Origin of the sequence: Corynebacterium sp. HMSC05H05, from assembly GCF_001807265.1 — a bacterium.
GTDB lineage: Bacteria > Actinomycetota > Actinomycetes > Mycobacteriales > Mycobacteriaceae > Corynebacterium.
The window spans coordinates 1-56,651 of record NZ_KV788368.1 but is presented as its reverse complement, the minus strand read 5'-3'; the positions used below and the strand labels follow the sequence as shown (position 1 = coordinate 56,651).

Below are 56,651 nucleotides of genomic sequence, written 5' to 3'. Positions count from 1 at the left end.
GAGCTGGTCTTCAATCCCGTCGACGTTGACTCCGCTTTCCCTTAAGGTGGCCAGGTAGGCCTCCTCCTGCGGAGAGAAGGCGCTGGCCTGCTGCGGCACGTCGGTCACCTCGCGGGCCGGCTGGTCGTCGGCGCGTTTGCCTTGCGACGGCGCTGCCGACGACGACGGCGCAGCCGACGATGATGCAGTTTCAGACGCTTCCGTGGTCGCGGACTCGGATTCGGTTTCAGCCTCGGAGGCAACCGTCGGGGTGTCCGTCACGTCATCGGAGTCCACGGTGGCGCCTCCGCAGGCGGCCACGGCGACGGCGGTAGCGGCCGTCGCAAAGCAGAATGCAACCTTGCGCACTACTTCTTCCTCACGTTGACGTTGCCGTTGACCTGCTCAATGGTGCCGTGCTGGAAGTCGATGGTCAGGCCGCCGGCCTGGATCTTCTCCATGTCCTTGACCGGCCAGCCCAGCTCGCCCTGCTCGTAGCCGCGCTTGCCCCACTCGTCGAAGATGTCGCCGGTGAGGATGGTGTGCGCGCCCGTGGCCGCGGACCAGTAGATGTTGCCGTGCTCGAACGGCTGGAAGAACCCGCCCTTGACCGCAATCTCGTTGCCGGTCGGGTACCCCAACTCAGAGGTGGCGGTGCCGATCTCGCCGTACTTCTCCGCGATCGCGCCGTGGACGACGAAGTGCTTGCCGTCCGGGTTGCGGGTGAGGAAGCCGCCCTGGAACTTCTGCACGTAACCCTCGCCCACCTGGTTCGCCTCGGCCACCGGGTACTTCAGGTCGCCGCCCTCGTAGCCGTTTTCGCCCCATGCCCGGAACATGTCGCCCGGGATGGCGTACGCGCCGGTCTGCGGGGTCCAGTAGACGGAGCCGTGCTGGAAGTGCACGAAGCGGCCCACGCCGTCCGGCGCCGGCGTCTCGCCCGTGACCGGGAAGCCCAACCAGCCGGCAGGGCCGCCGAGCGCGTTGTACTTGGCCAGGATCGCGCCGAACAGCGCGTGCGCGCCGGTGTCCGGGGACCAGAAGGCGGTGCCGCCGCGGAAGTCCTGGGCCTTGCCCTTGGTGTCCTTGCCCGCGTCGTACTCGTCGTTGACGCAGGAGCCGATCGTGCCGGACTTGGTGGCCTCCGCAATCGCGCCGACCGGGGTGCACTTGGAGCCGCGATCCGCCTCCGGCACCTCCAGCGCGTTGGCCATGTACGGCCAGGCCTGCGCCATCTCAAACTGCCAGTACTCCCAGGAGTGCACACCCGACGGGCGGAAGCGCACGATCGGCTTGACCGGGGTGCGCGACGCGTAGTCCACGAACGTCTGGGTGGACAGGCGCGAGAGCACCTCCAGGCCAATGCCGGCCGGGTTGGCCTGGCCCTTGGCCACTGACTCCGGGTTGCCAAAGTCGTCGCGGCCCGAACCGGCGGAGACGTAGACCGTCATGTCCTTCAGGTTCTCGATGCCCAGCTTCGGGTCGTGGTCGATCCAGTCCTGCGAGCCCAGCGGGCCCCACATCGCCTCGGCGTTGTAGCCGCCGGCGTCCATCTGCGCCGCCTTGATGGCGGTGGGCATTCCGGTGGTGGTGGTGTCCAGGTAGCCGGAGAAGGAGCCGACGAACTTGAACAGGTGCGGGTTGCGCTCAGCCAGGTTGACGGCGGCGGTGCCGCCCATGGACAGGCCCACCACGGCGCGGGAGCCGTTGGAACGGAACTCGTTGTTCAGCACCGGGATGAGCTCCTTGGTCAGGAACGTCTCCCACATGTAGTGCTTGCCGTTGTTCTCGCGCTGCCAGTCGGAGTAGAAGGAGGACTCGCCGCCGACCGGCAGGATCACGTTGACGTTCTTGTCGGCGTAGAACTGCTCGATGTTCGTCTCGATGGTCCAGCCGTTCTCGTCGTCACGCGCGCGCAGGCCGTCGAGCGCCCACACCTCGGGGAACTTCGCGGTCGGGTTGGAGTGCCAGTCGCGCGCCAGCAGGATCTGCACCTGGATCGGGTGGTCCGGCATAGACGGTGAGTTGATGAACACCGCCACGCGACGGTTGGTGATCCACTCGATGCGGTCCACCTTCACGCCGTCCGGCAGGCCCGGGATCTGCGGGTCCTTCTCCACCTCGATCGGGGTGCGCTTCGGCGGGTCGTGCGGGCGCAGGCCGTCGGAGATGCCGCGGTTGGAGGACATCTGCGAGGACAGGTCGCCCGGCAGGCTCGACTGCGCGCTGGCGGCGGGCGCGGTGGCCACTGCGGGTGCCAGCGAAAGCGCAAGAGCGGCGGGCAGCAGCGCGGCGGCGATCCGCGTTGGGGTGGTTCGGTTGTCTCGCATGAGTCTCCTACCTCGTCTGGCTACTGGTGTCACAAGAGTATCGACCAAAAGCTTAAGTTTCACTTGAAGGTTTAGTCGTGTACGACACGCGCAGCGTTACGGCGAGCCCCTCCCCCGCCCCAGCCCCTGATCCACGCAGACGACGAAAACCGGCTACCTACATCCGGCTATGTGCTGGAAAATCAGCGGGTAGCCGTTTGTAGGTAGCCGGTTTCGGCAGGATATGCCCGGTCCGGGCTAGACCCCCTACCAGGCGTTCATCACGTTCAGGATGCGCGGCTTGGTGGCCTCGAGCTGGCTACCAAACTGGTCCCAGTTGTGCAGGCCAGTCGGGGTGAACACGGCGGTGTGCTTCACGCCGGTCGCGGTCGCCTTCGCAGACCAGGCGCGGGTGGTCACGCTGGCCACCTGCTCCAACGCGATGCCGGCGGCGCGGTGCTGCGGCAGGTACTTCTGGTCGGCCGGGCCCGGCACGCCGGAACCGGCGGAGACGTAGACGTCGCGGCCGCGGAGGTTGCCCATGTTCAAGAACGGGTCGTTCTCAAAACGGCGGGGATTCAGCGAGGAGCCCCACATGGCGTTGACGTTGTACAGGCCGCCGTCGAGAAGCGCGGCTCGCAGTGCGGTCTGGCCGCCCGGCACCGTGGTGGTCAGGTATCCGGAGTAGGACAACACCTGGCGGAACTGGTTCGGGTGCAGCGCGGCGAGGTTGATCGCGGCGGTGCCGCCCATGGACAGGCCGAGGATGGAGTTGTTCGTCGGCGAAACACCGAAGTGGCGCTGCAGGTAGGGCGGCAGCTCCTTGGTCAGGAAGGTGTCCCACTTGTACGTCACCGGGTGGTTGAAGTCGTAGGTCGCCGGTGCGTTCCAGTCGGTGTAGAAGGAGGACTGGCCGCCGACGGGCATCACCAGGGTGATGTTGTTGTCCTTGAACGTTCGGGCGGCGTTGACGTCGTTGACCCAAGCATTGGTGATCTCGGTGGCACGCAGGCCGTCGAGCATGTACAAGCCAGCGTTGCCGCCGCGCTGCGCGGGCTGAATCTGGACAGTGATGTGGCGGTTCATCGCGGGGGACCACACCGTGCAGCGCTGCACCCAGAACCCGACGCGGTCCCACTCGCAGTGGCCGGTGGAATCGGGTCGCAGCCAGTCACGGTGCGCCGCCGACGCCTGCGGGGCGCCGATCACCGCTGCCAGGCCGGTAACCAGGGCCATCAGCAGCGCAGTGAGCTTGCGGCGCACGGAATTTTTGGAGTTCATAGATCCCCTCAAAACGTGTTTTCAGGCAAAAGACACGTTTACGTTACCAATTCGAAACGTGCCCCGCTATTCCCCGGTGTGCGCCTGCACTGGCCAGGCAATCTGTGTGCCGTCCATTCCGGGGTTCGCCCCATGGCGGATTGCGCGGCGGGTATCGGCGTCGAGGTAGAGGCCCGGGTCGCTGGAAAGCTGCAGCGTGCGGCCGTCGGTAAGCGAATAGCGCACGTTTTTCCAGAACCGCTCCCAGCTCATGGGTTCGCGCGAGGTGGCCAGCAGTTCGGCGATTTCGGGGCTACGCAGCGCCGCCCGCGCCTGCTTCGCGCGCATGGAGCTGATGAACGGCGGCAGCCCGTCCAGGTAGGTGTCGGTGTCGGCGGCTTGCCAGGCGGGGTCGAGGAATTTGTCGTGGCCGACGCGGCCTTCCGGGTCGCGCGGCATGCGCGCGGCGATGGGGGTTGCCAGGCCGACGGTGTCCAGGATGCGCACGTCGAGCGGCGCGTTCATGCTGGTCATGCCCAGGTTGATCAGGTACGCGGTCAGCGGCACGTTGCTCAGGTCCGACTCCGTGTCTTCGCGGTCGCGGTAGTACCAGCTGTAGATCTCCGGGTCGGCGGAGACGTATGCGAGGTTGAGCTGCGCGGCGTCGGCGGCGATGCCCTTGTCCAGCGCCTCTTCCCAGTTCTGCATGAGCTTGGAGCCGAGGAAGTCCTCGGCGTAGCGCGGCGGGTCGGTCAGTTCGCGGCCGACGGCAAGGGTCCAGAACTCGCGCTCGTCCACGATGCCGAGTTCTTTTTCTCCGGTCTGGTAGGCCTCCCAGTCGATGGGGTGGGCGCGCACGATGGTCACGCCGGCCCACACCGCCACAGCGGTGGCGAGTGCGACGCTGACGCGCGTGAGCGGCACCGCCATCGCGGGCAGGAGCAGCGCGAACAGCGGCAGCAGCCACATGCGCCCGTGCATGAAGTCGCCGCCGACGCGCAGCACGTAGAGGATGTGGGCGAACGCGCAGCCGGTGACAAGAAGCACAATTGCTAATCGACGTCCTCCGGTCCCCCGCATCATCCACCCCACCAACGCGGCCGTTGCCAGCACGGGCAGCCAGAGCCAGTAGTAGCCCACGAAGTCGGCAAAGTACTCGAATCCGCGCGCCCAATCGGAGTCGGAGGCGGACTTGGCCACGGCGGTGTGCGGGGTAAGCAGGCCGTAGTAGCCCATGCGGAAGATTTGGTAGGCGGCCGGCACGGGCAGCGCCGCGGCGAGGATGCCGGGGGTCTTGCGCGGGGAAAACGCGATGAGAAGGATGCCGGTCACACCGCCGTAGAGCGCGAGCTCGGGGCGCACCAGCCAGGACATACCGCACCAGAAAGCCAGGAAGTACCCTGCCTCCGGCGCGCGGCGGCGCAGTGGCTCGGCCCACGCGACCAGCGCGGCCCACCACCCGGCGATCCACAGCAGCGACAGGCCCCACTCCAACCCGGAGGTGGCGAAGTCGCGCGCTGGCGGCAGCGCCAGGTAGATCACGATGCCAAGGGGCACGACGGGGCCCACTTTGCTCCAGAACCGGCCCGCGGCGAAGGTGGCCAGCGCGGCCGCCGCCACGGTGCACAGGAGCGCGAGCCACATGGCGACGTCCTCAAGCCGGGCGCCGGTGACCCAGCCGACTGCAGTGATCAGGTACTGCCACAGGGTTGAGGTGTTTGCCTCCACGCGCTCGCCGGCGTTGAACACGGGCCCGTTGCCGGCGAGCAAGTTGCGCACGGTGCGCAGGACAATCAGGCCGTCGTCGGACATCCAGCGGCGGGTCCATCCGCCCCAGAACGCGAAGATGCCCGCGACTGCGGCTGCGGCGAGCGCGGAGAGGCGGGCATGTTTGGTCATTGCGACGATGTTAGTGGGTGAAGCGCTACCAGCCTAAGTTCGGCACAACGTAGACGGCCATGGCGATGCAGAACAGCCACGCCGCGGCGAGCAGCTGCAAGACACGGTCCTCCAGCGCGATCTCGTCGGGCGCGCCGCCCTGGCCGCCGTCCACCACGGAGGCGTAGCGCAGAATCGCGATGACAAACGGCACCATGGACACCTGGTACCAGATGGCGGCGGTGCCCTCGACGGAGTTGGACAGCTGGAAGCCCCACAGCGCGTACGACATGACCACCGCGGTGGCGGACAGCGTCCACACGAACCGCAGGTAGGTCTCGGTGTAGCCCTGCAGCGCGCGGCGGATCTCCGCGCCGGTCTCCTTGACCAGCAGCAGCTCGGCATAGCGCTTGCCGGATGCCATGAACAGGGAGCCGAACGCGGCCACCAGCAGGAACCACTGGGACAGGTCGATGCCTGCGGCCACGCCGCCGGCCATGGTGCGCAGCATGAAGCCGGAGGACACCAGGGCAATGTCGATCACCGGGATGTGCTTCCAGCCGAAGCAGTAGCCCAGCTGCAGCGCGATGTAGATGCCGATGACCCAGGCCAGCGACGTGCCGTCGGTAGCCAGAAGGGAAAGCCCAAGCGAGAGCGCAATGAGCACCGCCGCCATGACGTACGCCAGGTTGATCGGCAGCATGCCGGACGCGATCGGGCGGAACCGCTTGGTGGGGTGACGGCGGTCGGATTCGACGTCGCGCGCGTCGTTGATCAGGTAGATCGAGGACGCGCCGAAGCAGAACACCACAAACGCCAGGAGGATGTCCACGGCGGTGCGGGAGTTAAAGGCGTCCGTGCCGGCGGCCAAGGGAGCTGCCAGCACGAGGACGTTTTTCACCCACTGCTTCGGCCGCAGGCCCTTGAGCATCGCGTCCGGGAGGTTCTTCGGCGGCGTTTTCTTCATCACCTGGTCAACGCCGGAGGTGTGCGGCTCCGACTTGATCAGGGGCTCGTCCACGGGTTCACGGGTGTTTGCCACTAGATCCTCTTCTCAGCCTCGATTGCCACCTTCGCCGTTGCCGCGCCCAAGGCGGCACCTGCGAGGGTGTCGGTTGGGTAATGCACGCCGAGCACGTTACGCGACAGCATCATCACCGGCACGAGCAGCCACGGCCACTTCCTTCCGGTGATGTCCGCCAGGTGCGCGGCGGCGGCGCCGGTGTTCGCGGCGTGCGAGGAGGGAAACGACAGCTGCGAGGGCGTTTTCACGCCGATTGTCACGCGCGGGTCGTTCGGCCGCGGGCGTCGCACGATGCGTTTGAGCACCACGGTCGCGGCGTGCGCGGCGAAGGTGCCAACGCCGAGTGCGAGCCACTTGGAGCGATTTTGCTTATCGACGGCTCCGCCAAGCCCCGCCACCGCCAACCAACCGAGGTCATGCTCGCCGAAGTGGCTGAGCGCGCGGGCGGCTTTCGCGGTTTCCGGGGTGTACAGCTCGTCCTGGATAGCGACGAGCAGGTCGACCTCTTTATTGCGCATCGAAGATCTTCCCCCAGTTCTCGTGGCTGGTCAGCTCGCCGCGCGCGTCGCGGTAGGTGCGCTTGAGCTCCGGCCAGCGCTCCTTGATCTGCTCGCGGAGTTCCTTCTGTTCGCTCACCAGCTCGTCGGCAAGCTTCTTGTCGCGCTTGCGGAAGGCCACGCCGGTGCCGCCGGCGGTGGACACGGTCGCCGAGTCCACGCGGGCGAGCGTGTACCAGCGCGCCTCCTCGGCGGTGAGGTTGAGCTGCGGCGCGTCCCAGTGCGCGCGGTCCTCGTCCTTGCGCAGGTGCATCAGCGCCTTGACCGCCCACGGGATCTTCTTGATCTTGGCCAGGCGCCCGCCGACCTTGTTGGTGGGCACGCCCGGCGCGCCGGTCGGCGCGGGCAGGTCGGTCGCGGACGGCAGCACCTGCGCGTCCGAGTACTCCTTGCGGATGCCCTGAATCCGCGGCAGCGAGGATTCGAGGATGTCGAAGAGCTGGTCCGGGCCGGCGAGGAAGTCGCGCATCGCCTCGTTCTGGATGGCGATGGTGGAGTACTCCATGCAGAAGTAGTGCTTCGCGGTGGATTTCTGCATGTTCTTCAGCATCGCCTCCGGGTTGTCCGGGCCGTAGATGCTGGCCACGATGAGGCGGTTGCGCATGTGGAAGTACGCCTGCCAGTCAATCGCGTCGTCCTTATCCGCCCACGCCATGTGCCAGATGGCCACGCCGGGCCAGGTGACCGTGGGGAAGCCCGCTTCTTTGGCGCGCAGCGCGTACTCGTTGTCGTCCCACTTGATAAACAGCGGCAGCGGCAGGCCCATCTTCTCCGCCACAACGCGCGGGAAGAGGTTCATCCACCAGCCGTTGTAATCCACGTCGATGCGGCGGTGCAGCGGACGTGAGGTGGTCTTTTTCGGATCCAGGTCCTCTTCGTCCGTGCCGACGTAGCCGAGTGGGTACTTGGCAAAGTCGTGGTCGTAGACGGCGTGCTTGGCGGCGGAGAACATGAAGATCTCCGGGTCTACCGTCTCGCCGGTGGTGCGCAGCTGGCTGCGGTCCTGCAGGTTGAGCATCTGCCCGCCCACCAGGATCGGCTGTGCCGCGTAGCGCGCGGCCTGCACGGCGCGGACGATGGAGTCCGGCTCGATGGCGATGTCGTCGTCCATGTACAGGATGAACGGCGCGTCGGTGCTGTTCAGCGCCTCGTACATGATGCGGGAGTAGCCGCCGGAGCCGCCCAGGTTGCCCTGCTGGAAAATCTCGAGCTTGCCGTTCAAGTTCTTCTCGGCCTCGGCGAAGTCCGGCTCGTCCGCCGGGTGCTGGTTGCCCTGGTCCGGCATGAGCACGTTGCTGATGCAGGCTTCCACGTACGGGTCCTCCGCCAGCGCGTGCAGCGCGTTGACGGCGTCGCGGGGGCGGTTGAACGTGGGAATGCCCACGGCGACCTGTTTAGGCTGGGGCGGGACCACGGTGCCGTCGTCAAGCACCTGCTCCTTGGGCTCCTGCGGCGAGCACCACGCGGCGCCTGAGATGCGGGTGTCGTCCTCGGCGGTGATGTCGAACCACAGCCAGCCGCCATCCTCGAAGTTGCTGAGTTTCAGCGGGATCTCGGTGCGCCCGGTTGCCTCGACGTTGGTGACGCTCACGCGCGTGCCGTCGTGCTTGGACCGGTAGACGGAGATGGTCGCGCGCCCCTCGACCTCCATGGCCAGGACCACGGTGTCCAGTTGCGACCAGCGGCGCCAGTAGCTCGCCGGGAACGCGTTGAAGTACGTCTCGAAGCTGACCTCGTTGCCCGCGGGGACCTCGAAGCTCGTGCGGTCGGACCAGCGCAGACGCTGCTTGTTGTGCTCCTGCTCGATCAGGTACAGCATGCGCACGTCGTGCGGCTCGCCCTTTTTGGGCATGAGGACGCGCTGCAGCGTGTCCACGGCGAGGGTCTTGCTCGTCTCCACAGCTCTCACTTTCTGTTGTGGGCAGTTGGAGCCAAGCGTAATCGCTCCAAAGGTGATTCCTTGGTGTGGCTCGCGGTTCGGTGCGGTGCTAGCTGGAGAAGAGGAGGCGCAGACCTTCGCGAAGGTCTGCCACGATGCGGTCGGCCTCCGATTCGGGAACCCGCAGGTTATCCAGAGCGAGACCGTTGATTAGCGCGGTAACTAGGCGCGCTTTGGGCTTTGCACCCTCCCCACCGCCGAGCGCAGCGACAACGCTGCCCTGAAAGTCTTCAAGCACCTCGGTGTAGAGCTTCGCAATCCAGCCCCGGGTTGCAGAAGCGGAACCGTACGTGACCCAGATCGCGGCATCTTCGGAACGCACCCCTCCGGTCGGGAGGAGCTCGGCAAGCCTCGCTACCCAGGTTTCGAGCTCGCCTTCCCTTTCAGGCACCGCCGCCACACGCTCGCTCTGGCGCTGGATGGAGCGGATGAACGCGTGCGCTAGCAGGGCGTCCCTATTCGGGGCGTGATACTGCACCGAGCCGGCGGCGAACCCGGATTCCTTCGCCACTTCCCGCACGCTCACGGCATCGAGGCCGCGCGACGCGATGATGCGAATGGTCGCGTCGGCGATGGTCGCGGCCGATTCTGAAAACTGATGGTCCAGGGAAAAGTCATTCATGGTTGCGTACCAGCCTACTTTCTCGTACGTTCGTAAGGCGTAATACGTTCGTACGAGAGAATCGGAGCGCCCCATGGGTTCAGTCATCGCAGTTGGTGGTTTGGCGCTGCTCGACAGCCTGAGCTTGGGCACCCTTGTCATCCCCCTTGCGCTTATCGTCCACTGGCGCGCCGTCCGCGTTCCGGCGCTGACCGCGTACTTGATCACCGTCGCGGCGGTCTACTTCCTCCTCGGGCTCGGGATACTCCTCGGATTCGCAGGACTGGGGTCGGTCGCCGAACGGGTCATGCAGACCGATGTCTTCCCCTGGATCACGTTGACGCTGGGCGCGGCCCTCGCGCTTTTCGGCATCTTCGGCCCCAACCCCAAGAAGCCCGAACCCGGGCAGCTGCCGAAACGCGCAGCCGGAGCCACAAGCAGCGTGCCGAGCATGGTCGCCCTGGGCCTCGGCGCATCTCTCACCGAGGCGGCGACGATGCTGCCGTACATCGCAGCGATGGGCATCATCGGCAGCTGGGATATCCCGTCTACCGCAAAGGTCGGGGCCGTGGGCGTCTACTGCCTCGTCATGATTGTGCCGACAGTCATCCTCGCCACCTTGGCGCTGCTCTTCGGTCAGAAGTTCTTCCCGCGGCTCGAACGCCTCATCCCCCGCCTCGAGTACGAGGCGAAAGTGACGCTTCTCTGGATCGCCGCCATCGTCGGCATCTACATGGTGGCGTACAGCTTTGCGACGATCCGCGGCGACCTCCCCGCCTCGTGACCAAGACCGTTTTCGCGCGGCGGCTGCATTGGCGCTCACAGCGCGGGACCGATACGGTAGCTACGATTTCGTACCCTCACCTGCCCGAGGGGACATCATCTTACGCATTGAAAACGGTATGACTATGGCTGCCCCTCACACCGAGACCACTCGCGAACCGCTCGCCCCGACGGGCGTTGTGGAATCCTTCCGCTACGCATTTTCGTCGCCTACTCGCCTGCGCAAGGAGGTGCTGGCGGGCCTCACCGTCGGGCTGGCGCTCATCCCCGAGGCCATCGCGTTTTCCATCCTCGCCGGCGTTGATCCGGCGCTTGGGCTGTTCGCCTCGGTGATCATGGCCATCACCATCGCGTTCACCGGCGGCCGCCCCGCGATGATCTCGGCCGCCACGGGTGCAGTCGCCCTGGTCATCGCCCCGGTGGCCCGCGAGTATGGGGTGGACTACTTCATCGCAACCGTCTTGCTGGCGGGCGTGCTGCAGATCGTGCTCGCGGCCCTCGGGGTGGCCAAGCTGCAGCGCTTCATCCCCCGCTCTGTGATGACCGGGTTCGTCAACGCGCTGGGTATTTTGATCTTCACCGCGCAGCTGGAGCATCTTATCGACGTACCAAAGGTCGTCTACGTCCTCGTCGCAGCTGGCATCGCGATCATGATCGGATGGCCGAAGCTTACGGGCGCCATCCCCGCCCCGTTGATCACCATCGTCGCCATCAGCGCTGTCGTGGGGTTTGCCGGATTCCGCGTCCCCACTGTGTCGGATATGGGGCAGCTGCCGGATTCCCTGCCGCGCCTGTTCGTCCCGGACGTGCCGCTGACGCTAGAGACGCTGCAGATTATCGCGCCGTATTCCCTGGCTATGGCAATCGTGGGCCTGCTGGAGTCGTTGATGACGGCCAAGCTTGTAGACGACATCACCGACACCCACTCCGACAAAACCCGCGAATCCTGGGGCCAAGGCGTGGCGAACATCGCCTCCGGCATCTTCGGCGGCATGGGCGGCTGCGCCATGATCGGGCAGACCATGATCAACGTCCGCGAATCTGGGGCGCGCACCCGCCTGTCTACGCTGCTGGCCGGCGTATTCCTCCTCGCCTTCATCCTGCTGCTCGGCGACGTGGTGGGCCAGATCCCGATGGCGGCACTCGTGGCCATCATGATCATGGTGTCTGTGGGCACCATCGACTGGCACTCGGTGCACCCGCGCACCCTGAAATTCATGCCGCTGTCGGAGACCGTGGTGATGCTGGTGACCGTCGTAGCAACGCTTGCCACCAGCAACCTCGCCGTCGGCGTCGTGCTCGGCGTGATCACCGCGATGATCACTTTCGCCCGCCGCGTCGCACACCTTGCCTCCGTCGAGCAGGTTTCCGCCGAGGACACCACCAACGATGGGCAGGTGGACACCCGCACCTACCGCATCCACGGCCAGCTGTTCTGGGCCTCCAGCAACGACCTGATCTACGCGTTCGACTACACCGACCCGGCAGAAAACATCGTCCTCGACTTGAGCGCAGCCGAGGTGTGGGACGCCTCCACCGTGGCCACGTTGGACTCCGTCACCCGCAAGTTCGAGGAACGAGGCAAGACCGTCACCATCGTCGGCCTCGACGGGCCGAGCAAGGACCGCCTGGACCGCCTGTCCGGAAAACTCAACAGCCAATAGCGGCGCTTCTCCCGTAGGCTGCGAATCATGCAGTTCAAGGGATACAACGACGACGGTCTCCCCCACGGCCCCGCAGGTGGACCACGCAACAGCTCCGGTTCGCCGGCGCGCAACTACGCCATCGGCGCAGCCTGCATCGTGGTGGCCGTGCTCTCGTTCGCGTTCCTCACCGGCTCCACCGCCGTGTTCATCGGCATCGCGGGCGCGGTGACCGGTGCGGTGTTTCTGGTGATGGGGATCCAGGGCAGCGGCGACCAGCAGCCGGACACCTTTGAGCAGGGAAACTTCGGCACCCAGGACCCGGGCGCGGACTACGACTGGGACGGCAACTTCCGCCGCGAGTTCGGCGACGGTCACCGCTAAAGCCCGGGCCACCTAGGTGTTGCCCGGTGGCGACGGCGTACCCTAAAATAATCACGTTAGCTTAGGCACACCTAACCCAGGGTGCTTTTGTTCCCGACCGAAAGGGCGAACCTTGAAACGCACTTCCCCACTGTCACTTCAGCGGCTGACCGCTACCTTCGCTACAGCTGCGCTGCTGCTCACCGGCTGTTCCAGCGAGTCCGCCGACTCCGGCCAGCACACCGACGCGGCTGGGTCGAACGACCGCATTGTCACGCTGGGGCTTGGCGACGTGGACACCGTCCTCGCATTAGGGGAGCAACCGGTCGGCTACGCCACATGGGAGGCAGAGGGCACGGGCGATCCGTCCGGCCTCGGACCGTGGGCGAAAGACAAGCTCACCGCCGAGGCGAACCCGATCCGCAACACCACCACCGAGTTCAGCACCGACACCGCTGAGCAGGTCGCAGCGCTCGATCCGACCAAGATCATCGCCGTTAACAGCGGTTTCGACAGCGACAAGCAGGCACTGTTGCAGCAGATTGCGCCGGCGACCTTCCATTCCGACCAACACGAAGACTGGCAGGTGCCGTGGGACGAGCAGATTAAGGAGATCGCGGCGGCGTTGGGGCAGGAAGCGGAGGGCGACAAGCTCATCGCGGAATCCGAGCAGGCTTTCGCGGACTTCCGGCAGGCGCATCCGGAGCTGCAGGGCAAGACCGCGGTCATCGGGATGCCTTACGACGGCAAGCTCGGTGTGTACACGGCAAGCGACGGCCGCGGCTCCTTCATTGAAAAGCTCGGGTTCACCATTCCGGACAAGTTCAACGGTGACGGATCCAGCTTCTTCATCGATTGGTCCCCAGAGAACTACTCCGATCTCAACGACGTGGACTACGTGTTCATCCTGGACTACTACGGCGCGATCGACGCGCTGAAAAACGATGCCTCGTTTGCGAACCTCGACGTCAACACGCGCGGGGGCGTGCACTGGCTCGACACCGACACCGCCAACGCGATGAGCATGCCCAACCCGCTGACCATCCCGTACGCGATCACACAGATTGGCCAGGAGCTCTAGAGCGCGCTAGCGGGGCACGATCAGCGGCCCTCCTGCCACCGGGTCCTCGGCGACCACGGCGGGCAGCGAGAATACGTCTGCAAGCAACTGCTCCGACACCACCTCGGCGGGCGTGCCCGCCGCTTGGACCTCGCCGCTTTTCATCACGACCAACTGGTCGGAAAAACGCGCCGCGAGGTTCAAATCGTGCAGCACCATGACCACGGTGCGCCCCATGTCATCGGCGAGACGGCGAATAAGCGCAAGTAACTCGACGGAGTGGGAAAGGTCTAGATACGTGGTCGGCTCGTCCAAAAGCACGAGCGGGGTGTCTTGGGCGAGCACCATCGCGATCCACGCGCGCTGCCGCTGCCCGCCCGAGAGCCGCTCGAGCGGGCGCTCCGCAAACTCGGACACCTGAGTCAGCTCCATCACCTCGTCCACCATCGCGCTGTCTTTCTCCGAGGCCTGGCGCAGCCACGTCTGATGCGGGTGGCGCCCGCGCCCGACCAGGTCACGCACCGTCAGCCCGTCCGGCGCTACGGGGGTTTGCGGCAGCACAGCGAGCGTGCGGGCGATCTCTCGGCGTTTCATCTCCGCGGTGTTTCGGCCGTCCAGGACAACCTCGCCGCGCTCACGCGGAATCAGGCCAGCAACCGCGCGCAATAACGTTGATTTACCGCAGCCGTTCGGCCCGACGATAGTTGTGACGCCGCCGCGTGGGACATCGAGGGCGAGCCCGTCGATAATCGTTGCCGCACCGTAGCTGACGGTGAGATCACGCACGTGAAGCATTACAAGGTCACCTTTCTGGTCGCGCGCATCAGCGCGTAGAGCAAGGCCGCCCCGCCGAACGCTGACGTGGCCACGCCTACCGGCAAGTCTCCCGGTACAACGGTGCGCACCGCGAGGTCCGCACCGGCGACGATCAGCGCGCCGGCAATCATCGCGGTACCGAGTGGGGGCGTGGGGGCATGCGCTAATCGACGGCCCACGTGCGGCGCCACAAACGCCACAAAAGCAATCGGGCCTGAAGCCGCCACCGCCGTCGATGTCAACGCCACGGCAAGCACCATGAGCGCAAGCTGGGTGCGCCGCGGGTCGACGCCCAGCCCCGCAGCCGTGTCGTCCCCGAGAGAGAGGGCTTCGAGCTGGAACGCCGCCCAGCGCAGCAGCGGCACAACCAGCGCAAGCGCCACCAACACAGCTGCGGCGTCACCCCAACCTGAGGATCCGACAGAGCCGGTCACCCACGCCTGGGCTTTGCCCACATCGCGGTAGTCGGCGCGGACGAGGAGGAAGGAGTTGTACGCCACCGCCAGGGCGTTGAGGATAATGCCGGCGAAGATGAGCTGGAACGATCCCAGACCGCCCCCGCGGCTGAGCCACCACATCGCCAAGGAGACCGCTATCCCGCCGACAAACGCGCTCAGCGGCACTCCGAGCGCGCTGAGCAGCGCCCCGGTACCGCCACCCGCGAGGAGCGCCGTGAGTGCGAACGACGACGCACCTGAAACAACGCCCAGGATGTCTGGGCTGGCCAGCGGGTTACGAGTGATCGTCTGAAAGATCGCGCCCGCAAATCCGAGCGCGGCCCCCACCGCCAGTGCCGTGGCAACACGCGGCAGGCGCCACTCAACGACCACGGTGCGGGCCATGCCGGTGGACTGTCCGGTAAGGGCGGCGAGGACGTCGTGAAGCCCAAGCCCGAATTCCCCCACCATGATGCCTCCGAGCGCGACGACGAGCCCGCACACCGCGAGCACGACATTGACTGCAAATGTGCGGGTCACAGCTTCGCCCCCTTCCGCAGCAGGTACAGGGCGAACGGGGCGCCGACGAATGCGAGGGTGATGCCAACTTGCAGCTCACCGGGGCGGGCGATGACCCGGCCGGCGACATCCGCGAGGAGCAGCAGCGTCGCACCGGCAAGCGCGGAGCACGGCAGCACCAGCCGGTAATCCGGCCCGGTCACGGAGCGGACGATATGCGGCACGACCAAGCCGACAAACCCGATCGGGCCCGCCCCCGCCACAGCTGCACCAGCAAGCAGGGCGACCAGCAGGATCCCCATCGCGCGTGCAGCCGCGACGTTGACTCCGAGAGAGTGCGCGACGTCATCGCCCAAGTTCACCATGTTCACCCGGTTCGCCGTGGCGAACGCAGCCACCAGGCCGACCAGTATGACCGGGGCGACTGCGGCGACGATGTGCATGTCCCGGCCCGCGACGGAGCCCGCCGTCCAAAACCGCATGTCATTGAGGCTTTGCGTGCTGGTGAGCACGATGCCGCTAGTCAGCGCGGAACACACCGCCCCGAGCGCGGACCCGCCGAGCACCACCGTGATCGGGGTGGATCCGCGGCTTCGCGCGCTCAGTGCGAAGACGAGCACTACCGCCATTGTCGCGCCGAGGAAACCTACCCCCACCGCGACCAGCACCGGCAGCGAGCCGAACACGGCGGTTGCTGCAGCCACCGCAAGCGCCGCCCCCGGGGCGATGCCCAGCAGGTTTGTGTCAGCCAGCGGGTTGCGAGTGTGCCCCTGGAGCAGAGCTCCTGCTGTGCCTAGCGCCGAGCCGGCGAGCAGTCCGAGCAGCGTGCGTGGAACCCGCAGTTGGGCAACCACTTGCGCCTCCTCGCTGACCTGCCCAGATTCGGTGTGGAACGCGAGGGCAAGCCCGTCACGCACAGCGCTGACGCTTTCTGCCACGCCCATCTGCCGCGCGCCGACGGCGAGCGAGAGCAACACCGCGGCGACAGCCGAAATCCCGAGCGCAATGGCGAATCCCGCGCGTCTAGTCGCACTCATGGCCTGTCACCGCCAATACCCCATGAACGAGATGTGCTCGCGCGGCAATCCCGCCTCCTTAACCAACAGGCGGCGCATCGCTTTCACCGAAGTGTTCTTGCCGGCGATCCAGTAGTAGGTATGTCCGGACGCGCCCGCCCCACTGTTGATGGATTCCCCGCTTCCCGAATACGTCGGGGTTTCCCAGACATTGTCTCGCTGGAGGCCACCGTCGTTATCGGGCTCATCGGTGGTGGGAGCTGCTCGGCCCCGCAGCGGCTCAATGTCCTGTTTAAGCTGCGCGTAGAGCTTGTCCCCATGCCCGACTTCGGGCTCGGTGCGGAAGTGCCAGCGGACATCAACGTGGGCAGGCGCATCGATTTGAAGTCTGTTGCCCACCGGCACCTCAATATCGGCGGAACCGGCGAGGTCTTCAGGCCAGTCCTCCAGCACTCGGGAGATCGCGGGAAGGGCAGTTTCATCGCCGTACAGTCGAGCTGCCGCGGCAGCGCCGGGAGCGAATTCGATGCCGACGCCAGACGCGTCATCGCGGGTCGGCCCAATGATCCACAGCGCCTGCCCAGGCAGCGCGCTTTCTGCCCACGCGGAGGCCGGCCCAGCGTTGTGGCCGTGCAGCACGAAATCCACATCGAGTTCGTCCGGGTCACCGTCGTTGCGCCGGAGGACGCGAATGGAGTAGGTGCGGAGATGCCCGCGCGTGTGTTCCGGCATGGCGCGCCAGAGGTCCCACCACCCCTCGGCCGGCAAATCAACAAGCCCTGCCTCCGACGGGATGATGAGCTTGATCCGCAGATCCATGATGGGCACAGCGGGACCCATTGCGTCGACACCAGTGAACGTCACACGTTGAAAATTCGGTGCGATGCGCTCGCTGCGAACGACTGTTGCAAGGAAGGGCCGGAAACTCACCGCACGAACTATATAGGATTGCCTAACTTAACAAAAGTGCGGGGCTTGTCGATCAGCAAAAGCGCCAACTTTAACTACGGCCCCAGAGCCCCAATAGGAATTACTGCAACCCCGTCGTTCCGGCGGAGTGCGGGTCCTCCCGAGGTGATCACCACCAAGGCTGGGTCGTCATCAAGGTGCCCTGCGAACCTCTTGAGCGTGTCGGCCGCATGCTCAATCACCTCTGGGGTGTAGCCCAGTTTTACCTCGACCAGCACATCCCGGCCGCCGACGTTCGCGACCGCGTCGACCTCCAGCTTCGTATTAAGCCGGGCGTGATACACCGTTCTGCCCGTGAACGCACGTAGTTCGTGAACCACAAGTGACTCAAAAAGTTGGCCGAAGTACGCCGGATCTCGAAGGAGATGCTCCGGCCCACGATCCAGCGCCGCCATAGCAAAGGAGGGGTCAGCGAGATGGCGCTTCGGCGCTTTCCTCAACGTCGCTTTAGAGCGCAGGTGCGTGAACCACGCAGGCTGGTCCACAGAGACGAAGATGCTCGCCAGGGCATCGAGATAGTCCCGGGTTGTTTCCCGCGAGGTATCGGCATCGGTCGCGATGGTTTGCAGCTCCAGCTCGGTGCCCACACCACGAGCTAACGAACGGATCATCCGCCTCACCCGCTCTGAATCACGGTTCACTCTGCCAGGGGCGTGGACATCCACGGCCGCAACGGTTTGTACGTAGTCTCGGACGTTTTCAAGCGCATCCTCAAATGGGAGACCAACGTTGTAAGGAAGGCCACCCCGACACACTCGTTCCGCCAGCTGCGGCAGTGTTAACGCTGGTGCCGAAAACGGCAACGGGTCCCCTGCAACTGCCGCAGCAAGCGAAACCGACCCATCCGATTCTCCGGTTTCAAAAAGGGTCATCGTCGACATCGTCATTCGTGCGAACCGGCCGGCACCCGAGTGGCTCGTTGCGTTCGCCCCGGGGGCCGTGGAACCGGTGAAGATGAACTGCCCCTTCGCCTGACGCTCGTCAATGGCGTGCCGTGCGAAATCCCACAACCTCGGCTGCAGCTGCCATTCGTCGATAAGCCGCGGTGTGGCTCCTTCGAGCAGCAGCCGCGGGTCATTATCCATAGCGAGGGTGACGCCAGGATCGGTCTCAACGTTCAGAAAACTTGCGGCTTGCTGTTTCGCTGTCTCTGTCTTTCCACAACCTTTTGGTCCCTGAATAAGGACACCGCCCTGCCTGCGGAGCGACCGCACCAATTCAGCATCCGCCAGCCGTGGAATATATCCGTTCGCCATACAGCCGCATATTAGCAGCTAAACGATCCAGGTTGGCATTTTGAAAACGGTTTGCTTGGCATTCTGAAAACAGATTGCTTGGCGTTTTGAAAGCGATCCGCTTGGCATTTTGAAAACGGGGCGGGCCGGGGGCTCGTCGATAGGCAAAAGCCCCTTACTTCGGCTCCCACAAGCTGCTCGGCCCAGTGAGAGCCTTGCGGTCGCGCGCGAGAATGAGGCGGTCCAAGTCAGCGAGCACCGCGTCGACATCGGACGGGTTATAGCGGCGCTCGCGCCGCGCCCGCTGCAGCTCGCGGCTGGCGGCGCGCAACGCCACATCTTGCATCTGCACCGCACCAGCGCGGGCGCGCTTGAAGGCTTCCTTGCGCTCCTCGGAGCCTTCCGGATCCTGCAAGCGCTTCTCCGCAAACGAATTCAGCCACTCCTGCACCATCGCGTAGGCCTCGGGCTGGTGCTTCTCGCCGTGCTCGCGCACCGCCTTACGCGCAGCCGCGTACGCCCGCTGGTTCAGCTCCTCGAGCGCCTTGTCGGCGCCAGGCCCGTTTTGCAGATCAAGCTTGTCGACGAGCCAAGGGAGCAACAACCCCGGCACCACCATCGTGCAAGTGAGCACGGTCAGCGCGATGACCGACAGTTCGTGGTGGTAGCTCGTCGCCGACGCCGGGATTGCCAGCACGAGCGCCAGCGTGACCAGCCCGCGCATGCCTGCCCACGCCATGAGCAGGACCTCCTGCAGCCGCAGCGGGGAGACGTTCGTGCGGCGCTTTTTCTCGTTGAGCTTGTACAGCACCCACATCCACACGAAGCGCACCGCGAACGCGACGACGGACAGCACAACGCCCACTTGCACCGCCTGCCAGATGTGCGTGCCCGCGGTGTCCAGCGCGTCGCGCACGCTCATGCCGATCAGGCCGAACGCCACGCCGGTAAACAGCAGCTCCACCGTCTCCCAGAAGGAGTGGCCGGTCAGGCGGTCTTCTGCGGTCATGGCGGAACGCGAGGACATCTCCACCGCGGCGATGACGATCGCGATGACGCCGGACGCTTCGATGGCCTCGCACCCTGCGTAGATGGCGAACGGGAGCACCCAGGTAAACGCCGTGCGGATCACGGAATCAGGCACGGAGTTGGCAAAGACAGCGGCCAGCCTGCCCACGACGAGGCCGATCAGCACCGCGGCGATGGCGGCGTAGAGGAACTGCAACACGCCCTTGCCAAAGTCGACCTCGCCGTGCGCGACCGCGGCTGCCATCGCGACGTTGAAGGTCACGATGGAGGCGGCGTCGTTGAACAGCCCCTCCGTCTGCAGCGTGCCGGTGATGCGCTTCGGGATGCCGGCCGGGCCCGCCACCGCGTCCACCGCCACCGGGTCCGGCGGGGCAATCGCGGCGGCGAGCACCATCGCGGTGGCCAAGCTGAGCCCCGGCAGCATCCACATCGCTGTGGCGGTCAGTGCGGCGATGGTGAGGAACACCAGGATGATCGACATGGTCAGCACCACGTTGAGCTGCGAGCCGATCTGCCCCCAGCTCGTGCGCCGGGCCAGCGACCACAGCAGCGGCGGCAGGAAGATCGGCAGGATCAGGTGCGGGTCGATGGAGACAGTGTCGATGCCGGGGATGAAGATCACCGGCGCGACCACCACGGTCAGAAGCGCCGGCCACGGCAGGCCGGTGCGCTCACCCACCGCGGCGACAAGGACGGTGGCCAGCAGTAGGCCGATTAGTGCTATGAAAGTTCCCACGGTGGGTCAGTGTACGGGGCGGTGAAGTAGCAGGCGGAGTTGTCGTCCATCTCCCCCCTAGACGTCAAATAGTAAAAATAGTAAAAATAGTAAGAGGTTGTAAGGAGGAAGCTATGCCGTCAATTCCGCCCCGTCGACGAAACCCGTTTACCGCGACGGTAGGAAAGACTCCACCCGTCCTCGCAGGCCGTGAGCACTTCCTTCACGACTTCGACTCCGCAATCTGGGACGGACCGGGCAGTCACGAACGCATTTCCATAGTGACTGGGCCCAGGGGCGTGGGAAAGACCGTCCTCCTCAACGAGTTCGAAGGCGTCGCAAAGGCCCACTCTTGGCACGTCATCTCCGAAACAACGACAAGGGGATTCATTGAACGCATTCGCGATCGCGCCTACCGCCTCCTTCAGGACGAAGCGGGAGAACCCAAACGCCGACTTAGCGGTGTGACCGGACCGCTGAACTTGGGGTTCACAACTGAATCGACCTCAACGTATTCACCGATCCCGAGTCTGCGTACCGTGCTCGAGGAGTTCTTCGATCACCAGGCGGCCCAAGATGAACGCCTCGGCCAAGACCCAGTTGGGCTTCTTATCACCCTCGACGAACTGCATTACGCCCACATGAACGAGATCGTCGAGTTTGGTACGACGATCCAGCATCTCGTGAGAGAAGATCGGGAAATCGCCGTGGCAATGGCAGGTATTCCCGGCGCGGTAAAACCGCTTCTCGCCGCGGATGAAGGCCGAAATCCCGTGACGTTTCTCCGGAGAGCAAACCGTATTGAAACTGGGATGGTCCCAATTGCAGACGTACGCGACGCACTAGATCGAACCACGTCACAGATTGGAGTCATGTGGACGGAAAATGCGCTAGACCTCGCTGCTGCCGCAACCGGCGGGTATCCCTTCATGATTCAGCTGGTTGGGCAGCACGCGTTCCGCAACCTGCATGGCGATGTGATCGATGTGGACGCAGTAACCAGCGGTATCGCCGATGCTCGTCGCAAACTTGGACAGCTGGTACATGAGCCTTCACTCGCAGACCTATCTGAAGTGGACCGGACATTCCTCACCGCAATGTCTGCCGACGACGGACCTTCCCGCATGTCTGAAATCGCAACACGGATGGGCGTGGATTCGCAGTACGCCGGCAAATACCGAAAGCGGCTAATCGACGCCGAAATGATCCGGCCAACCTCGCACGGGTTTGTCGACTACGAACTTCCCTACATGCGCGAGTATCTGCGCTCACACCCCGCCACCGAGGCCATGGAGCAATTTAGAATATGGCCGGAGTGACCCGAAGCTACACCGCGTCGAAGAACTCCACCGTGGTGCCGTCGAGCACCTTCGAGGGCACCCCGATCTTGCCGGCGTCCCGAGCGGCGGCGTAACCGGACAGCCGGTCACGGTAGTGCAGGAAACGCTTCAGACTGCCGAGCTCGGTGACGTCGACAAGCTCCGCGTCGCCGAAGCTGTTCGGGTTGTCGTTGTACTCGACGATGATGCCCGCGCAGTCCGGACAGTCGGGGTGAACGAAAATCTCTTGAATTGCCATGCCGCCCCCTAGTGCCCGCGGGGCTGCGACAAAGGCTCGCCGGACTCGAAGAACGGGCGCAGCTGGTTGTCAAACAGGGTCAGCGCCGCCGCGATCGCCATGTGCATGTCCAGGTACTGGTAGGTGCCCAACCGGCCGCCGAACAGGACGTTGTTCTGCTCGGATTCTTCTGCCGCGAGGCGTCGATAGGCTTCGAGTTTCTCGCGGTCCTCCGGGGTGTTGATCGGGTAGTAGACCTCGTCGTCGTCCTCCGCGAAGCGGGAGTACTCCTTCACAATCACCGTCTTGTCGGTGGGATACTCGGAGCGCTCCGGGTGGAAGTGGCGGAACTCGTGGATGCGGGTGTACGGCACGTCCGCGTCGTTGTAGTTCATCACCGGGGTGCCCTGGAAGTCACCGACCTCGAGGACTTCCTGCTCGAAGTCGAGGGTGCGCCAGCCCAGGCGGCCCTCGGCGTAGTCGAAGTACTGGTCCAACGGGCCGGTGTAAACCACCGGCGCGTCCGGGTTCTCGGCACGGACCTCGGAGGCGACGGCGAACCAGTCGGTGTTCGTGCGGACGTCGATAAGCTCATGCTCCGCCATCTTCTCCAGCCACGCGGCGTAGCCGTCGACGGGCAGGCCCTCGTAGGTGTCGTTGAAGTAGCGGTTGTTGAAGGTGTAGCGCACCGGCAGGCGCGAGATGATCTCCGGCGGCAGGTCGGTCGGGTCGGTCTGCCACTGCTTGGCGGTGTAGTGCTTCACAAACGCGTCGTAGAGCGGCTTGCCAATCAGGGCGATGCCGCGCTCCTCCAGGTTCGTCGCAGCCGCGGGGTCGAGGCCTTCGCGCTGCTCCTCGATGAGCTTTTTCGCCTCTTCCGGCGAGTAGTAGCGGCCGAAGAACTGGTTGATCAGGCCGAGTCCCATGGGGAACTGGTAGGCGGTGCCGTCGTGCATCGCGAATACGCGGTGCTGGTAATCCGTGAAGTCAGTAAACCGGTTGACGTATTCCCACACCCGCTCGTTAGAAGTGTGGAACAGGTGGGCGCCGTACTTGTGCACCTCAATCCCCGTTTCCGGCTCGTTTTCGCTGTACGCGTTGCCGCCGATGTGGCCGCGTTTTTCCACCACCAGCACGCGTTTGCCCAGCTCGCTCGCCGCCTGCTCGGCCACGGTGAGGCCGAAGAAACCCGATCCAACAACAATGAGGTCGTATGCCATGAGGTCTATTTTCGCACAGTTGCCTATCGACGGAGCTCCGCCGCGACACGCCACAGAAGTCTCAAGTCTTTCTTGAGACTTGAACTTGCACTACACTTCGTTTCTGTCACATTTGCCACTGCTTTCGCAGTGAACGCCAAGAACCCCAGGAGTATTACTGTGCAGCAACGTCGCAGCATTCAGGGCGGCGCGGCCCGACCCGCCCGGGCCGCGATCATGCCCGTGATCGTGTCCATCCTCCTCGTCACAGCACTCGTTGCCGCCAACGCATTCAGCGGCAACCGCATCCTGCAGGTGCAGTCCCTCGGCGCAGGCGCCCCGGAGGTCTACACCACCACCTCGTCGTTCGCGGCCGGCGACAACATCACCGTCGACGACGCCGCCATCCGCACCCAGGGCGGCGAAGAAGATCGCGTGCGCCGCGTAGTCAAGGAGTTCACCAACGACCGCGAGTTCTCCATCGTGGGCCTGACCTGGGCTGGCGACCGGGATGTGGCCGCCTACGTGCGTTCCCAGAAGGCCGACGGCGCCTGGTCCGAGTGGTTCGAGATGGACCCGGCTGACCCACAGGCGGGCTCCGACAAGTTCGGCACCGAGCCGATCTACGTCGGCCGCACGAAGCGCATCCAGGTCTCCACCGGCAACGTGGACCTGCTTGAAGGCGGCCGCGCCGTCTCCGACGCCCCCACCACCGCCAACGACATCGAAGCCGTGTTCCTGGACGGCGGCACCGGCACCGCGCAAGGCGGCATCCAGCCGGTCGCCGATTCCTACACCCGCGGCATGCCCGAGGTGGTCACCCGCGCGCAGTGGGGCGCCGGCCGCAGCAGCACCCCGTACTACTCCGAGCCCACCACCGCCGCCACCGTGCACCACACGGCCGGTTCCAACAACTACTCCGAGGCCGAGGCACCGGGCATCGTGCGCGGCATCTGGAACTACCACACCAACAACCTGGGTTGGGGCGACATCGGCTACCACGCGCTCGTCGATAAGTACGGCAACATCTACGAGGGCCGCGCCGGCGGCATGGACCGCGGCCCGCAGGGCGCGCACGTCGGCTCTTTCAACCAGAACACCTGGGGCGTGTCCATGCTGGGCGACTACCAGACCGCCGAACCCACCCCGGCCGCGCTGCGCGCCATGGGCGAAATCATCGGCTGGAAGGCCGCCGTCGCGGGCTTCGACCCCACCGGCTCCAGCTACCACGTCGCCGAGGGCAACTTCCGCGGCTCCAAGTACGCCGCCGGCCAGGGCGCGATGTTTAACAACATCAACGCCCACCGCGACTTCCACTACAACACCTGCCCGGGCGACAACCTGTACTCCAAGCTGCCCGTGATCCGCGCAACCGCGGCCACGAAGTACCGCTCCCTGGGCGGCAGCCGCTCCGGCATCGGCTCCATCTTGGACCGCTTGAGCGGCAACGACAGCACGTCCACCACGACGACCACGACTGCGACCGCGACGGATGCTGCCCCGGCAGACCCGAACTCCCGCGCCACCGCGACCGCGCCGACACCGACGCCGAAGCGCCAGGGCAGCCCGAGCAACGGCACCCCCGACGGCACCTTGGCCGCGCTGTCCTCCGGTGACCCGAACGCCATCGCGACCGTGGCCGGCACCGCCATCGGCCTGGTGCTGCTGTTCCTGGCCGCCCAGGACAAGCTGCCCACCGTCTCCACTGCCGGCGACACCGAGGTCTTCGAGGGCCTGACGCTGGCGCAGGCAGCCGACCTGGCCAAGCAGATCAGCCCGGCCGTGGCGCCTACCCTCAACGCGTTCGGCTCCAGCGAGGCCGCCCAAGTCTGGACCGCACTTGAGCCCACCCTGGGCAAGCTCGTCGCCGGCGTCGGCGGCCCCACCGGCCCGGCAGTCGCGCTGTACTCCAACGGCATCGGCGCCCGCAACAACGAAGGCGAGATCATCGCCCTGGTGGGCAAGATCGCCGAGGCCTGGCTGCAGCAGGGTCTGGACGCCGGCCCGCTGGGCATGCCGGTGACGCAGCAGTTCAACCCCACCGCCGACACCGTGCGCGTGGACTTCGAAGGCGGCTTCATCACCTTCAACCCGTCCACCAACGCGGTGGACATCAACACGAACTAGGCGAGGTTGAGGCAGCGCGACACCGCGTCCTCCCACGCGGCGACAAGCCGGTCCCTTTCGGGGCCGGCCATTTCGCTTTCCCAGGTGGTTGCGGGGCCGAGCGTCAACGGTTCGTCGATAAGCGAAATCCCCATGCCCGCCGCCGACGCCGCACCCATCACCGTGGTCTCCGTGTTCGCGGGGCGCTCGACCGCCAGGCCCAGGATGTCGGCCTGCATCTGCATGAGCAGGTCGTTCGTGGTCATGCCGCCGTCGACCTTCAGCGCCTTCGGCTCCCCGCCCATCGCGCACACCACCTCGCGCGCCTGCAAACACGTCGCCTCGAGTGCGGCCCGGGCAATATGCCGCCTATCGACGAACCGGGTCAACCCCACGATCACCCCACGCGCATCAGGGCGCCACCTCGGCGCGAACAGGCCCGAAAACGCCGGGACGATCACCACTCCCCCACTGTCTTCGACCTGGCTGGCCAACGTTTCCGACTCCGCGGCGGTGCCCAGGATGCCCAGCTGGTCGCGCAGCCACTGAATCAGCGAACCGCCCACCGCCACCGAGCCCTCCTGCGCGTACACCGGCGGCTGGCCCTGGACCTGGTACGCCACGGTGGTGAGCAGGCCGCGGTCGCTGAACTTCGGCGTCGCACCGGTGTTGAGCAGCATAAACAGCCCCGTGCCGTAGGTCATCTTCGCGTCGTTTTCGCGGATGCCGCCCTGGCCGAACAGCGCGGCCTGTTGGTCGCCCAGCACGCCGGTAATCGGCACGCCCGCCAGCGGGCCGCGGGGGCGGATCTTGCCGAAGTTGCCCACCGACGGGCGGATCTCGGGGAGGATTTGCGGTGGGATGCGGAGCTCGTCGCAAAGCTGCATGTCCCACTGCAGCGTCTCCAAATCCATAAGCAGGGTGCGCGACGCGTTGGTCACATCCGTCAAATGCAGCGCACGGTCCAAGTCCTTCGCGCCGCCGGTGAGGTTCCAGATCAACCAGGTGTCGATCGTGCCCGCCAGCAGCTCGCCGTTGTCCGCGCGCTGCCTTGCGTTTGGCACGTTATCCAGGATCCACGCCCACTTCGGCGCCGCCGGGTACGAGTTGTGCAACAGCCCCGTCTTGCGCAGGTACTTTTCGGCATCGCCGTCGTGATTCGTGCGGGTGTCCTGCCACACGATAGCGTTGTAAATCGGCTTTCCGGTCTTCTTTTCCCAGATCACGGCGGTTTCGCGCTGGTTGGTCAGGCCGAGCGCGTCGATGTCCTGCTCGCTGATGTCCTCGTCCGCGAGCGCCTCGCTCAAGGCCCGGCGCGTGTTGCGCCAGATCTCCATTGGATCGTGCTCCACCCAGCCCTTTTGCGGCATGTGCTGGGAGTGCTCGAACTGCGACTGGGCGACGACCTTGCCGTCGGTGCGTGTGATGCACACGCGCGTCGACGTCGTGCCCTGGTCAATCGCCGCAATCAAAGCCATGCGCGCGATTCTACGGGTGGGCGTTGGGGTCCTTGTTCGGTGGCCGGGTGCTTGCGGCTCGCAGTCAGGGACGAGGCTGCAGACCTGCTAGTTGTTGCGAATCTGCTAGTTGCCCCCGCATCAGCCCGACCCCGAACTAGCAGATCACACTCTTACCGACAACGGCATTCAATATCACCTGGGCAAACACAAACTTGGACACTTGATCTGCTAGTTGCGCTTCCGAGCCAACTAGCAGATCAGCACTACTAACAGATTCGTACCACCACCAGCGGGGACGCCAACGCCGACGCGTCCAAAAAGTCACCAGACTCCGCGTCCAAAAAGTGTGTAGACATCGCTGTCCACTGAAATCAACAGGCCTCCTCTTCACCCGCCCGACCGCGAGGGGCATAGTGAGCGCATGGGGGATCTACAGCAGAAACGCGACGCAGAAATCCAGCTGATCAAGGACATCGCCTCGCGGTGCAAGACAGCAGTCATCACCGGCCCGGCAGCAGCGCGCTGGCTGGGCCTTTCCACAAAGACTTGGGTGACAAAGGTGGATCTCGCCTTACCCGGAAACTCCCGGACGTGGGGCGACAAAGATCCGCGCAAGGTGTACCACGGCGGCCTCCTCCGCGACGCCGAGTTCGTCGAGCACAACGGCATCCGTACCGCGACAGCGATTCGTGCGATGTTCGACTCGTTTCGCTACTACGGCCCGATGGAGGCGCTGGTGCAGATCGAGTCGGCGCGCTTCAAGCACGAGCACCTCACCACGGACTATCTGCTGGAAAAGACCGAATCGCTCACCCGAGCCCGCGGCATCAAGGCGTTCCGTGAGCTGATCTGTTACTCTGCGGACACCTCGGCCAGCGCGTTGGAGACCATCGTGCGAGATGCGATTCTGCGCGCCATCGCGGAGGGCCGCCTCACGGGGGTGGAAACCATCGAGTTCCAGGTGGGGTTCCGCATCACCGAGGCAGACGGGTGGCCCACTGTTGCTTGGGCGGACGTGCTCATCAACGGCCTTCTCGTGCTCGAGGCGGACGGGCTGGAGAAGAACAGCGGGGTGTTCGGGGATGCAGCAGAAGCTTTACGACGGGAACGCCACCGCGAAACCCAACTCCAGAATCACGGCGCCGTGGTGCGCAGGGTCGGCTGGGACAGGGCGGGAACCGCGGAGTTCATCGCGCAGATCCAGAACGCCATTGACCAGCGTCCGGGGGTTCACCAGCTGCCCAGCCGGATCGATACGCCGTACCGCACCTGGCTCGCGGGCCTGGAGCAGCAGGCGAGCTAGAACCAGCGCTCGAGCACGCGCGCGACGCCGTACTCGTCGTTGGTGGTGGTGACGTGGTCGGCGGCGTCGTGAAGCAGGGGCGCCGCGTTGGCCATGGCCACGCCGCGGCCGGCCCAGCGCAGAAGTTCCAGGTCGTTGGGCATGTCGCCGAACGCGATGGCGTCGGTGGCGGTCACGCCGTAGCGCTCGGCAAGGTAGCGCGCGCCGGCGGCTTTGTCCACGCCGGGGCAGGACACCTCGATCAGGCCCTCGTCCATGGAGTAGGTCACGTGCGCCAGCTCCGGATCAATCTCGGGGGCGATGAGCTCGAACATCTGCGCCGAGGTCATGGACGAGCAGCGCACCAGCAGTTTCGCGGCGGGCTGGCTGATCAGGGTCTGGGTGTCGGCGATGCCGAATTGGTTGTCCCAGGCGTCCCGGTTGTACTCGGGGGTGATGATGAAGCACTCTTCTTCCGGGTCGAGCGCGGACGAACCGACGCGCTCCACGCCGTAGCCGTGCGGCACACCGGCGAGCACGCGCTCCGCCACCTCGACAACCTCGGCCATCGCGGACGGGGCGAGCTCGAAGGCGTGCAGTACCCGGTCGGAAGCCGGGTCGTAGACCACCGCCCCGTTGGCGCACACGCACACAGGCGAAAGCGGGAGCTGCTCCAGCACGGGGATGAGCCAGCGGTGCGGGCGGCCCGTGGCCAGGCCGAAGTGGGCGCCGGACTCGACGGCGCGGGTGACCACCGCACGCAGCCTGTCGGTGACGCGGCCGGCGGAGGTGATGAAGGTGCCGTCGATGTCGGAGATGATCAGGCGCGGGGCGTCACCGGTGGCGTCGACAGGCATGAGCATCAACCTTTCTTGCGCTGCTTCTTCGCTTCGCGTTCGGCGCGCTCCCGAGCGTAGAGCTCCTCGGCTTCTTCCGGCGTGGGGGCGGTGCCGCCGAGCGCGACCGGCATCCATGCCTCGCCCGCGCCGTCGGTGTAGAGGGAGGTGTATTCGGAGCGTGAGGCGTCGAGAAGCAATTGCATCTGGTGCTTCAGCTCGGCGGTGTCGGCCTCGGCGTCGCCGGTGAGGTGGACGGGCTCGCCGTAGCGCACGATGACGGGCACGTTGCGGAAGTGCTTCGGCAGGTCTTTGGTCCAGATGCGCTGCGAACCCCAGATCGCGCACGGCACGAGCGGTACGCCGGCCTGGTGGGCGATGCGGGCGGCGCCGGTTTTGAAGTTGGCCAGCTCGAACGACCGCGAGATGGTGGCCTCGGGGAAGATGCCCACGAGGTTGCCCTCGCGCAGCATCTCAACCGCCGGGGCGATGGAGGCGCCGCCGCGGGCGCGGTCCACAGGCACGTGCTTCATCAGCTTGAGCAGCCAGCCCAGCACGGGCACGTCGAAGACGGACTTTTTGGCCATGAACCGCACGAGCCGCTCGCCGTGCAGGTAGGGCCCGGTGCCCAGCAGGATGAAGTCGGCGTAGCCGGTGTGGTTGCCGGCGAGCATCGCGCCGCTTTCCGCCGGGATGTTTTCGGCGCCGATGACCGTGACCTCGATGTTCGCCGCGCGCATGAGGCGGCGGGCGAAGCCGACGAGACCCTGGTAGAACTTCTCCACGGCTTCGTCGCGGTTGGCGGCGATGCCTTCGTAGAGCCGCGGGACGGTGAAGCCGCGGTATCGGCGCATATCCATTACGGCGTGAGCACTTCCTTGCCCACCCACGGGCGCAGCGCTTCGGGCACGCGCACGGAGCCGTCCGCCTGCTGGTTGTTTTCCAGGATGGCGACCAGCCAGCGGGTGGTGGCCAGGGTGCCGTTCAGCGTGGCGGCGGTCTGGGTCTTGCCGTCGGCGTCGCGGTAGCGGGTGTGCAGGCGGCGGGCCTGGAAGGTGGTGCAGTTGGAGGTGGAGGTCAGCTCGCGGTACGTGCCTTGCGACGGCACCCACGCCTCCGTGTCGAACTTCCGGGCGGCGGAAGAGCCGAGGTCGCCGGCCGCGACGTCGATGATGCGGTAGGGCACCTCCACGGCGGCGAGCATGTCGCGCTCCAGGCCGAGCAGCTTCTGGTGCATCTCCTCGGCGTCCTCGGGCTTGCAGTAGGCGAACATCTCCAGTTTGTCGAACTGGTGGACGCGCAGGATGCCCTTGGTGTCCTTGCCGTAGGAGCCGGCCTCGCGGCGGAAGCAGGAGGACCAGCCGGCGTAGAGCAGCGGGCCGTCGGACAGGTCGATGATCTCGTCCTGGTGCAGGCCGGCGAGCGCCACCTCGGAGGTGCCGACTAGGTACATGTCGTCGCGCTCGAGGTAGTAGATCTCCTCGTCGTGCGCGTCCAAGAAGCCGGTGCCCTGCATGACGTCGGGGCGCACCAGCACCGGCGGAACCATGAGCTTGAAGCCGGCCTCGCGCGCCTTCTGGGCGGCGAGCATGAGCATGCCCAGCTGCAGCCAGGCGCCGTCGCCGGCCAGGTAGTAGAAGCGCGCGCCACCGACCTTGGTGCCGCGCTTCATGTCGATAATCCCCAGCGGCTCGGCCAGGTCCAGGTGGTCTTTGACCTCGAAGTCGAACTCGGGCACCTCACCGACGTGCTCGATAACGACGAAGTCCTCCTCGCCGCCCGCCGGGGCACCCTCGATGATGTTGGCGATGGAGTACTGCAGCTTCTCCAGCTTCTCCTGCGCGGCAGCTTCCTCCGCCTCGGCCTCCTTCACGCGGGCTTTGAGCTCGTTGGAGCCTTCCAGCAGCGCCGGACGGTCCTCGGGGGCGGCCTGGCCGATTTTCTTGCCAAACGCCTTCTGTTCGGAGCGCAGCTCGTCCGCCTTCTGGATGGCGGAGCGGCGGGCTTCGTCGGCGGCCAACAGCTCGTCCACAAGCGCAGGGTCTTCGCCGCGGGCCTTTTGGGACTCGCGGACGGCCTCGGGGTTTTCGCGCACACGCTTCAGATCAATCACGCTTGTTCACCTTACCTTGTCTGCCGACCCTGCAACCGACGCTGAAACCGACGCTGCAACGGCACAACGACGTCCGGTCATAACCAGTGCGCTATGGTGGGCGTATGACCCTCCCGATCGCAGACGGCCCTGTGCCCAAGCACGAGCAGCTCCGCTCGCTTCTGGAGTCCCGCATTGCCGCGGAGTTCTCCCCCGGCGACCCGCTGCCGGGCGAGCGCGCGCTGGAGGAGGAGTACGGCGTCTCCCGCATCACGGTGCGCCGCGCGATCGGGGATCTGGTGGCGGCGGGCCGGCTGCGCCGCGTGCGCGGTAAGGGCACGTTCGTCGCCCCGGCCCCGTTGGTGTCGCGTCTGCACCTGGCGAGTTTCTCGGATGAGATGCGGGCGCAGCGCGTGGAGGCGTCGTCACGCATCTTGCTGTGCGAGCGCACCACCCCGCCGGAGGAGGTCGCGCAGTTTTTCGGCACTGCCCCCACCGCCACGCACATCCGTTTGCGCAGGCTGAGGCTCGGTGACGGCGAACCGTACGCCGTGGACGACGCCTGGTACAACGCCACCCTGGTGCCGGACCTTTTGGAAAACGACGTCTACCACTCCGTGTACACCCTCCTGGACAAGCATTACGGCCTCGGCATCACGGAAGCGGAACAGACCGTCACCGCGGTCACCGCCGGGCCGGACAACGCCCCGCTGCTGGACGTTCAACCGGACACAGCCCTGCTGCACATCGTGCGTTACGCCCGGTCAGGGACGCACAACGTGGAGTTTTGCTCCTCCGTGTACCGCACGGACCGCTACCGGCTGACTACTCGGGTAGCGCGAGAAGTGGAATAATGGGCCGCCATGGCTTCGAAACAGAGCGCGCTGCGTTCCTTCATCATCGCCGCACTGGCGGGTGCCGTCGGCGCGGGCACGTACACGCTTGCCGCCGACACGTCCGAGCCTGAGCCCGGGGCCCAGGACTCCTCCACCGTCGCCAGCGCCACCGTCTCGCCCGACCAGGCCGCGACGTTCACCACCGCCGATGCCGGGGCCTGCTTGACCTGGCAGGTGGCCGAAGACGGCACGATCACCGGCTTCGAGCAGGCGGACTGCGAGGGCGAGCACCGCTTCGAGGTGTCCCTGCGCCAAAACCTGGCCACCTACCCCACCTCCGAGTTCGGCCCGGAGGCGCCGATGCCGAACCCGACGCGCCAGGCCCAGCTGCGCGAGGAGCTGTGCGGCGCCGGCACCTTCCGGTACTTGGGAGGCAAGTACGACCCGAACGGCCGCTACTCCATCGCCCCGATCCTGCCGCCAGCGGACGCGTGGGCCCGCGGCGACCGCACGATGCTGTGCGGGCTGCAGGAGACCAACCGCGCCGGCGAGCCGATCCTGACCTCCGGGCGTGTGGCAGATCAGGACCAGGCCCGCGTGTTCGAGGCGGGCCAGTGTGTGTCCATCGACTCGTCCAACACGCTGACGGCGGTGAAGTGCGCGGACCCGCACCAGCTGGAGATCACCAGCCAGGTCTCGCTGGAGGAGGTCTTCCCGGATCACACCCCGGCCGTGGAGGAGCAGGACGCACACCTCCAGGACGTGTGCACCCAGGCCGCGCAGGACTACATGGGCAGCGAGGAAAACCTCTACCAGATCGCGCTTCGCCCGTTCTGGACCACGCAGTCAACCGCCTCATGGGAGGGCGGCTCGCGCAGCGTGAACTGCGCGTTGATGTTCTCGCGTCCGGAGGGCGGCTTTGCCAACCTCACCGGGTCCGCGACGCAGGGCCGTGGGCAGTTGCTTATCGACGACGCTCCGCCGCCCGAACGCCCCCAGCGCCGCCCCCTAAGGGAAGAGCAGGCTCCGCCCGCACCCGCCCCCGCTGCCGATGCTGGCACTGGCGCTGGCGCAGCACAGGACCCGGCCGCTGGCGCGGCACAGGCACCGGTGCAGTAGACCATGCTCCCGGTCAGCGACGAGGCGTTCGAGGAGATGATCAACGACGCGTTGGACACCATCCCCGACAACTTCGCCCAGCACATGACCAACATGGTGATCCTGGCGCGGGACTACAACCCGGACGACCCGACCCTGCTGGGCCTGTTCGAGGGTGTGCCGCTGACGGAGCAGCACTCGAACCACTCCGGGTTCTTGCCGGACGCGGTCTTCGTGTACAAAAACGCCCTCGAGGCGATCTGCGTGGATGAGGAACAGCTGCGCCACGAGGTGAAGGTGACCGTGCTGCACGAGGTGGGCCACTACTTCGGGCTCGAAGAGCACGAGCTCCACGCCCTCGGCTGGGGCTAGCTTTAGGGGCTAGTTCTCCGAAGAGAGCCCGCCCATCTCCTTGGCCACCCGCTGCACCTCCAGCGCGCGCTCTTCGTCCCCCATGGCGCCGAGGCCGTCTAAGCCCCGGTACTGGATCTCGTCGGCGTCCGGGTCGTAGTGCATCGCAAGACCCCAGCACGGGTCCTCGGCAGGGCGGCGCTGCAGCAGCACCTCGTACATGAGGCGGTGCAGCTGCTCCTCGAAGTGGAGCTCCACCAGCCCCACGCGCCCCTCGATTTCCCGGAGGACGAAGAAGAACACTTGCCCTCTCGGGTTGCACCCCATGAACAAGCTCAGCGGGAACTTCTCCTGCATAAAGTGCATCTGGCTGCGCACTTCGTACTCGAAGCGCTCAACCGCGTCGCCCGCCCACGGGTACCTGTCCGTCGGCATTGTGAAAACCATCGCTATCGTGCCTCCCTCGGCCAGGTTCCCAGCTGGCGCATCTCGGTGGTGTGTTCGGCCCCGGCCTCGAGCGCGTCCGCCACGTCTGCGTCGCTTGCGTGGCCCGCCAGGTCCACGAAGAAGTCGTAGGTGTTCGGTTCCTCGCGCGTGGGCCGCGACTCGATTCGCGTCATGTCCACCCCGCGCGCCGCGAATTCCTGCAGCACGCGCACCAGGGCGCCGGGTTCGTTTTTCGTGCGGAAGACAATCGCGGTGCGGTCGTTTCCGGAGGGTTTCGGCGGAGCAGTCTGCTTTGCGACGAGCACGAACCTGGTCCGCGCCGTCTCCGCGTCCGCGACACCGCGGGCGTGCACTTCCAGCCCGTGCAGCGCCGCCGCCCGCTCCGGGGCGACGGCCACGTCGGCGGCGCCATCGGCCACCATCTTCGCCGCCGCGGCGTTGGAGGGCGCCGGGATGAACTCCGTTTTCGGTGTGTTCTCGGCGATCCAGCGCTTGACTTGTTGGTGGGCGACGGGGTGGGTGGCGAGCCGGAGGGCGTCGTCAAGCTTGTGCCCTTGCTTAGTCATCACCGCGAACGCGATGGCGAGCTCGGTCTCCCCCACGATGCGCGCGCTTTCGGTGGCGGCGAGCGCGTCCATGGTGGTGGTCACCGCGCCGTCGATCGAGTTCTCGATCGCGCACACCGCGTACTCCGCCTCGCCCGCATCCAGGGCGGCGAGTGCCGCGGCCGGCGACTCGACGGGCACGTACTGCGCCCCCTCGATGCCGAAGCGGCGCGCGGCTTCTTCCGTGAACGTGCCCGCGGGGCCCAAATACGCGATGCGGGTCATGGCTGCCTCTGCATCAGCGGGTGGGTGTCGTTTGCCACGTCTCTCCAATTCTCTGCGGTCGTGCGGATGCGCTCGGCCCAATCGTCCCACGACGCGCCGCTGGTGACTTCATCGATCTGCTTGTTCATGGTGATCTGCACCTGCGCGTGGTGGAACGGCTTTCCGTCCGCTAGCGCGTCGATGTAGGCGGTGGCGAACGGCTCGAGCTCGGCGCGGGAGAACACGCCGTAGGTGTATTGGAGGTTCTCCATGTAGAAAATCGCGTCCACCTGATCAAGCTTCGTGCCCTCCGGGCCGGAAGTAAGCGCGAAGAAGGTGTTCAGCGCGGCCCAGTTGTCACCGAAGTACTGCGCCTGCTGGTGGACCTCCTGGCCGAGCCGGGTAAACAGTGCTTCGGTGAGGTGCGCGCCAGAGGGGCGGTGCGCGGGCTGCATGGCCGAGCGGTGGTACAGGTGCGCGTCCACCATCGCGTTGGCACGAGCCCCTTGCAGCCCCTGGGCGAAGCGCTGCAGCGCCGCCGCATCCGGCACACCCTGGGCCGGGTCGTACGGGTGGCTGCCGTGGTAGACAAACGAGTCGGACTGCGGCTCGAAGCTGGCGGCGTAGATCTGGGTCGGCCCGCCCTGGCCGGTCTGGGCAACCTCTTGCCAGAACACCTCGTAGAACAGCGTGCGGTGCTCGTCTTCATAGTCGATCGTCGCGGTCTGCGGTGGCTCGCCTTCCAGCTGCACCATCGCGGTGACGAAGGTTTTGCCCTCGTGCGCGATCACCACGGAGTAGAACGCCTCCACTGGGAGGTGGTTGGAAATCTGCGCGACGATGGTGCGCACTACCTGTTGATACGGCTCTCTCGGGCTGCCCGCCCCGGGGTTCTCACCGGCTCCCATAGGCACGTTTGTACACGAATGTCAGCTGGCTGGCCTGTCCTGCGCTGCGTCTTCGGCGAGCAGCGCGTAGGTGATCAGCCAGTGCGTGGCCATGAAATTCTGGCCGGTCAGGTGGGGCGAAGCGGCGTCGATAAGCGCTTGCGTACCTTGCGGTTTCCCAATTTCGCGCAGCAACCACGCGCGGGTGAGCATGAGCCCGATGAGGTGGGCCTGCTGGCCGTCCTCCGGGTCCGCGACCTGAATCGGCGCGGTGTAGAACTCGAACGCCTCGGGGGCCAAGAAGCCGTCCAGCCAGGTAGCGAACTCGCCGGCCGGCAGCACCCGGCGCATCAGCGCGGCCTCGGCCAGACCGTTGGAGACGAAGTCGTGGCCCGAGACCTCCCACGCGTGCGGGTAGGCGCGGTCGGCGCCGAACCAGGCGCGGGCGGTGCGTTCCACCAGCTCGCGCATCGCCGGTGCGGCGTCATGGATGAGCAGCAGCGCCAGCGCCGAGTTCGAGTGCACGCCGTGGCGCACCGGCCACTGCTGCGTGTCCAGCCACACGGCGATGTTGCGCCCCAGCTGGGCCTCAAGCGGCGCGAGCGCGCCCTCCCACCGGGTGCCGCGGCACTCCTTGATCAGCTGCATCGCCCACGCCCAGCCGTACGGCCGCTCGTAAAGCGGGTGGGTGCGCAGGTACTCGGCCTCGGCGGCGACGTTGTCTTTGGTCAGGCGCTGATCGAGGAGGTCGGCGAGCCTGTGGTCGTCGATACGCACATGCATCTTCACCGCGGTGCAGAGCATGTGCACGCACGAGTGCCAGTCGTAGGAGCCCCAAAACGCCGGGTGCAGCGCCCGCGGGTCGGGGTGGCCGGGGCCAGCCTGCTCATGGTGCATGGCGGCGGGGTACTCCTGGCCGACGACCTGCGCGATGGTGCGCGCCCACGAATCCTGCATGGCGTTAAAGTTAGCGCATGACTCGGCGCCTGAAGCTCGAAATCGTGCTCGTCCTCGCGGTCACCTTCGGCACTTCGGGGCTGCGGGCGGCGCTTCGACTTGTGGACTCACTGCTGAAAGCCCCACTGAACCAGCAGAGCACCACCATCCACGACGCGGCCTCGTCGATTCCCTGGCTCGACCTGGCGCTGCAGGCGACCTCCGCGCTGACACTTCTCGCGTGGGGCGGGCTGGCGTGGTTCCTGCTTGACCAGCATTGGCGCTGGCCCAGCTGGTCCGACGCCGCGCGCGGGGCGGGGTTTGCGGCGCTGATCGGGCTGCCCGGCCTGGCGTTCTACGTCACCGCGGTGCACCTGGGCCTGTCCAAGGTGGTGGTGCCGACTACCGCCGCGGTGCAGATCCCGACGTCGCTTCTGTGGTCCTTCGCCAATGGCTTCGGCGAGGAGATCGTGGTGGTGATGTACCTGCTCACCCGCCTGAAGCAGCTGGGGTGGAAGCCCTGGCAGGCTATCGCGGCCTCAGCGGTGCTGCGGGGGTCCTACCACCTGTACCAGGGGATCTCCGCGGGTGTCGGCAACATTGTCATGGGCGTAATTTTTGCCTGGTACTTCCACAAAACTTCCCGGGTGTGGCCGCTGATCCTGGCGCACTTTTTCATCGATGCCGTGGCGTTTATCGCCTACCCGCTGCTGGACCTGTCGTGGCTCAGAATCTAAACACTCCCGTCACACTGGTTACACTAAGCGCATGTCTACTACGCCCCATTCCAACGACCCCCGCGATAACGCGGGCGAGTTCGTGCTGGGCAAAGACGGCAAGCCCCTCGTGGACCGCTACGGCCGCCCCATTCGCCGTCGCACAACTGCTTCTCGACGCGATCCCGCCGCACGCCACCCCGACGAATTCACGCGCGTAGAACCCCGCGCGCGCAGGGTTTCGCAGCGGGTCGAGCCGGGCCACACCGTCTACGAACCCCCCGCCGCCTACGAGCCGCGCCGCGCGCCGGAGCACCCGCGCAGCCGGACGGCGCAGCAGCGCCCCGCCCCGGAGGAAGTCCCACTGCAGGTGTCGAAGCGGAGGCGGCGGGGACCGAAGGAACGTCGCAAAGTAAAGCTCCCCGGCTGCGGGGCAATACTTGCCCTGGTCATCGCCTTGCTGATCGGCTCGGTGCTGATCGCGGACGCGCGCCTCAACCGCACCGCCGCCATGCCCGACCAACAGATCTCCGGCACCTCGGGGACCAACTGGCTGCTCGTGGGCTCCGACTCGCGCACGGGCTTAAGCGATAAGGACGTCGAACGCCTCGGCACCGGCGGCGACCTGGGCACCGTGCGCACCGACACGATCATGCTCATGCACCTGCCGCTGCGCGGGAAACCGACGCTGGTGTCCATCCCGCGCGACTCGTACGTGCCCGTGCCCGGGTACGGCTACGACAAGATCAACGCCGCGTTCTCTATCGGCGGCCCGCAGCTGCTGGTGGAAACCGTGGAGCAGAACACCGGGCTGCACGTGGACCGCTACGCGGAGATCGGCATGGGCGGCCTCGCCGGCGTGGTCGACGCGGCTGGCGGCGTGGAGATTTGCGTCGCCGAGCCAATCGACGACCCGTTGGCCAACATCAACCTCCAACCCGGCTGCCAGCAAATGGACGGCCCCACCGCGCTGGGCTACGTGCGCACCCGCGCCACCGCCCAGGGCGACCTGGACCGCGTGGCACGCCAGCGCGAGTTCATGACCACCCTGGTCACGCGCGTGCTGTCCCCGTCCGTGTACCTCAACCCGTTCCGCATGGCGCGGCTTATGTGGGTCACCCCGACGCTGCTGACGGTCAACTCCGACGACCATGCCTGGAACCTCGCCCGCATCGTCATCGCCCTGCGCGGCGGCCTGGAAACCGAGACCGTGCCCATCGGCGGGTTCACCGACACCGAGGTGGGCAACGTGGTGCTCTGGGACGACACCGCGGCCGAAGCGCTGTTCGCTTCCCTGCGGTAGGGCGCCGAGCGGGGCGGTTGGCGCAACAAGCGTCCACAGGCGGAAAACCGGCTACCTAGATCCGGCTACCAACCGATTTGGGAGCGCGGACAAAAAGTTGGAGTGTTGGGGGCAGCACCGGTTGATGTTGCAGGTGGGGATGTGGTCAAGGTTGTTCAGTGGCGCGATCTTTTCGACCAGCAGCAACAGTGGCCATCAACCCGATCATGTCGCCGCCAGCAGCAGGACTCCGAAGCCTCCAGCCGGCAACAGGGGCGGTCAGAGTGGCCTGGCCGCCGTTCTCGACGGGGGTGTGGTGGCCGGGTCCCGGCCTGTCACCGGGCGAAACGGGCGATAGCGTCGGTGACTTCCTGGAACTTGGCGTCGGCCTCCTCTCCTCCTAACTTGGCGGCGTCACGGACGCAGTGTTTCATGTGGTCATCGAGTAGTCCCAGGGCAACGCTGCGTAGGGCAGCATTGACCGCGGAGATCTGGGTAAGGATGTCGATGCAGTACTGTTCCTCGTCGACCATGCTGTGCAGGCCCCGGGCCTGTCCCTCGATGCGCTTGAGGCGGGCGAGATAGCGATCCTTGTCGTTGATGTAGCCATGGGTGGTGTGACAGGTGTCGGCCCCACCCGAGGAAGAAGCGGCCTGATCAGGGGTGCGAGTATCCACAATGGTCTCCTTGCTGAAAAAAGGGGGCAGGTATGTCCTGAGTCAGTTGCGGGTCGATCAGGATGGAAAGCCCGAGGGCATGGAATGAGGCATGAGGACCTCATGGTCCCCACGCCCTGTGGCGTTATTCGGATAAGTAGTCGGCAGATTGTCGGCCCGGAGGGGCCTGCCGGGTGGGGCCGGGGAGAGGTCAGGAGCAGGTACTTGGGGACGGAGGTCTGAGTGTGATTGGAGGGACTCAGCCACAGGAGGGGGACACGGGGTTCCTTATCGCTAGAAAAGGATGTGGATTAGGCGGTGACCGGCTGCCGCACGGAGGGGCGAGCGGGCTGCGGTGAGGAACTTGTGTTGTCGTGGGAGGACTTGAATCTACGCAGCGTGAGGGAGTTGGAGACCACGAACACCGAGGAGAAGCCCATCGCAATGCCCGCCAACCCCGGGTTGAGGAAACCGATCGCGGCGACCGGGATCAGCACGACGTTATAGGCGAACGCCCAGAACAGGTTGCCCTTGATGGTGCCCAGCGTGCGACGTGACAGACGGATGGCATCGCCCGCGGAGCGCAGGTCGTTGTTCATTAAGGTGATATCGGAGGCCTCGATGGCCACATCCGTGCCCGCCCCCATGGCCAGACCCAGATCGGCCTGGGCCAGGGCGGCCGCGTCATTGACGCCGTCGCCGACCATGGCGACCTTCTTGCCCTCATGTTGTAGCTTCTCGATGACCGCGACCTTGTCCTGCGGCATGACCTCGGCACTCACGTTGGCCGCATCGATGCCCACCTCTTGGGCGACGGCGGCCGCGGCCTTCGCGTTATCGCCGGTGAGCAGGTACGGCCTCAACCCCAGCCTGCGGAACTGGGCGACCGCTTCCGCTGAGGAGTCTTTGATGACATCGCGCACCACGACCACACCGGCGGGCTGGTCATCGACGTAGACGGCCACCGGGGTCGCGCCCTGCGACTGTGCGTGGTCGAAGGCGGTGGTGAGGTCACGGGGCAGCTGGCCGGCGGGACGGCCCACGGTGACGACGTGACCCTTGACGGTGGCCGTGACGCCCCGGCCGGCGGTGCTGTCGAAGTCGGTGGCCTCCTGGATGTTCCCGGAGCGCTCGGCCTCGGTGACAATCGCCTTGGCGATGGGGTGCTCGGAACCTGCTTCGACGGCCGCCGACAAGGCGAGGACCTCGTTGTTGGTGTAGCCGTCGGCGGCGTGGACGCCGGTGACCGACATGACCCCGGAGGTGACGGTGCCGGTCTTGTCCATGACGATGGTGTCGACCTGGCGGGTGGATTCAAGGACCTCCGGGCCCCTGATCAACAAGCCCAGCTGCGCGCCCCGGGAGGTGCCCACCAGCAGGGCGGTCGGGGTGGCCAGTCCCAGGGCGCATGGGCAAGCGATGATCAGCACCGCGACTGCGGCGGAAAAGGCCCAGTTCGCCCCGCTGCCGGCGGCGAGGTGGACGATCAGGGTGATGATGGAGACGACAATGACCGTCGGGACGAAGACCGAGGAAATCTTATCCACCAGGCGCTGGACCGGGGCTTTTTTCGCCTGGGCGTCAGTGACCAGCTTGGCCATCTGGGACAGCGTGGTCTCCGAACCTGTGCGGGTGACTTCGACCAGCAGTCGACCGGAGGTGTTGATCGTCGCGCCCGTGACCGGGGTGCCGGGGGCGGCCTCGACGGGAACGGACTCGCCGGTCAGCATCGACTCGTCGATGGCCGAGGTGCCCTCGATGACACGACCGTCGGTGGCGATCTTCTCACCCGGGCGGACGACGAAGACGTCACCGACTGTCAGCTGGGAGACCGGGACGCGGACTTCCTCACCGTCGCGGATCACCGCGGCGTCTTTCGCACCCATGTCCAGCAGGGACTTCAGCGCCGCGGAGGACTGGCCCTTGGCGCGGACCTCAAACCACCGGCCGAGCAACAGGAAGGTGATGACTACGGCGATGGTCTCGAGGTAGATGTGGTCCATGCCGTCATCGCGGGGCAGCAGGCTCATCTCCATCACCATGCCGGGGTGCCCGGCGTTGCCGAAAAACAAGGCCCACAGCGACCACAGATACGCAGCGGTAGTGCCCAGAGACACGAGTGTGTCCATCGTGGTCGAGCCGTGACGCAGGTTGGTTAAGGTCGCCCGGTGGAACGGGGCGCCACCGTAGAAGTAGATCAGGGTGGACATGACGAGCAGGGCCCACTGCCAATTCATGAACTGCAGGGACGGGATCATCGAGATCGCGACCACCGGAACGGAGAGGATCGTCGACCCGATCAGACGCGTCTTCAGGTCTGTGGCCTCGGCCTCGCGGGCCTGTTCGTGGCGGTCACCGACCACCTCGGTGTCCTCCTCCGGACCGCTGTCCACGGCGGAGGCGTGTTGATCCCCCATGGTGAACGCGTCGTACCCGGCCCCCCGCACGGTTTCGATCAGCCGATCGGCGTCGACTTTGGTGGGGTCGTAACTGACGGAGGCGGATTCGGTGGCGAAGTTAACGGTGGCCTCCACGCCATCGAGCTTGTTGAGCTTGCGTTCCACCCGCCCTGAGCACGACGTACAGGTCATGCCGGTGACGCCCAGATCGACCTGGAGTAGGTCAACCGACGGTTGAGTTTGAATCATCAGTGATCAGTCCTTCAGTAAACAGTCGTGAGGTGCATCTCCGAGGTCCCAAAAGGCCCGCCCACAGATGCACCGTCGGGGATATCGAACCGGCATGGCTGGGCCTGATGGGCATATCCAGCAGGGTTGGCCCGGCCGTGTCTACGCGAGGCGGGGACTGGGCCCAGGGATTAGGGCTTGACGGTGTAGCCGGCTGTCGTGACGGCGGCGACAACATCGTCGTCGGTGAAGTTTTCACCCGTGACGGTCACCTGCCCGGTATCCACGGTGGCCTCCACCATGGTCACACCGGCGACCTCGCCGATCTCCTCCTCCACGGAGGACTTGCAGTGTCCGCAGGTCATGCCTTCGATGATGTACTTCTTTGTTACGGCGCTCATCAGATGATCCTTTCCTTGATGTCCTGAAGGGCAGGAGTGGAGATGCCCAACAACCTTCAACCTATACCCATGGGGGGTATCAGTCAAGGAGGTGTCTGCCCCTAAGCGTCCCGTTCGGCGGGCAGGACTTCCGGAACGGCCGCGATCGTTGCTGCACTTCTTGTACAAAATGTACGTTAAAGGGTATGGGCATCACGGTCACCCTCAGTCAGTTCCGCAGCGAACAAAGCCACTATCTTGATGCCGCCCAAGGTGAACCGGTCACCATCTCCAGTCGCGGGCCCCGCCGCCGGGCGGTGGTGGTCTCCCCGGACTTCTACGACCGGGCGGTTCAGGCGCTGGAGGATGGCGAGGATATCCGTGCCGCAGCGGCTACCCGTCAGGAGGCGGGCGGTGTCTCCCACAAGGAGTTCACGTCCGACCCCAAACTGGACTGACCTGCCTGTCCATACCTGTGCCGCGGTATCTGATCATCGATAAGCTTTCAACTGCGACAGCCCTTCGCACGCTGGCCCGGCAATGGCAGCAGTGATTGCCACCGCCATCGACGCCCTGGCCCACGTTCCGCCGTCTCGGCGGAGTGGAAAAGTTGCGGGGCGACGACGGGGAGTGCTGTAGCTGGGTAGTCCACGGCCGTCAATGACGGTGAGCTGATCAGCGTCTCGGTTCCAAGCCCCGGCCGAGGTCGAGGCTCCGGTCTCCCCGGAGGCTGCCACCGTCGAGGTGGATTTAGCCACCAACGACACGGCCCTGTCCTCGAGTGGGACGCAGGCCGCACCGCAGATTCTCGCGATCTCCGAATTCAAGCCGGTCGCCAACATCGACGAGCAGCTGGACAAGGCCATCCAGTACAACGCCGAGCGGGCCGAGAAGGAGCGCGCTGCCCGCGCGCCCTCGGTGGTCAAGCCCGCTGAAGGCACCTTCACCTCCGGTTCCGGCGTGCACTGCGGAACCCTCCCCGCGGGTATCGACATCGCCAACGTCGTAGGTACCCCGATCCTCGCGGCGATGGGCGGCACTGTCATTGACTCCGGCCCGGCCTCCGGTTTCGGGCAGTGGATCCGCATCCAGCACGATAATGGCTCGATTGCCGTCTCCGGTCATATGGAGACTTTCGACGTGACCGTTGGAAAACGCGTCACCGCTGGTCAGAGGATCGCTGGCATGGGCAACCGGGGGTTTTCCACCGGCTCTCACCTGCACCTCGAGCGTTACCCGACTGGCAGCGGGGCGGTCGACCCGTTGCCCTGGTTCGCCGAGCACGGCGTCACCTTCTAACCTTCCCGCACTCACCAGGACCGGCCCCGACACCGGAACCGGCGACAGTGACTGGGCGTGAGGCACCCGCCTCAGACCGCAGAGACGCTTCTCACTCATCGCCGACACAGCCCGGACTTGATAGCTTCTCCAGGCAGGCCAGACCGGGGCACAGGGGAGGCAGTCCGTGCTCGTCATATATGGGGGCGGCGAGCGTCCCGCCAACGAGGAGCAGGTGCCGTAATCCACGTTTAGTGGGATATTCCCGTAACCTGCCTTCTCCTGCGCCAGCTGACGAGGCCGGTAACCGCAGGCCATGCAAGAGCCAGCATCGCGAGAACCAACAGGGGTGTATCCCCCATGCGCGCATACGGCATCAAACCAGTATGAAGGGGAACGGTTGCCGTCAGCAGTTCGTTCGTGCCCAGGCCACTGAGTTGTGAGACTATGCCGTCGGGCTGGATAACTGCGGAGTATCCGGTGGGGGCAGCCTGGAGAACGGTGCGGCCAAACTCGCGGGCACGCATCCGGGATGCGGCCACTTCAATTGCAGGTACTTCCTCGGTCACAAAAGACGCGGCGTTGGTCGGTGCGAGGAGTAGCTGCCCACCATTGCGAACGGCATCGGCGACCCGGTCGGCGAAGAAGACCTCATAAGAAATGACGATCCCCAATCGTGGTGTCCCGCTGGGATCGAGCACCGCCGGTCCCTCTCCGGCAATGGCGTCGCGGGGGATGAACCGTGCGTCCTCGCTGAGTCGTTCAATCAGATTGCGCATAGGGATGTACTCGCCGAACGGCACACGATGATGCTTCTCATAGCGTCCTAACCGGGTCCCGTCCGGCCCCCACACTATGGATGCGTTCCTGAAATGTTGATCCTCAGATTCGGTAATTCCGACGACGATGTTCGTGTCGAGTTGCCTGGCCAGTTCAGCGAAAGCTGCATCAACGCGCGTCCCGTCGATTGAGCCGTCGATATTGACGACGTTTTCGGGCAGCAGAACCAGATCAGGGTCCCCGGTGATATCGTCGGCAGCCTGTAGGTGCCGGCGGGTCGTATCAAACGGATCGGTATTGACCGCGCGAAGCCCACGGGGCCTCCACCCTGCACGAGCACGACGTCAAGGCTGCCTTCTGCCGTATCATCTACGATCGTTGACGCGAACGCCGGTACCGCGAGTACCACGACCACTGCGACCACGGATGCTGCACGGGCTCGTCTCGGCCCGAAGATGACAGCGGTAACAACGGCCCCCGCAACTGCGGCCAACGCGGTCACCAGGAGAGTCCCTCCCAGGGGCGCTGCCGCCATGAAAGGACCATCGGTCTGGCTGTATCCGAAAGCGGACAACGGGAAACCGCCGAACGGGAACCGGTGCTGCACAGCCTCCAATAACACCAGGGCCGCAGGGGTGAGCAGCCACCAGCCCGACCAGCGGCTGCGAAAAGCCGCCTCGTTAGACGATACCGCGGCAACCAGCATTAACAGTAGCGCCTGAACGGCAACAACAGCAGCATACCCGGCAGTGTTGAAGTCGGTGAGCCAGCGCAGAGCAAGAGCGTAGTGCGCCACAGATACGCAGCCGCTGGGAAATATGTACGAGTACATCTCCATGATCTGCGTGGACAAGCTGCAGGTTATCGACTTCCGCCCGACACGGTGCACACCACTGGCCCCAAGCGTTGAGGACGACGACCTCGCCTTCAAAAACAGACAGGCTGATCTCCTCACCCTCCTCCATCAGCGACGGGCCGGAGAAGTCCGGCAGCGGGGCACGTTCCTCCTCTGCGTAGATAATCTCGGTTTTCCGGGGCGGTGGGGAAGAAGACGGTGTTCTGGTTGTCCCGGAGGACCACAACACCGAGGAAGGTCATCGTGCTGCGCGGTGGGTGGTCTGCAGCGTCCCAGCTCACCCCAGCGACCGACCATGGTGTGGGGTTAGGCGTACCGCAGGGAACTCATCATCCCGGTTTCCTGGTGATAAGCGTTGTGGCAGTGAAATGCCCACTCACCGGGGTTGTCAGCGATCAGGTCGGCGATCATGGTTTCACCGTGGCGGAGAAGGACAGTGTCCTTGCGTAGCCCGTCGCTGCCGGGTAGCGCCCACGTGTGGCCGTGGATGTGCATGGGATGGGGCATCATGGTCCTGTTGCGCATGACCATCCGCAGGCGCTGGCCCTCCTCCACGGTCGCGGAGGAGGATTGGCCGTCGGTGAGAATGCTCCATTCATACGGCATCATCTGCCCGCCCAGGTCGATGCTGACTTCTCGGTCTGGTGTGCCCTCGGGCAGGAGTGCACGGTCTGCTGGCTTCAGGGAGGACAGAAGCAGTCCGGTGGACGACAACTCGGGGAAGTCGACATCGGGGCGGGGGGCCTGGCCGCCGGCGGTGCGGATGACGGCGAAGGCGCGGTCGTCCTTACCCACCGCCAAAGCCGTGAGCGGGAAGATGCCGTCGCCGAGGATAACCTCGACGTCGACACGCTCGCCCATCGACAGGTAGATCGATTCGGTCTCCCGGGGCTGGACAGGGAAGCCGTCGGTGTGGGTGACGGTCATGCGGTGACCACCGAGGGCCACCTTGAAGATGGTGTCACCGCCGGAGTTGATAAACCGCAGGCGGGCCTTGTCGCCCGGGCGAGCCTCGAAGGTCCGGTGAGCACGGGAGATACGTCCGTTGATGAGGTAGTGCGGATACATCACATCGCCGGCATCCCCGCCCAGTACCCGGTCCGGGGTGCCGTGCATCATCTGGCCGTGACCTCCCATTCCGTTATGGTCGCCCGAACCCATTCCGGTGAGCTTGTCGAGCTCATCGTCGGGAGTGCCCTGAATGCCATCGACCCAGTCGTCGAGCACGATGGTCCACTCGACATCCTGGTCCTCAGCGTCTTGCGGGTCACGGATGATCAGTGGGGCGTGGAGGCTGCGATCAAGCTGCAGGCCGGTGTGGGAATGGTAGAAGTAGGTGCCACCGTGGGGGACTTCAAAAACATAGGAGAAAGACTCGCCAGGTTCAATGGGGTCCTGGGTCATGCCGGGCACACCGTCGGCTGCGTTGTGGAGTGCGATGCCATGCCAGTGGATGGAGGTGCTCTCAGGCAGTTCATTGGTGATATCGACCTGGAGGACGTCGCCGGCGGTGGCCTCAATGGCCGCATCCCCGGTGTCAGAGACGTATCCCCACGTCTTGGCTTCGATGCCACCGATATCCAGGGAGAGGGGCCGCGCGGTTAGTGTCCGGCGCACCGTCGGCTCACCGAGCGCAGTGGGGGTGGGAGTGGGGCGAAGGGAGGGACCTGGTGCCGGGGCAGCGGGTCCAGGGTCGCTGGTGCAGGCGGCCACGGCCCCGGTGCTGGCGAGGACGAGCCCGCCGAGCAGAAACTGTCGTCGGGAAAACGCGTTCGTCATGATTTAACCTTCCTTGGTGCAAGATTTCAGTGGCACGGGAGACAGGCGCAGGTGAGGATCCTGCTGAGCCATCACGTCAGGCGCAGGTCTGTGACACAGGTGGCACCGTCGTCGGTGGTGGAAAACTCCGTGGTGCCGGTACGCCCCTGGTAGCTGACCTCAATCAGGCCGGTGACATCATCGGGAAGCCAGAAGCCAATAAACCCGTTGTCGAAGGTGGTTGTCGCCTCGTCCACCAGCACCTCACCGGTCGCCTCATCGGTGATCGTGACCTGGATATCCTCATTGTCGAGTTCCCCCTGGCAGGTCGTGAGGCTGTGGTAGAAGCAGTCGTGGGTGGAGGTGAGATAGGGTGCGATCGAGACATACGTCTGATTGTCGGGAAGATCGAGCGCAACTTCCTGGTCATCGCTCGAGAGCAGCAGTTCATCGTTACGCACTGAGGCGATCAGATCCGTGGGACGCTCAGTGACCTTCTGCCGGTCGAGGTGATCAATGATCTCCACCGCGTCCATGTCGGCCAGGCCATGGGTAGTCAGGAATGCATCCTGGGACACCGTCCCATCGGCGGTGGGTTCCGGGTCGGCGGCCGAACACCCCGTGAGGGCGAGGGCAAGGGCGGCGGCTGCGATCGCTGCTCGTTTCACGTCAATCTCCTTGGATCGTGGTAGGGCCATGAGAAGACACCGCCTCAAGGTCGATGCCATACCTTTATCTAGCACGGGTGCCTAACGGACTAGAATTCAAAAACCCTGCTCAAAGCCTTATAACAGGGCGAAAAGGGAGTGAATTCGGTGGGCTGGGTCACCACCGGAACACCACCCCACAGCCGTGGGCGATGTCCTTCCACCCACCCCGGGTATGCGGTGCAGGCAGTGAAATCCCTGGTGGCGCCTGCTGAACCGACCAGGGGAGGCGATGCCGCCGGCCCGGGGTGGGACACAGGGGTGACGGCGCTCGAAGGTTGATGTTTGAAGATTTGATGAAGATTCCCCGCCGGGCACTGAGCGAAGGTGGTATTCCCCCTGCCCGGAGCGATACTGGGGTCTATGGCTGACCACACACCGACCACCGCCACGCCCCCGGGGCGGGTGCTGGTCGTCGATGATGAACAACCCCTGGCTCAGATGGTGGCCTCCTACCTCATCCGGGCCGGCTTCGATACCCGCCAGGCGCACACCGGCACCCAGGCCGTGGACGAGGCCCGTCACTTTTCCCCCGATGTTGTGGTGCTGGATCTGGGGCTGCCCGAACTCGACGGCCTGGAGGTATGCCGACGGATCCGCACCTTCTCGGACTGCTACATCCTCATGCTCACCGCGCGTGGCAGCGAGGACGACAAGATCAGCGGTTTGACCCTGGGGGCGGATGACTACATCACCAAACCTTTTAGCATCCGGGAACTGGTGACCCGGGTGCATGCGGTGCTGCGCCGCCCGCGCACCAGCACCACCCCACCGCAGGTGACCACCCCCTTGATCGTTGGTGACCTCATCCTTGACCCCGTCGCCCATCAGGTGCGGGTGGGGGAGACGACCGTGGAGCTCACTCGCACGGAGTTCGAGCTGCTGGTTGCCCTGGCCCTGCGCCCCGGCCAGGTGCTGACCCGCCACGACCTGGTCACCGAGGTCTGGGACACCACCTGGGTCGGTGATGAACGCATCGTCGATGTCCACATCGGCAACTTGCGTCGCAAGCTCGGCACCGACACCCGGGGCCGGGGGTTTATTAACACCGTGCGTGGCGTGGGCTACCGGGTGGGGCAGCCATGAATCACGGACCCGGCCTGACCTTCCGCTTCCTGGCCGCCCAGGTGTTGGTCGTGGTGATTAGCCTGCTGGTGGCCGCGGCCGTGGCCACGGTGGTGGGCCCGACCCTGTTTCATGATCATATGTCGATGGCCGGCCGGGAGGACCCCTCGCTGGAGCTGTTCCATGCCGAGCAGGCCTACCGGGACGCCAACCTGATCACCCTGGCCGTCGCCCTGCCCACCGCCTTGATCAGCGCCCTGCTGGCTAGCCTGTGGTTATCGCGTCGCCTGCGCACCCCCCTGCAGGATCTCACCCGCGCCGCTACCAGCCTGACGGCCGGCAACTATCGTATCCGCGTGCCCGCCGGAGAAGCAGGCCCCGAGGTCACCACCCTGGCGCATGCCTTCAACTCCATGGCCGACCGGCTGGAACACACCGAACAGGTCCGCCGCCAGATGCTCTCTGATCTGGCCCACGAAATGGGCACGCCCTTATCGGTGCTCACGGTCTACCTCGATGGTCTCCAGGACGGGGTCGTGGACTGGAATAGTGCCACCCACACGATCATGGCTGACCAACTCACCCGCCTGACCCGGTTCATGGAAGACATCGACGATGTCTCCCGGGCCCAGGAACACCGGATCGATTTGGACCTGGCGGAGGAAGGGCTCGGGGATCTGCTCCATACCGCCGCTGCTGCCGCGGGGGAAGCTTATGCTGACAAAGGCGTCGATCTACAGGTCGAGACCATTACGGACACCGCCCGGGTGCTCGTGGACCGGCAACGCTTCGGCCAGGTGATGAGCAATCTCCTGTCGAACGCGCTACGGCACACCCCGGCCGGCGGGCAGGTCCGGATCAGCGTCCGCCGACAGGGGGCGTCCACCGCGCTCATCCACGTCGCCGATGACGGCGAGGGCATCCCACCTGGCCAGCTCGGACACATCTTCGAACGCTTCTACCGGGGGGATGCCGCCCGCAGCCGGGACAACGGCGGGGCCGGTATCGGTCTGACCATCTCCAAGGCATTGATCGAGGCCCACGGCGGCACTCTCACCGCCACCTCCCCCGGACCCGGTCGCGGAGCGGTGTTTGCCCTCCGCCTCCCGCTATCCCCTCCCGACAGCGAGGATGCCGCTCGGTGACCACACCCTTCCCCGCGTGAGGGCCGTGCCCTCCACCCCTTGAAAATGTACCCCCGGGGGGTATATGCTAGCGAGCGTTACCGTATCCCACCGACCCGTAGGAGCTTTCCCATGACCACCTCCCCGCCCCGCCTCTTGCCGATGGCCTCCCACGGCTGCAGCTGTTGCGGACCTGCCTCACATGCCGACACCGCCCCCATCCCTGCCGCCAGCGACTCGTCAGCAGAAGGGTCCTCCCCTAGCTACCAGGTCACCGGCCTGACCTGCGGGCACTGCGCGAAAAGCGTGACCCAGGCCCTTCAGGCCCTCCCCCAGGTCGACGATGTCCAGATTGATCTCGTTGCTGGTGGTGTTTCCACCGTCACGGTGACCGGTGTCGTACCTCCGGAGATGGTTCGCCGGGCCATCGAGGAGGCCGGCTACACCGTCTTATCCTGATCAGTTTTACCCATCATCTCGACCCCGACCGGGTTGAGCGGAAGGAACGTCATGAGCACTCCCCACCATTCCGGCGATCACCATGGTGATCACCCCGCTCCGGAAACAGACCACACCCACCCCCCGGATCGTGCCAGCCACGACAGCCGGTTTGATTACGGCGACAGTAGGTAGCCGGTTTGATTACGGCTAGTTGTTGCGGGTCGTGGTGACAACCTTGCCCTCAACGCCCGGCCAGGTGCCGGCCTCGATCATGCGGTTCTTGCGCTCCACCCAGAAGTCGGCGTTGCGGATACCCAGCGCCTCGGGGTCGAAGTGCGGGTCGATGCCGGCCTTCTTCTGGCGGCGGAAGTCCCACAGGCACTTCAGCGCCGGGACCTGCAGGAAGATGATCGCCACGATGTTGAGCCACGCGGTGGCACCCACACCGATGTCGCCGAGCGCCCAGGCGGTGCCCGGGGTGGTGGTCGCACCGATGAAGACAGCCACGAGGATCAGGGCGCGCAGGACCCAGATGATGGCCTTACGTGCACCTTCGTTCTTCACCCAGCGGTTCAGGTAGGTGAAGTTGGTCTCTGCCATGTAGTAGTACGCCAGCACCGTGGTGAAGGCGAAGAACATGATCGCCAGTGCGATGAACGACGGGCCCAAACCGGCGGAGAAGGAGTTCAGGCCTTCTTGGACGAAGCCGGGGCCGACAGGGATGCCGTCGGCAAGCGAGCCCTCGTAGATCAACGCACCGTCTTCGGACTGGCCCTCGAAGACCTTGTACATGTCGGTGGAGATGATGATGAAGGCGGTGGCGGAGCAGACGAACAGGGTGTCGATGTAGACGGCGAACGCCTGGACGAAGCCCTGCTTCGCCGGGTGGGAGACCTCGGCTGCTGCCGCGGACTGCGGTCCGGTGCCCTGGCCGGCCTCGTTGGAGTAGATGCCGCGCTTGACGCCCCACATGATGGCGGCGCCGAGCATGCCGGAGAACGCGGCTTCCTTGTCAAAGGCGGCGCGGACGATGGTGCCGAAGACTTCGGGGATCTGGGAAGCATTCGCGAACAGCACCACGATGGCGATGATGATGTAGATGCCGGCCATGAACGGCACGACCATGGAGGCGAAGTTCGCGATGCGCTTGACACCGCCGATGATGATGAAGGCGAGCAGCACAGTCATGATCGTCGCAGAAACCCAGATGTTCACGCCCCATGCATTGTCGACGGCCGCAGCCACGCCGTTGGCTTGAATACCCGGCAGGAAGTAGGACGTGGCCAGCAGCATGCACACCGCGAAGATGATGGCGTAGACCAGCATGAACGGGGCTGCGGAGGTGTGCTTGTACGCCTTCTCGATGTAGTAGGCGGGTCCGCCGCGGTACTCGCCGGTGTCGCGGTCCGTCTCTTTGTAGATCTGGGCGAGGCAGCACTCGATGAACGAGGTGGCGGAGCCGAGCAAGGCCACCAGCCACATCCAGAACACCGCGCCCGGGCCACCGAAGGCGATGGCGGTGGCCACACCGGCGATGTTGCCCACGCCGACGCGGCCGGCGAGCGAGATCATCAGGGATTGGAATGAGGAAATGCCCTGTTCAGAGCTTTCTCCGGACTTGAGTTGGCGGATCATGTCCGGCAGGCAGCGGATCTGCAGGAACAGGGTGGCGAGCGTGAAGTACGCGCCTGCGCCGAGGCACAGATAGACGAGAGCGTTGGACCAAATCACACCGTTGAGGGTGTCGATAAAACCTTCCACGGGACCCTCCTAAAGGGGTATGTGCTGGGAGTTTTTTCGGGAAACCTTGCAGGTATCTAGCAAACATAGGCCATCCGCTTGTGCTTTGCGTCACTTTTTGTGTAAAAATTATGCGCCGACACCGAAAACATTCCGTTCTGCGTGATATCCGCAGGGTTTTGCGGTGCTGAACGCAACAGATGGAAGGACACAATGAACGAGACTGCGAAGCCGGTGCACTCCCGGCGCAGGTTTTCCCCCGCATGGCCGGTGAAGAACTTGCCTGCGGGTGCAGAGGCGCTCATCCCGGAGCTGGACAACCCCCGCTTCGAGGGCATTGAGGACCCCACCGACAACACCGAAAGCATTACCGGCACGGAGCAGCCCGGTCAGCGAAGCACCGCACCAGAGACTGACCCGAAGCCGAAGGCGGTGTGGCGCTTTTTCCTCTACAGCGCCATCGGCATCTTCGCGTTCTTCGTGCCGTTTACCATCGGCGATTCCAAGTCCACGATTCTGTTGGACCACATCGTCAGCTGGATCACCACCACGCTCGGGGAAGGCACCCGCTACCTGGCGTTGTTCGCCATCATCGCGGGCACGGTCTATCAGTTCGTTTCCGGGCGCTGGAAAGAGGACTACCCGCGCATGGCCTTCGCGGCGCTGTCGGTGCTGGCGATTGTGTTGTGCGCGATGCTCACCTTCGGCTTCGGCCCGGCGTGGCTGTTCAACCCGGATATCGGCCCGTTCATCCTGGACAAGCTGGTCATCTCGGTGGGCCTGCTCATCCCGGTCGGCGCGATCTTCCTCGGCCTGCTGGTTGGCTTCGGTCTAATGGAGTTCATCGGCGTGATGGTGCAGCCGATCATGCGGCCGGTGTTCCGCACCCCGGGCAAGTCTGCGGTGGATGCGGTGGCGTCGTTTTTGGGCTCCTACTCGCTGGGCCTGCTGATCACGGACCGCATGTACAAAAACGGCAGCTACAACGGCCGTGAGGCGTCGATTGTGGCGTCGGGATTTTCCACCGTGTCCGCCACGTTCATGGTCATCGTGGCCAAGACGCTGGACATGATGGAGCACTGGACCGCGTACTTCTTCATCACCTTCATCATCACCTTCATCGTCACCGCGATCGTGGTGCGCATCCCGCCCATTACCCGCATTCCGGAGGACTACTACCCGGGCGCCACCCCGCACCCGGAGAAGGAGATCGAGGGCAACCGTTTCAAGGCGGCGTGGCGCGAGGCGAAGATTGAGCTCAACCGCGCCGAGTCTTTGGGCAAGGTGCTGTGGGCGAACTTCCGCGACGGGTTGATCATGGCCGTGCAGGTCACCCCGGGCATCATGGCCGTGGGCACAATCGGCCTGGTACTGGCCACCTACACTCCACTGTTCAAGATTCTTGGCGTGGCGTTCTTCCCGGTGGTGTGGCTGCTGCGCCTGCCGGATCCGTGGGCGACCTCGGGCGCGCTGGCGTCGGGCCTGGCGGAGATGTTCCTGCCGGCCACGCTGTCCGCAGGTTCGGACGACATGGTGCTGAAGTTCACCATGGCTGTGGTGTGCGTGAGCCAGATCTTCTTCTTCTCGGCGATGGTGCCGGCGGTGCTGGCCACCGACATTCCGCTGAGCATCTGGAAGATGGTGCAGATCTGGTTCATCCGCGTGGTGCTCACCGTGCTGATCACGGTGCCGGTGGCGCACCTGATCTTCTAAAAAGCAGCTGCCTATCGACGCAGCTTCGCCCCGACAACCGCATCGTCAATCAGCCGCGCGGCGGCCTTGGCGGTGCGGTTGTCCACGTCGAAGTCGGGGTTGAGCTCGACGACGTCGAGAAGCGCAACGCGCCCGGTGGACGCCACAGCCGCGACCATCGCGCGCAGCGTCGCATACTCCACGCCGAAGCCGGCCGGGGCGGAAACACCCGGCGCGACCGCCGCCGGCAGCACGTCCAGATCGATGGACAGGTGGATGGGCAGGTCGCCTTCCACCGCTGCGAGGGCGCGCTCGGCGGCCTCGCGCACGGTCATTGCCGCCAGTTCGGTGTCCAGCACGGTGGTCACGCCGAGTTCGTCGGCGGTGTCGAAGAGCACCTTGGTGTTGTTGGGCTTGGAGATGCCGAAGACGCTGTAGTCGAAGTCCTCGCCCACCAGGCTGGCGATCTGCTTGAACGGGGTGCCGGAGGTGGGGCGGGTTTCGGTGCGCAGGTCGAAGTGGGCGTCGAAGTTGATCACCTGCATCGGCCCGATCGCCTCGTAGGCGCCGCGGTGGGTGGCAAAGGAGGTTTCGTGGCCGCCGCCGAGCACGACGGTCATCCCGTCGGCGCCCTGCGCCGCCACGAGGTCGCGCACCCGGTCGGACAGCTCGCGTTGGGAACCTTCGAGGTCGGTGTCTTGGGTGGTCACGGTGCCGGCGTCGAGAAGCGATGTGCTCTCGTGCACCGCGAGTGAGCCGAGCGCGGCGCGCAACGCCTCGGGGCCTTTCGCTGCGCCCTGGCGGCCGCCGTTGCGCTCGACGCCTTCGTCGGAGGCGTAGCCGATCAGGTGCACGGAGCCCTCGGTGGGCTCGGCGGCCGTGTCGATGACGCTGTGCCAGCGGGCGTGCTCAGGGCCGGGGCCGTCGTTGCGGCCGGTCCAGTTGGAAGCGGGGGTGAAAAGCGATGCAGTTACAGTGTTCATGCCCTCCGAGGGTAGCGCCGTGGGCATACTAAGTGCGATGACTAAGCCGCAGGTTCCCGCCGCGCACAATGTGTTGCGCATCCTGGCGCTGCTGTCCACCACGGACGCGCCGATTTCCGCCACCCGCATCCAGCGCGAACTGGACCTGCCGCGTTCCACCACCTACCACCTACTGCGGGAGCTGGAGGATTCCGGGTTTGTGGTGCACCTGCGCAAGCCCGGCACGTACGGGTTAGGGCTGGCGTCGTACCGCATGGCACAGGCGTACACCACGCAGCAGCCACTGGTGCGGCTGGCCACGAAGCCGTTGGCGCGGATCGCGCAGCTCGCGGGCGGTTCGGCGCACTTAACGCGCCTCGCTGGTCCGGAGATTGTGTACCTGCACGAGGTGCGCGCCCCCGGTGCAGTGTCGCTGGTCACGGAAGTGGGCGTGCGTTTGCCGTCGTTGAAGACCGCCTCGGGGCGCATCATGCTTGCGCAGCTGCCTGAGGCGGAGCTGCGCGCCGCGTACAACTCCTCGGGCGAGCGCCGCCGCTACAGCGAGGTCAAAGAGGAGCTTTCTGCTTATCGACGCCAAGGGTTCGCCACCGAGCACGAAGCCATCTCGCGCGGCCAGGAGTCCGTGGCGGTGGCAGTGCTGGACCACCTTTCGCGCCCAGCGGCAGCGCTCGCGGTGACCTTCGCCGTGGGCAGCGCGGACACGCAGCAGCTGGTCAACGCGCTGCACGCAGCCACAGAAGGGCTGCGGGCACAGTTCTTCGGAAACGTGTGATCGGACACACTTGTTTGGACTACTATCACGTCCATGACACACACAGTTTCAGTTGGAATTGGGGCCCTGTCCATCGAGGACGTTGTGGCCGTCGCCCGCCACGGAGCCGAGGTCGCCATCGACCCGGTGGCCCTTGATGAGATCGCCGCGACCCGCAAGCGCGTCGAAGAGCTCGCCGCGGATCCCACCCCGGTCTACGGCGTCTCCACCGGCTTCGGTGCGTTGGCCACCAAGCACATCCCGGAGGACATGCGCGCCCAGCTGCAGGTCTCGTTGGTCCGCTCCCACGCCGCGGGTACCGGCCCTGAGGTCGAAGAAGAGGTCATCCGCGCGCTGATGCTGCTGCGCCTGTCCACACTGTGCACCGGCCGCACCGGCGTGCGCCCCGTGGTCGCAGAAACCTACGCCGCCGCGCTCAACGCCGGCATCACCCCGGTGGTGCGCGAGTACGGCTCACTCGGCTGCTCCGGCGACCTGGCGCCGCTGGCACACTGCGCGCTGGCGCTGCTCGGCGAGGGCGAGGTCCGCGTGCGCGGCGGCGAGATCATGTCGGCGGCTGAGGCGCTTTCGACTGCCGGCATCGAGCCGCTGGTGCTGCGCGAAAAGGAGGGCCTGGCGCTGATCAACGGCACCGACGGCATGCTCGGCATGCTGTGCCTGGCCATCGCGGATCTGCGTGAGGCCGCCAAGGTCTCCGACATCGCCACCGCCATGAGCGTCGAGGGCCTGACAGGCACCCTGTCCGTCTTCGACGAGGACTTGCAGGAGCTGCGCCCCCACCCTGGCCAGGCGGATTCCGCCTACAACATCCGCACCGTCGCCGCCGGCTCGCCGATCCTCGACGCAGCCCTGGACGGCTTCAAGGCCAACGAGGTCCAGGACGCCTACTCCGTCCGCTGCACCCCGCAGGTCGCTGGCGGCTTCCGCGACACGCTGGCCCACGTCACCACCGTGGCCAACCGGGAGCTCGCCGCCGCCAACGACAACCCCGTGGTGGCCAAGGACGGCCGCGTGGCCTCCAACGGCAATTTCCACGGCGCGCCTGTGGCTTACGTGTTGGACTTTTTGGCGATTGTGGTGGCGGACTTGGCGTCGATTAGCGAGCGGCGCACCGACCGCTTCCTCGACCCTGCCCGCAACCGCGGCCTCAACGCCTTCCTCGCCGGCGACCCGGGTGTGGACTCCGGCCACATGATCGCGCAGTACGCGCAGGCCGGCATCGTCGGCGAGCTCAAGCGCAACGCCGTGCCGGCTTCCGCCGACTCGATCCCGTCCTCGGCGATGCAAGAAGACCATGTCTCTTTGGGATGGTCCGCCGGCCGCAAGCTGCGCCGCAGCATCGACGGCCTGCAGCGCGTGCTCGCGGTGGAGATCCTCACCGCCGCCCGCGCGCTGGACATGCGCGACGGCGAGCCCTCCGCCGGCACCGGTGCGGCCGTGTCTGCGCTGCGCAAACTTGTCGACGGCCCCGGCACCGACCGCTACCTCTCCCCCGAAATCGAGCACTCCGTGCAGCTGGTCAAGGGCGGCGACTACGTCGAAGCCGTCGAAGCCGCGGTGGGCCAGCTGCGGTAGGCGGTCTGGGCTCGCCCCGGTGGCCTGCCCGCCGCGCCCGGTCGCAGGCCCCCGGGCAATGTATTCACTCACCCGTGAATACATCCGGCGATCGGTTTTCCTGACCTGGGCAAAGTGAACAAATTGCCCGCCCACCAGGGGGTTTGTTCACTCGGGGGGTCTGCGGACTTCCTGTGAACCACTCGTTGCCG

General features: G+C 65.6%; 51 protein-coding genes and 3 pseudogenes (1 of these 54 running past the window's edge). 20 read left to right on the top strand and 34 right to left on the bottom strand.

Annotation, left to right across the window (positions count from 1 at the left end; translation table 11 throughout):
• From HMPREF3151_RS00260 to HMPREF3151_RS00225, 8 genes are all read right to left on the bottom strand, one after another.
• Positions 1-348, bottom strand: the 5' portion of a protein-coding gene (locus tag HMPREF3151_RS00260; RefSeq protein WP_070471983.1) for a DUF732 domain-containing protein. The gene continues 150 nt to the left of window position 1, outside the view; 348 of the gene's 498 nt are visible here — the first part of the coding sequence; the start codon lies at positions 346-348; its stop codon lies beyond the left edge, outside the window.
• Positions 348-2,309 carry an alpha/beta hydrolase-fold protein gene (locus tag HMPREF3151_RS00255; protein WP_070471981.1) on the bottom strand — a complete coding sequence of 654 codons (1,962 nt, stop codon included), beginning with the start codon at positions 2,307-2,309 and terminating at the stop codon, positions 348-350. The genes HMPREF3151_RS00260 and HMPREF3151_RS00255 overlap by 1 nt, the downstream gene beginning before the upstream one ends.
• A gap of 246 nt (positions 2,310-2,555) precedes the next feature.
• On the bottom strand, positions 2,556-3,569 hold the full coding sequence (locus HMPREF3151_RS00250) for an alpha/beta hydrolase (RefSeq protein ID WP_070471980.1): 1,014 nt from the start codon (positions 3,567-3,569) through the stop codon (positions 2,556-2,558).
• 66 nt (positions 3,570-3,635) lie between these two features.
• A complete protein-coding gene (locus HMPREF3151_RS00245) occupies positions 3,636-5,447 on the bottom strand; it encodes an arabinofuranosyltransferase AftB family protein (RefSeq protein ID WP_070471978.1) in 1,812 nt (603 codons plus the stop codon).
• A gap of 25 nt (positions 5,448-5,472) precedes the next feature.
• Positions 5,473-6,468, bottom strand: coding sequence for a decaprenyl-phosphate phosphoribosyltransferase (locus HMPREF3151_RS00240; protein WP_070471976.1), 996 nt, complete (start codon positions 6,466-6,468; stop codon positions 5,473-5,475).
• On the bottom strand, positions 6,468-6,968 hold the full coding sequence (locus HMPREF3151_RS00235) for a phosphatase PAP2 family protein (RefSeq protein WP_070471974.1): 501 nt from the start codon (positions 6,966-6,968) through the stop codon (positions 6,468-6,470). The genes HMPREF3151_RS00240 and HMPREF3151_RS00235 overlap by 1 nt, the downstream gene beginning before the upstream one ends.
• Entirely contained in the window at positions 6,958-8,907 is a 1,950-nt protein-coding gene (locus HMPREF3151_RS00230; RefSeq protein ID WP_141741242.1) for a glycosyltransferase, read from the bottom strand. Before HMPREF3151_RS00230 ends, HMPREF3151_RS00235 begins: the two co-directional genes overlap by 11 nt.
• An 88-nt stretch (positions 8,908-8,995) precedes the next feature.
• Positions 8,996-9,568, bottom strand: coding sequence for a TetR/AcrR family transcriptional regulator (locus tag HMPREF3151_RS00225; protein ID WP_070471973.1), 573 nt, complete (start codon positions 9,566-9,568; stop codon positions 8,996-8,998).
• A gap of 73 nt (positions 9,569-9,641) precedes the next feature.
• On the opposite strand from HMPREF3151_RS00225, the gene HMPREF3151_RS00220 reads away from it, so the two are divergent.
• The 4 genes from HMPREF3151_RS00220 to HMPREF3151_RS00205 all read left to right on the top strand — a co-directional run bounded on the left by HMPREF3151_RS00220 (position 9,642) and on the right by HMPREF3151_RS00205 (position 13,417).
• Positions 9,642-10,331 carry a GAP family protein gene (locus HMPREF3151_RS00220; protein WP_070471971.1) on the top strand — a complete coding sequence of 230 codons (690 nt, stop codon included), beginning with the start codon at positions 9,642-9,644 and terminating at the stop codon, positions 10,329-10,331.
• 124 nt (positions 10,332-10,455) lie between these two features.
• Positions 10,456-11,994 (top strand): SulP family inorganic anion transporter, encoded by a 1,539-nt coding sequence (locus HMPREF3151_RS00215; RefSeq protein ID WP_246815155.1) that lies wholly within the window; start codon positions 10,456-10,458, stop codon positions 11,992-11,994.
• A gap of 27 nt (positions 11,995-12,021) precedes the next feature.
• Positions 12,022-12,357 (top strand): hypothetical protein, encoded by a 336-nt coding sequence (locus HMPREF3151_RS00210; RefSeq protein ID WP_070471967.1) that lies wholly within the window; start codon positions 12,022-12,024, stop codon positions 12,355-12,357.
• Between the two features lie 112 nt (positions 12,358-12,469).
• Positions 12,470-13,417: an ABC transporter substrate-binding protein gene (locus HMPREF3151_RS00205; RefSeq protein WP_070471965.1), complete on the top strand. Its 948-nt coding sequence runs from the start codon at positions 12,470-12,472 to the stop codon at positions 13,415-13,417.
• Positions 13,418-13,423: 6 nt separating this feature from the next.
• Here the strand turns inward: HMPREF3151_RS00205 and HMPREF3151_RS00200 are convergent, their stop codons facing one another.
• The 6 genes from HMPREF3151_RS00200 to HMPREF3151_RS00175 form a co-directional block, all read right to left on the bottom strand.
• Positions 13,424-14,191 carry an ABC transporter ATP-binding protein gene (locus HMPREF3151_RS00200; RefSeq protein ID WP_070471963.1) on the bottom strand — a complete coding sequence of 256 codons (768 nt, stop codon included), beginning with the start codon at positions 14,189-14,191 and terminating at the stop codon, positions 13,424-13,426.
• Positions 14,191-15,189 (bottom strand): FecCD family ABC transporter permease, encoded by a 999-nt coding sequence (locus tag HMPREF3151_RS00195; protein ID WP_083290084.1) that lies wholly within the window; start codon positions 15,187-15,189, stop codon positions 14,191-14,193. Before HMPREF3151_RS00195 ends, HMPREF3151_RS00200 begins: the two co-directional genes overlap by 1 nt.
• Positions 15,186-16,205 carry a FecCD family ABC transporter permease gene (locus tag HMPREF3151_RS00190; protein WP_070471960.1) on the bottom strand — a complete coding sequence of 340 codons (1,020 nt, stop codon included), beginning with the start codon at positions 16,203-16,205 and terminating at the stop codon, positions 15,186-15,188. The genes HMPREF3151_RS00195 and HMPREF3151_RS00190 overlap by 4 nt, the downstream gene beginning before the upstream one ends.
• Positions 16,206-16,211: 6 nt before the next feature.
• A complete protein-coding gene (locus tag HMPREF3151_RS00185; protein WP_070471959.1) occupies positions 16,212-17,114 on the bottom strand; it encodes a siderophore-interacting protein in 903 nt (300 codons plus the stop codon).
• A gap of 74 nt (positions 17,115-17,188) precedes the next feature.
• Entirely contained in the window at positions 17,189-18,409 is a 1,221-nt protein-coding gene (locus HMPREF3151_RS00180; RefSeq protein WP_070471957.1) for an ATP-binding protein, read from the bottom strand.
• Between the two features lie 154 nt (positions 18,410-18,563).
• Positions 18,564-20,153 carry a cation:proton antiporter gene (locus HMPREF3151_RS00175; protein WP_070471955.1) on the bottom strand — a complete coding sequence of 530 codons (1,590 nt, stop codon included), beginning with the start codon at positions 20,151-20,153 and terminating at the stop codon, positions 18,564-18,566.
• A gap of 113 nt (positions 20,154-20,266) precedes the next feature.
• Between HMPREF3151_RS00175 and HMPREF3151_RS00170 the strand changes: the two genes are divergently transcribed.
• Entirely contained in the window at positions 20,267-21,451 is a 1,185-nt protein-coding gene (locus tag HMPREF3151_RS00170; RefSeq protein WP_070471953.1) for an AAA family ATPase, read from the top strand.
• 7 nt (positions 21,452-21,458) lie between these two features.
• Here the strand turns inward: HMPREF3151_RS00170 and HMPREF3151_RS00165 are convergent, their stop codons facing one another.
• Both HMPREF3151_RS00165 and glf read right to left on the bottom strand, forming a co-directional pair.
• Positions 21,459-21,710 (bottom strand): hypothetical protein, encoded by a 252-nt coding sequence (locus tag HMPREF3151_RS00165; RefSeq protein ID WP_083290083.1) that lies wholly within the window; start codon positions 21,708-21,710, stop codon positions 21,459-21,461.
• 8 nt (positions 21,711-21,718) lie between these two features.
• On the bottom strand, positions 21,719-22,909 hold the full coding sequence (gene glf, locus HMPREF3151_RS00160; RefSeq protein ID WP_070471952.1) for a UDP-galactopyranose mutase: 1,191 nt from the start codon (positions 22,907-22,909) through the stop codon (positions 21,719-21,721).
• Between the two features lie 159 nt (positions 22,910-23,068).
• Here glf and HMPREF3151_RS00155 point away from each other — a divergent pair, with 159 nt between their 5' ends.
• Positions 23,069-25,015: an N-acetylmuramoyl-L-alanine amidase gene (locus HMPREF3151_RS00155; protein WP_246815154.1), complete on the top strand. Its 1,947-nt coding sequence runs from the start codon at positions 23,069-23,071 to the stop codon at positions 25,013-25,015.
• Here HMPREF3151_RS00155 and glpK read toward each other — a convergent pair.
• Positions 25,012-26,472, bottom strand: a complete 1,461-nt coding sequence (gene glpK / locus HMPREF3151_RS00150) for a glycerol kinase GlpK (RefSeq protein WP_070471950.1) — start codon at positions 26,470-26,472, stop codon at positions 25,012-25,014. The two genes, HMPREF3151_RS00155 and glpK, sit on opposite strands and share 4 nt — an antisense overlap.
• 403 nt (positions 26,473-26,875) lie before the next feature.
• Between glpK and HMPREF3151_RS00145 the strand changes: the two genes are divergently transcribed.
• Positions 26,876-27,757, top strand: a complete 882-nt coding sequence (locus HMPREF3151_RS00145; RefSeq protein WP_070471948.1) for a hypothetical protein — start codon at positions 26,876-26,878, stop codon at positions 27,755-27,757.
• Here the strand turns inward: HMPREF3151_RS00145 and HMPREF3151_RS00140 are convergent.
• Genes HMPREF3151_RS00140 through serS form a run of 3 tightly spaced genes read right to left on the bottom strand, consistent with a single transcriptional unit; the run spans position 27,754 to position 30,685 of the window.
• Positions 27,754-28,593, bottom strand: a complete 840-nt coding sequence (locus tag HMPREF3151_RS00140; RefSeq protein ID WP_070472109.1) for an HAD family hydrolase — start codon at positions 28,591-28,593, stop codon at positions 27,754-27,756. The genes HMPREF3151_RS00145 and HMPREF3151_RS00140 overlap by 4 nt on opposite strands.
• A gap of 5 nt (positions 28,594-28,598) precedes the next feature.
• Positions 28,599-29,432: a lysophospholipid acyltransferase family protein gene (locus HMPREF3151_RS00135; protein WP_070471945.1), complete on the bottom strand. Its 834-nt coding sequence runs from the start codon at positions 29,430-29,432 to the stop codon at positions 28,599-28,601.
• On the bottom strand, positions 29,432-30,685 hold the full coding sequence (gene serS, locus HMPREF3151_RS00130) for a serine--tRNA ligase (protein WP_070471944.1): 1,254 nt from the start codon (positions 30,683-30,685) through the stop codon (positions 29,432-29,434). Before serS ends, HMPREF3151_RS00135 begins: the two co-directional genes overlap by 1 nt.
• A gap of 104 nt (positions 30,686-30,789) precedes the next feature.
• Here serS and HMPREF3151_RS00125 point away from each other — a divergent pair, with 104 nt between their 5' ends.
• The 3 genes from HMPREF3151_RS00125 to HMPREF3151_RS00115 are packed head-to-tail and all read left to right on the top strand — an operon-like array spanning position 30,790 to position 32,970.
• The gene (locus HMPREF3151_RS00125; RefSeq protein ID WP_070471940.1) at positions 30,790-31,518 is read left to right on the top strand and encodes a GntR family transcriptional regulator; all 729 of its coding nucleotides are present in this window, start codon (positions 30,790-30,792) and stop codon (positions 31,516-31,518) included.
• Positions 31,519-31,527: 9 nt separating this feature from the next.
• Positions 31,528-32,619, top strand: coding sequence for a septum formation family protein (locus tag HMPREF3151_RS00120; protein WP_070471938.1), 1,092 nt, complete (start codon positions 31,528-31,530; stop codon positions 32,617-32,619).
• Positions 32,620-32,622: 3 nt separating this feature from the next.
• Positions 32,623-32,970: a metallopeptidase family protein gene (locus HMPREF3151_RS00115; RefSeq protein ID WP_070471936.1), complete on the top strand. Its 348-nt coding sequence runs from the start codon at positions 32,623-32,625 to the stop codon at positions 32,968-32,970.
• A gap of 9 nt (positions 32,971-32,979) precedes the next feature.
• Here the strand turns inward: HMPREF3151_RS00115 and HMPREF3151_RS00110 are convergent, their stop codons facing one another.
• The 4 genes from HMPREF3151_RS00110 to HMPREF3151_RS00095 form a co-directional block, all read right to left on the bottom strand.
• A complete protein-coding gene (locus HMPREF3151_RS00110; RefSeq protein WP_070471934.1) occupies positions 32,980-33,396 on the bottom strand; it encodes a hypothetical protein in 417 nt (138 codons plus the stop codon).
• A 2-nt stretch (positions 33,397-33,398) separates the two neighbouring features.
• Entirely contained in the window at positions 33,399-34,226 is an 828-nt protein-coding gene (pheA, locus tag HMPREF3151_RS00105; protein WP_070471932.1) for a prephenate dehydratase, read from the bottom strand.
• Entirely contained in the window at positions 34,223-35,056 is an 834-nt protein-coding gene (locus tag HMPREF3151_RS00100) for a hypothetical protein (RefSeq protein WP_070471931.1), read from the bottom strand. Before HMPREF3151_RS00100 ends, pheA begins: the two co-directional genes overlap by 4 nt.
• A 78-nt stretch (positions 35,057-35,134) precedes the next feature.
• Positions 35,135-36,049 carry a DUF2891 family protein gene (locus HMPREF3151_RS00095; RefSeq protein WP_070471929.1) on the bottom strand — a complete coding sequence of 305 codons (915 nt, stop codon included), beginning with the start codon at positions 36,047-36,049 and terminating at the stop codon, positions 35,135-35,137.
• Positions 36,050-36,066: 17 nt separating this feature from the next.
• Between HMPREF3151_RS00095 and HMPREF3151_RS00090 the strand changes: the two genes are divergently transcribed.
• Positions 36,067-36,765: a CPBP family intramembrane glutamic endopeptidase gene (locus HMPREF3151_RS00090; protein ID WP_070471927.1), complete on the top strand. Its 699-nt coding sequence runs from the start codon at positions 36,067-36,069 to the stop codon at positions 36,763-36,765.
• A gap of 31 nt (positions 36,766-36,796) precedes the next feature.
• Complete coding sequence (locus HMPREF3151_RS00085; RefSeq protein ID WP_070471925.1) at positions 36,797-38,047, top strand: LCP family protein; 1,251 nt, start codon at positions 36,797-36,799, stop codon at positions 38,045-38,047.
• A 314-nt stretch (positions 38,048-38,361) separates the two neighbouring features.
• On the opposite strand, the gene HMPREF3151_RS00080 is transcribed toward HMPREF3151_RS00085, so the two are convergent.
• The 3 genes from HMPREF3151_RS00080 to HMPREF3151_RS00070 all read right to left on the bottom strand — a co-directional run bounded on the left by HMPREF3151_RS00080 (position 38,362) and on the right by HMPREF3151_RS00070 (position 41,710).
• Positions 38,362-38,703, bottom strand: a complete 342-nt coding sequence (locus HMPREF3151_RS00080; RefSeq protein WP_269511641.1) for a metal-sensitive transcriptional regulator — start codon at positions 38,701-38,703, stop codon at positions 38,362-38,364.
• A gap of 290 nt (positions 38,704-38,993) precedes the next feature.
• Positions 38,994-41,330 (bottom strand): heavy metal translocating P-type ATPase, encoded by a 2,337-nt coding sequence (locus HMPREF3151_RS00075; protein ID WP_070471924.1) that lies wholly within the window; start codon positions 41,328-41,330, stop codon positions 38,994-38,996.
• A 170-nt stretch (positions 41,331-41,500) separates the two neighbouring features.
• The gene (locus HMPREF3151_RS00070; RefSeq protein ID WP_034997583.1) at positions 41,501-41,710 is read right to left on the bottom strand and encodes a heavy-metal-associated domain-containing protein; all 210 of its coding nucleotides are present in this window, start codon (positions 41,708-41,710) and stop codon (positions 41,501-41,503) included.
• Positions 41,711-41,895: 185 nt separating this feature from the next.
• Between HMPREF3151_RS00070 and HMPREF3151_RS00065 the strand changes: the two genes are divergently transcribed.
• Both HMPREF3151_RS00065 and HMPREF3151_RS00060 read left to right on the top strand, forming a co-directional pair.
• Positions 41,896-42,147: a type II toxin-antitoxin system prevent-host-death family antitoxin gene (locus tag HMPREF3151_RS00065; RefSeq protein WP_070471922.1), complete on the top strand. Its 252-nt coding sequence runs from the start codon at positions 41,896-41,898 to the stop codon at positions 42,145-42,147.
• 241 nt (positions 42,148-42,388) lie between these two features.
• Positions 42,389-42,988, top strand: a pseudogene (locus HMPREF3151_RS00060) (M23 family metallopeptidase); the annotation flags it as partial.
• Between the two features lie 230 nt (positions 42,989-43,218).
• Here the strand turns inward: HMPREF3151_RS00060 and HMPREF3151_RS12150 are convergent.
• The 5 genes and pseudogenes from HMPREF3151_RS12150 to HMPREF3151_RS00045 all read right to left on the bottom strand — a co-directional run bounded on the left by HMPREF3151_RS12150 (position 43,219) and on the right by HMPREF3151_RS00045 (position 47,029).
• Positions 43,219-43,968 (bottom strand): apolipoprotein N-acyltransferase, encoded by a 750-nt coding sequence (locus HMPREF3151_RS12150; protein ID WP_235969955.1) that lies wholly within the window; start codon positions 43,966-43,968, stop codon positions 43,219-43,221.
• 311 nt (positions 43,969-44,279) lie between these two features.
• Positions 44,280-44,579, bottom strand: a pseudogene (locus tag HMPREF3151_RS12145) (apolipoprotein N-acyltransferase); the annotation flags it as partial.
• A gap of 16 nt (positions 44,580-44,595) precedes the next feature.
• A pseudogene (locus tag HMPREF3151_RS11450) lies at positions 44,596-44,832 on the bottom strand (TlpA family protein disulfide reductase); the annotation flags it as partial.
• Positions 44,833-44,909: 77 nt separating this feature from the next.
• The gene (locus tag HMPREF3151_RS00050) at positions 44,910-46,382 is read right to left on the bottom strand and encodes a multicopper oxidase family protein (RefSeq protein ID WP_070471918.1); all 1,473 of its coding nucleotides are present in this window, start codon (positions 46,380-46,382) and stop codon (positions 44,910-44,912) included.
• Positions 46,383-46,453: 71 nt separating this feature from the next.
• Complete coding sequence (locus HMPREF3151_RS00045) at positions 46,454-47,029, bottom strand: CueP family metal-binding protein (protein WP_070471916.1); 576 nt, start codon at positions 47,027-47,029, stop codon at positions 46,454-46,456.
• Between the two features lie 402 nt (positions 47,030-47,431).
• Between HMPREF3151_RS00045 and HMPREF3151_RS00040 the strand changes: the two genes are divergently transcribed.
• The 3 genes from HMPREF3151_RS00040 to HMPREF3151_RS00030 all read left to right on the top strand — a co-directional run bounded on the left by HMPREF3151_RS00040 (position 47,432) and on the right by HMPREF3151_RS00030 (position 49,716).
• Complete coding sequence (locus HMPREF3151_RS00040; RefSeq protein WP_141741239.1) at positions 47,432-48,154, top strand: response regulator transcription factor; 723 nt, start codon at positions 47,432-47,434, stop codon at positions 48,152-48,154.
• The gene (locus HMPREF3151_RS00035) at positions 48,151-49,278 is read left to right on the top strand and encodes a sensor histidine kinase (RefSeq protein WP_070471914.1); all 1,128 of its coding nucleotides are present in this window, start codon (positions 48,151-48,153) and stop codon (positions 49,276-49,278) included. Before HMPREF3151_RS00040 ends, HMPREF3151_RS00035 begins: the two co-directional genes overlap by 4 nt.
• A 111-nt stretch (positions 49,279-49,389) precedes the next feature.
• Complete coding sequence (locus tag HMPREF3151_RS00030; RefSeq protein WP_070471913.1) at positions 49,390-49,716, top strand: heavy-metal-associated domain-containing protein; 327 nt, start codon at positions 49,390-49,392, stop codon at positions 49,714-49,716.
• 189 nt (positions 49,717-49,905) lie between these two features.
• Here the strand turns inward: HMPREF3151_RS00030 and HMPREF3151_RS00025 are convergent, their stop codons facing one another.
• Entirely contained in the window at positions 49,906-51,459 is a 1,554-nt protein-coding gene (locus HMPREF3151_RS00025) for an alanine/glycine:cation symporter family protein (protein ID WP_070471912.1), read from the bottom strand.
• Between the two features lie 192 nt (positions 51,460-51,651).
• Between HMPREF3151_RS00025 and HMPREF3151_RS00020 the strand changes: the two genes are divergently transcribed.
• On the top strand, positions 51,652-53,151 hold the full coding sequence (locus HMPREF3151_RS00020; protein WP_083290082.1) for a YjiH family protein: 1,500 nt from the start codon (positions 51,652-51,654) through the stop codon (positions 53,149-53,151).
• An 11-nt stretch (positions 53,152-53,162) separates the two neighbouring features.
• Here HMPREF3151_RS00020 and hutG read toward each other — a convergent pair whose 3' ends face one another.
• Positions 53,163-54,113: a formimidoylglutamase gene (gene hutG / locus HMPREF3151_RS00015; RefSeq protein ID WP_070471910.1), complete on the bottom strand. Its 951-nt coding sequence runs from the start codon at positions 54,111-54,113 to the stop codon at positions 53,163-53,165.
• 37 nt (positions 54,114-54,150) lie between these two features.
• On the opposite strand from hutG, the gene HMPREF3151_RS00010 reads away from it, so the two are divergent.
• Positions 54,151-54,885: an IclR family transcriptional regulator gene (locus HMPREF3151_RS00010; RefSeq protein ID WP_070471908.1), complete on the top strand. Its 735-nt coding sequence runs from the start codon at positions 54,151-54,153 to the stop codon at positions 54,883-54,885.
• A 33-nt stretch (positions 54,886-54,918) separates the two neighbouring features.
• Complete coding sequence (hutH, locus tag HMPREF3151_RS00005) at positions 54,919-56,460, top strand: histidine ammonia-lyase (protein WP_070471906.1); 1,542 nt, start codon at positions 54,919-54,921, stop codon at positions 56,458-56,460.
• Positions 56,461-56,651 lie beyond the last annotated feature (191 nt).

Bases quoted from the DNA above. Each gene is read 5' to 3' on its own strand.
- HMPREF3151_RS00255 (WP_070471981.1), bottom strand. From the start codon at position 2,309: ATGCGAGACAACCGAACCACCCCAACGCGGATCGCCGCCGCGCTGCTG.
- HMPREF3151_RS00250 (WP_070471980.1), bottom strand. From the start codon at position 3,569: ATGAACTCCAAAAATTCCGTGCGCCGCAAGCTCACTGCGCTGCTGATG.
- HMPREF3151_RS00245 (WP_070471978.1), bottom strand. From the start codon at position 5,447: ATGACCAAACATGCCCGCCTCTCCGCGCTCGCCGCAGCCGCAGTCGCG.
- HMPREF3151_RS00235 (WP_070471974.1), bottom strand. From the start codon at position 6,968: ATGCGCAATAAAGAGGTCGACCTGCTCGTCGCTATCCAGGACGAGCTG.
- HMPREF3151_RS00225 (WP_070471973.1), bottom strand. From the start codon at position 9,568: ATGAATGACTTTTCCCTGGACCATCAGTTTTCAGAATCGGCCGCGACC.
- HMPREF3151_RS00220 (WP_070471971.1), top strand. From the start codon at position 9,642: ATGGGTTCAGTCATCGCAGTTGGTGGTTTGGCGCTGCTCGACAGCCTG.
- HMPREF3151_RS00215 (WP_246815155.1), top strand. From the start codon at position 10,456: ATGGCTGCCCCTCACACCGAGACCACTCGCGAACCGCTCGCCCCGACG.
- HMPREF3151_RS00210 (WP_070471967.1), top strand. From the start codon at position 12,022: ATGCAGTTCAAGGGATACAACGACGACGGTCTCCCCCACGGCCCCGCA.
- HMPREF3151_RS00200 (WP_070471963.1), bottom strand. From the start codon at position 14,191: ATGCTTCACGTGCGTGATCTCACCGTCAGCTACGGTGCGGCAACGATT.
- HMPREF3151_RS00190 (WP_070471960.1), bottom strand. From the start codon at position 16,205: ATGAGTGCGACTAGACGCGCGGGATTCGCCATTGCGCTCGGGATTTCG.
- HMPREF3151_RS00180 (WP_070471957.1), bottom strand. From the start codon at position 18,409: ATGGCGAACGGATATATTCCACGGCTGGCGGATGCTGAATTGGTGCGG.
- HMPREF3151_RS00170 (WP_070471953.1), top strand. From the start codon at position 20,267: ATGCCGTCAATTCCGCCCCGTCGACGAAACCCGTTTACCGCGACGGTA.
- HMPREF3151_RS00165 (WP_083290083.1), bottom strand. From the start codon at position 21,710: ATGGCAATTCAAGAGATTTTCGTTCACCCCGACTGTCCGGACTGCGCG.
- glf (WP_070471952.1), bottom strand. From the start codon at position 22,909: ATGGCATACGACCTCATTGTTGTTGGATCGGGTTTCTTCGGCCTCACC.
- glpK (WP_070471950.1), bottom strand. From the start codon at position 26,472: ATGGCTTTGATTGCGGCGATTGACCAGGGCACGACGTCGACGCGCGTG.
- HMPREF3151_RS00145 (WP_070471948.1), top strand. From the start codon at position 26,876: ATGGGGGATCTACAGCAGAAACGCGACGCAGAAATCCAGCTGATCAAG.
- HMPREF3151_RS00140 (WP_070472109.1), bottom strand. From the start codon at position 28,593: ATGCCTGTCGACGCCACCGGTGACGCCCCGCGCCTGATCATCTCCGAC.
- HMPREF3151_RS00135 (WP_070471945.1), bottom strand. From the start codon at position 29,432: ATGGATATGCGCCGATACCGCGGCTTCACCGTCCCGCGGCTCTACGAA.
- HMPREF3151_RS00125 (WP_070471940.1), top strand. From the start codon at position 30,790: ATGACCCTCCCGATCGCAGACGGCCCTGTGCCCAAGCACGAGCAGCTC.
- HMPREF3151_RS00120 (WP_070471938.1), top strand. From the start codon at position 31,528: ATGGCTTCGAAACAGAGCGCGCTGCGTTCCTTCATCATCGCCGCACTG.
- HMPREF3151_RS00115 (WP_070471936.1), top strand. From the start codon at position 32,623: ATGCTCCCGGTCAGCGACGAGGCGTTCGAGGAGATGATCAACGACGCG.
- HMPREF3151_RS00110 (WP_070471934.1), bottom strand. From the start codon at position 33,396: ATGGTTTTCACAATGCCGACGGACAGGTACCCGTGGGCGGGCGACGCG.
- pheA (WP_070471932.1), bottom strand. From the start codon at position 34,226: ATGACCCGCATCGCGTATTTGGGCCCCGCGGGCACGTTCACGGAAGAA.
- HMPREF3151_RS00095 (WP_070471929.1), bottom strand. From the start codon at position 36,049: ATGCAGGATTCGTGGGCGCGCACCATCGCGCAGGTCGTCGGCCAGGAG.
- HMPREF3151_RS00090 (WP_070471927.1), top strand. From the start codon at position 36,067: ATGACTCGGCGCCTGAAGCTCGAAATCGTGCTCGTCCTCGCGGTCACC.
- HMPREF3151_RS00085 (WP_070471925.1), top strand. From the start codon at position 36,797: ATGTCTACTACGCCCCATTCCAACGACCCCCGCGATAACGCGGGCGAG.
- HMPREF3151_RS00075 (WP_070471924.1), bottom strand. From the start codon at position 41,330: ATGATTCAAACTCAACCGTCGGTTGACCTACTCCAGGTCGATCTGGGC.
- HMPREF3151_RS00070 (WP_034997583.1), bottom strand. From the start codon at position 41,710: ATGAGCGCCGTAACAAAGAAGTACATCATCGAAGGCATGACCTGCGGA.
- HMPREF3151_RS00065 (WP_070471922.1), top strand. From the start codon at position 41,896: ATGGGCATCACGGTCACCCTCAGTCAGTTCCGCAGCGAACAAAGCCAC.
- HMPREF3151_RS00050 (WP_070471918.1), bottom strand. From the start codon at position 46,382: ATGACGAACGCGTTTTCCCGACGACAGTTTCTGCTCGGCGGGCTCGTC.
- HMPREF3151_RS00040 (WP_141741239.1), top strand. From the start codon at position 47,432: ATGGCTGACCACACACCGACCACCGCCACGCCCCCGGGGCGGGTGCTG.
- HMPREF3151_RS00035 (WP_070471914.1), top strand. From the start codon at position 48,151: ATGAATCACGGACCCGGCCTGACCTTCCGCTTCCTGGCCGCCCAGGTG.
- HMPREF3151_RS00030 (WP_070471913.1), top strand. From the start codon at position 49,390: ATGACCACCTCCCCGCCCCGCCTCTTGCCGATGGCCTCCCACGGCTGC.
- HMPREF3151_RS00020 (WP_083290082.1), top strand. From the start codon at position 51,652: ATGAACGAGACTGCGAAGCCGGTGCACTCCCGGCGCAGGTTTTCCCCC.
- hutG (WP_070471910.1), bottom strand. From the start codon at position 54,113: ATGAACACTGTAACTGCATCGCTTTTCACCCCCGCTTCCAACTGGACC.
- HMPREF3151_RS00010 (WP_070471908.1), top strand. From the start codon at position 54,151: ATGACTAAGCCGCAGGTTCCCGCCGCGCACAATGTGTTGCGCATCCTG.
- hutH (WP_070471906.1), top strand. From the start codon at position 54,919: ATGACACACACAGTTTCAGTTGGAATTGGGGCCCTGTCCATCGAGGAC.